The sequence below is a fragment of the Daejeonella rubra genome, assembly GCF_900103545.1.
In the GTDB taxonomy this organism is placed as follows: Bacteria; Bacteroidota; Bacteroidia; order Sphingobacteriales; family Sphingobacteriaceae; genus Daejeonella; species Daejeonella rubra.
This window is the reverse complement of the sequence record NZ_FNHH01000006.1, coordinates 57,672-115,342: the sequence shown is the minus strand read 5'-3', so window position 1 is coordinate 115,342 and position 57,671 is coordinate 57,672. Positions and strand designations below refer to the sequence as shown.

The 57,671-nt window shown below is 38.8% G+C and carries 51 protein-coding genes and 2 tRNA genes (1 of these 53 only partly in view); 27 read left to right on the top strand and 26 right to left on the bottom strand.

Features of this window, described 5'->3' with window-relative positions; translation table 11 throughout:
- On the bottom strand, positions 1-450 hold the 5' portion of the coding sequence (locus tag BLR27_RS06195; protein WP_176767622.1) for a hypothetical protein. The gene continues 57 nt to the left of window position 1, outside the view; the window shows 450 of its 507 coding nt (coding positions 1-450); its start codon is at positions 448-450; its stop codon lies beyond the left edge, outside the window.
- A 47-nt stretch (positions 451-497) separates the two neighbouring features.
- Positions 498-1,916 carry a dicarboxylate/amino acid:cation symporter gene (locus BLR27_RS06190; RefSeq protein ID WP_090702022.1) on the bottom strand — a complete coding sequence of 473 codons (1,419 nt, stop codon included), beginning with the start codon at positions 1,914-1,916 and terminating at the stop codon, positions 498-500.
- Positions 1,917-1,981: 65 nt separating this feature from the next.
- On the opposite strand from BLR27_RS06190, the gene BLR27_RS06185 reads away from it, so the two are divergent.
- The 3 genes from BLR27_RS06185 to BLR27_RS06175 are packed head-to-tail and all read left to right on the top strand — an operon-like array spanning position 1,982 to position 3,621.
- Positions 1,982-2,500, top strand: coding sequence for a hypothetical protein (locus tag BLR27_RS06185; protein WP_090702018.1), 519 nt, complete (start codon positions 1,982-1,984; stop codon positions 2,498-2,500).
- 40 nt (positions 2,501-2,540) lie between these two features.
- Entirely contained in the window at positions 2,541-3,035 is a 495-nt protein-coding gene (locus BLR27_RS06180; RefSeq protein ID WP_090702015.1) for an RNA polymerase sigma factor, read from the top strand.
- Positions 3,022-3,621: a hypothetical protein gene (locus tag BLR27_RS06175; protein ID WP_090702012.1), complete on the top strand. Its 600-nt coding sequence runs from the start codon at positions 3,022-3,024 to the stop codon at positions 3,619-3,621. The genes BLR27_RS06180 and BLR27_RS06175 overlap by 14 nt, the downstream gene beginning before the upstream one ends.
- Before the next feature lie 2 nt (positions 3,622-3,623).
- Here BLR27_RS06175 and BLR27_RS06170 read toward each other — a convergent pair whose 3' ends face one another.
- Positions 3,624-4,256, bottom strand: a complete 633-nt coding sequence (locus tag BLR27_RS06170; protein WP_143007707.1) for a hypothetical protein — start codon at positions 4,254-4,256, stop codon at positions 3,624-3,626.
- A gap of 194 nt (positions 4,257-4,450) precedes the next feature.
- On the bottom strand, positions 4,451-5,398 hold the full coding sequence (gene trxB / locus BLR27_RS06165) for a thioredoxin-disulfide reductase (RefSeq protein ID WP_090702312.1): 948 nt from the start codon (positions 5,396-5,398) through the stop codon (positions 4,451-4,453).
- Positions 5,399-5,637: 239 nt separating this feature from the next.
- Between trxB and BLR27_RS06160 the strand changes: the two genes are divergently transcribed.
- Positions 5,638-7,770 carry a DUF5916 domain-containing protein gene (locus BLR27_RS06160; RefSeq protein WP_176767621.1) on the top strand — a complete coding sequence of 711 codons (2,133 nt, stop codon included), beginning with the start codon at positions 5,638-5,640 and terminating at the stop codon, positions 7,768-7,770.
- Positions 7,771-8,391: 621 nt separating this feature from the next.
- Here BLR27_RS06160 and BLR27_RS06155 read toward each other — a convergent pair.
- The 6 genes from BLR27_RS06155 to purL form a co-directional block, all read right to left on the bottom strand.
- Positions 8,392-9,552 (bottom strand): dipeptidase, encoded by a 1,161-nt coding sequence (locus BLR27_RS06155; protein ID WP_176767620.1) that lies wholly within the window; start codon positions 9,550-9,552, stop codon positions 8,392-8,394.
- 14 nt (positions 9,553-9,566) lie between these two features.
- Entirely contained in the window at positions 9,567-11,195 is a 1,629-nt protein-coding gene (locus tag BLR27_RS06150) for an acyl-CoA carboxylase subunit beta (RefSeq protein ID WP_090702004.1), read from the bottom strand.
- 274 nt (positions 11,196-11,469) lie between these two features.
- On the bottom strand, positions 11,470-12,015 hold the full coding sequence (locus tag BLR27_RS06145) for a class I SAM-dependent methyltransferase (protein WP_090702001.1): 546 nt from the start codon (positions 12,013-12,015) through the stop codon (positions 11,470-11,472).
- A 271-nt stretch (positions 12,016-12,286) separates the two neighbouring features.
- A complete protein-coding gene (locus BLR27_RS06140; RefSeq protein WP_245704454.1) occupies positions 12,287-13,306 on the bottom strand; it encodes a WD40/YVTN/BNR-like repeat-containing protein in 1,020 nt (339 codons plus the stop codon).
- On the bottom strand, positions 13,303-13,734 hold the full coding sequence (locus BLR27_RS06135) for a DUF2147 domain-containing protein (RefSeq protein ID WP_090701998.1): 432 nt from the start codon (positions 13,732-13,734) through the stop codon (positions 13,303-13,305). The genes BLR27_RS06140 and BLR27_RS06135 overlap by 4 nt, the downstream gene beginning before the upstream one ends.
- Positions 13,735-13,875: 141 nt before the next feature.
- Entirely contained in the window at positions 13,876-17,592 is a 3,717-nt protein-coding gene (purL, locus tag BLR27_RS06130) for a phosphoribosylformylglycinamidine synthase (RefSeq protein WP_090701995.1), read from the bottom strand.
- Positions 17,593-18,094: 502 nt separating this feature from the next.
- Here purL and BLR27_RS06125 point away from each other — a divergent pair.
- The 4 genes from BLR27_RS06125 (at position 18,095) to BLR27_RS06110 (ending at position 20,518) form a co-directional block, all read left to right on the top strand.
- A complete protein-coding gene (locus tag BLR27_RS06125; RefSeq protein ID WP_090701991.1) occupies positions 18,095-18,517 on the top strand; it encodes a VOC family protein in 423 nt (140 codons plus the stop codon).
- 12 nt (positions 18,518-18,529) lie between these two features.
- Positions 18,530-18,967, top strand: coding sequence for a VOC family protein (locus tag BLR27_RS06120; protein WP_090701987.1), 438 nt, complete (start codon positions 18,530-18,532; stop codon positions 18,965-18,967).
- Between the two features lie 236 nt (positions 18,968-19,203).
- Positions 19,204-19,407, top strand: a complete 204-nt coding sequence (locus BLR27_RS06115; protein ID WP_221406302.1) for a hypothetical protein — start codon at positions 19,204-19,206, stop codon at positions 19,405-19,407.
- 109 nt (positions 19,408-19,516) lie between these two features.
- Positions 19,517-20,518 carry a pepsin/retropepsin-like aspartic protease family protein gene (locus tag BLR27_RS06110; protein WP_090701983.1) on the top strand — a complete coding sequence of 334 codons (1,002 nt, stop codon included), beginning with the start codon at positions 19,517-19,519 and terminating at the stop codon, positions 20,516-20,518.
- A gap of 337 nt (positions 20,519-20,855) precedes the next feature.
- On the opposite strand, the gene BLR27_RS18490 is transcribed toward BLR27_RS06110, so the two are convergent.
- Positions 20,856-21,179, bottom strand: coding sequence for a hypothetical protein (locus tag BLR27_RS18490; RefSeq protein ID WP_090701980.1), 324 nt, complete (start codon positions 21,177-21,179; stop codon positions 20,856-20,858).
- Between the two features lie 825 nt (positions 21,180-22,004).
- Here BLR27_RS18490 and BLR27_RS06100 point away from each other — a divergent pair.
- Entirely contained in the window at positions 22,005-22,472 is a 468-nt protein-coding gene (locus BLR27_RS06100; protein ID WP_090701976.1) for a DUF1905 domain-containing protein, read from the top strand.
- Positions 22,473-22,659: 187 nt separating this feature from the next.
- Here the strand turns inward: BLR27_RS06100 and BLR27_RS06095 are convergent, their stop codons facing one another.
- A complete protein-coding gene (locus BLR27_RS06095; protein WP_090701973.1) occupies positions 22,660-23,496 on the bottom strand; it encodes a class I SAM-dependent methyltransferase in 837 nt (278 codons plus the stop codon).
- Between the two features lie 93 nt (positions 23,497-23,589).
- Positions 23,590-24,468, bottom strand: coding sequence for a helix-turn-helix domain-containing protein (locus BLR27_RS06090; protein ID WP_090701969.1), 879 nt, complete (start codon positions 24,466-24,468; stop codon positions 23,590-23,592).
- 603 nt (positions 24,469-25,071) lie between these two features.
- Here BLR27_RS06090 and BLR27_RS06085 point away from each other — a divergent pair.
- The 5 genes from BLR27_RS06085 to BLR27_RS06060 all read left to right on the top strand — a co-directional run bounded on the left by BLR27_RS06085 (position 25,072) and on the right by BLR27_RS06060 (position 29,597).
- Entirely contained in the window at positions 25,072-25,665 is a 594-nt protein-coding gene (locus BLR27_RS06085) for a four helix bundle suffix domain-containing protein (protein ID WP_090701967.1), read from the top strand.
- 1,519 nt (positions 25,666-27,184) lie between these two features.
- A complete protein-coding gene (locus BLR27_RS06075) occupies positions 27,185-28,507 on the top strand; it encodes a polysaccharide deacetylase family protein (protein WP_090701957.1) in 1,323 nt (440 codons plus the stop codon).
- A gap of 87 nt (positions 28,508-28,594) precedes the next feature.
- Positions 28,595-29,158, top strand: coding sequence for a type ISP restriction/modification enzyme (locus BLR27_RS06070; RefSeq protein WP_221406303.1), 564 nt, complete (start codon positions 28,595-28,597; stop codon positions 29,156-29,158).
- A 180-nt stretch (positions 29,159-29,338) separates the two neighbouring features.
- Positions 29,339-29,422: transfer RNA gene (locus BLR27_RS06065), tRNA-Leu, on the top strand.
- Between the two features lie 88 nt (positions 29,423-29,510).
- Positions 29,511-29,597: transfer RNA gene (locus BLR27_RS06060), tRNA-Leu, on the top strand.
- A gap of 69 nt (positions 29,598-29,666) precedes the next feature.
- On the opposite strand, the gene BLR27_RS06055 is transcribed toward BLR27_RS06060, so the two are convergent.
- The 4 genes from BLR27_RS06055 to BLR27_RS06040 form a co-directional block, all read right to left on the bottom strand.
- Complete coding sequence (locus BLR27_RS06055) at positions 29,667-30,431, bottom strand: MBL fold metallo-hydrolase (protein ID WP_090701952.1); 765 nt, start codon at positions 30,429-30,431, stop codon at positions 29,667-29,669.
- Positions 30,428-30,703 (bottom strand): hypothetical protein, encoded by a 276-nt coding sequence (locus BLR27_RS06050; RefSeq protein WP_090701948.1) that lies wholly within the window; start codon positions 30,701-30,703, stop codon positions 30,428-30,430. The genes BLR27_RS06055 and BLR27_RS06050 overlap by 4 nt, the downstream gene beginning before the upstream one ends.
- 70 nt (positions 30,704-30,773) lie before the next feature.
- On the bottom strand, positions 30,774-31,424 hold the full coding sequence (locus BLR27_RS06045) for a LolA family protein (RefSeq protein WP_090701944.1): 651 nt from the start codon (positions 31,422-31,424) through the stop codon (positions 30,774-30,776).
- Positions 31,425-31,438: 14 nt separating this feature from the next.
- Positions 31,439-33,982, bottom strand: coding sequence for an FtsK/SpoIIIE family DNA translocase (locus BLR27_RS06040; protein ID WP_090701941.1), 2,544 nt, complete (start codon positions 33,980-33,982; stop codon positions 31,439-31,441).
- Positions 33,983-34,270: 288 nt separating this feature from the next.
- Here BLR27_RS06040 and BLR27_RS06035 point away from each other — a divergent pair, with 288 nt between their 5' ends.
- On the top strand, positions 34,271-34,918 hold the full coding sequence (locus BLR27_RS06035) for an ankyrin repeat domain-containing protein (protein WP_090701938.1): 648 nt from the start codon (positions 34,271-34,273) through the stop codon (positions 34,916-34,918).
- A gap of 77 nt (positions 34,919-34,995) precedes the next feature.
- Positions 34,996-35,487, top strand: a complete 492-nt coding sequence (locus tag BLR27_RS06030) for a CHRD domain-containing protein (protein ID WP_090701934.1) — start codon at positions 34,996-34,998, stop codon at positions 35,485-35,487.
- Positions 35,488-35,539: 52 nt separating this feature from the next.
- Here BLR27_RS06030 and BLR27_RS06025 read toward each other — a convergent pair whose 3' ends face one another.
- The 3 genes from BLR27_RS06025 to pyrF all read right to left on the bottom strand — a co-directional run bounded on the left by BLR27_RS06025 (position 35,540) and on the right by pyrF (position 37,980).
- Complete coding sequence (locus BLR27_RS06025) at positions 35,540-35,761, bottom strand: PspC domain-containing protein (RefSeq protein ID WP_090701929.1); 222 nt, start codon at positions 35,759-35,761, stop codon at positions 35,540-35,542.
- Complete coding sequence (locus tag BLR27_RS06020; RefSeq protein ID WP_090701925.1) at positions 35,733-37,043, bottom strand: DUF2851 family protein; 1,311 nt, start codon at positions 37,041-37,043, stop codon at positions 35,733-35,735. The genes BLR27_RS06025 and BLR27_RS06020 overlap by 29 nt, the downstream gene beginning before the upstream one ends.
- Before the next feature lie 109 nt (positions 37,044-37,152).
- Positions 37,153-37,980 (bottom strand): orotidine-5'-phosphate decarboxylase, encoded by an 828-nt coding sequence (pyrF, locus tag BLR27_RS06015; RefSeq protein ID WP_090701919.1) that lies wholly within the window; start codon positions 37,978-37,980, stop codon positions 37,153-37,155.
- 237 nt (positions 37,981-38,217) lie between these two features.
- Here pyrF and rho point away from each other — a divergent pair, with 237 nt between their 5' ends.
- Positions 38,218-39,822: a transcription termination factor Rho gene (gene rho / locus BLR27_RS06010; RefSeq protein ID WP_176767619.1), complete on the top strand. Its 1,605-nt coding sequence runs from the start codon at positions 38,218-38,220 to the stop codon at positions 39,820-39,822.
- Between the two features lie 56 nt (positions 39,823-39,878).
- Complete coding sequence (pssA, locus tag BLR27_RS06005; RefSeq protein WP_090701915.1) at positions 39,879-40,577, top strand: CDP-diacylglycerol--serine O-phosphatidyltransferase; 699 nt, start codon at positions 39,879-39,881, stop codon at positions 40,575-40,577.
- A 247-nt stretch (positions 40,578-40,824) separates the two neighbouring features.
- On the opposite strand, the gene BLR27_RS06000 is transcribed toward pssA, so the two are convergent.
- Positions 40,825-41,211 carry an Hpt domain-containing protein gene (locus BLR27_RS06000; RefSeq protein ID WP_090701911.1) on the bottom strand — a complete coding sequence of 129 codons (387 nt, stop codon included), beginning with the start codon at positions 41,209-41,211 and terminating at the stop codon, positions 40,825-40,827.
- A gap of 24 nt (positions 41,212-41,235) precedes the next feature.
- A complete protein-coding gene (gene folK / locus BLR27_RS05995) occupies positions 41,236-41,718 on the bottom strand; it encodes a 2-amino-4-hydroxy-6-hydroxymethyldihydropteridine diphosphokinase (RefSeq protein ID WP_090701907.1) in 483 nt (160 codons plus the stop codon).
- 87 nt (positions 41,719-41,805) lie between these two features.
- Here folK and sppA point away from each other — a divergent pair, with 87 nt between their 5' ends.
- The 4 genes from sppA (at position 41,806) to BLR27_RS05975 (ending at position 46,797) form a co-directional block, all read left to right on the top strand.
- Positions 41,806-43,575: a signal peptide peptidase SppA gene (gene sppA / locus BLR27_RS05990; protein ID WP_090701902.1), complete on the top strand. Its 1,770-nt coding sequence runs from the start codon at positions 41,806-41,808 to the stop codon at positions 43,573-43,575.
- 73 nt (positions 43,576-43,648) lie between these two features.
- Positions 43,649-45,337 carry a DNA polymerase/3'-5' exonuclease PolX gene (locus tag BLR27_RS05985; protein WP_090701899.1) on the top strand — a complete coding sequence of 563 codons (1,689 nt, stop codon included), beginning with the start codon at positions 43,649-43,651 and terminating at the stop codon, positions 45,335-45,337.
- Positions 45,327-46,304, top strand: a complete 978-nt coding sequence (locus tag BLR27_RS05980; protein ID WP_090701890.1) for a glycosyltransferase family 9 protein — start codon at positions 45,327-45,329, stop codon at positions 46,302-46,304. The genes BLR27_RS05985 and BLR27_RS05980 overlap by 11 nt, the downstream gene beginning before the upstream one ends.
- Positions 46,297-46,797, top strand: coding sequence for a SixA phosphatase family protein (locus tag BLR27_RS05975; protein WP_090701886.1), 501 nt, complete (start codon positions 46,297-46,299; stop codon positions 46,795-46,797). Before BLR27_RS05980 ends, BLR27_RS05975 begins: the two co-directional genes overlap by 8 nt.
- Positions 46,798-46,807: 10 nt before the next feature.
- On the opposite strand, the gene dprA is transcribed toward BLR27_RS05975, so the two are convergent.
- The 4 genes from dprA to BLR27_RS05955 all read right to left on the bottom strand — a co-directional run bounded on the left by dprA (position 46,808) and on the right by BLR27_RS05955 (position 50,331).
- Positions 46,808-47,905: a DNA-processing protein DprA gene (gene dprA, locus BLR27_RS05970; RefSeq protein ID WP_090701882.1), complete on the bottom strand. Its 1,098-nt coding sequence runs from the start codon at positions 47,903-47,905 to the stop codon at positions 46,808-46,810.
- A gap of 89 nt (positions 47,906-47,994) precedes the next feature.
- Positions 47,995-48,621, bottom strand: coding sequence for a 16S rRNA (guanine(527)-N(7))-methyltransferase RsmG (gene rsmG / locus BLR27_RS05965; RefSeq protein WP_090701878.1), 627 nt, complete (start codon positions 48,619-48,621; stop codon positions 47,995-47,997).
- Positions 48,611-49,225, bottom strand: a complete 615-nt coding sequence (locus BLR27_RS05960) for an RNA polymerase sigma factor (RefSeq protein ID WP_090701875.1) — start codon at positions 49,223-49,225, stop codon at positions 48,611-48,613. Before BLR27_RS05960 ends, rsmG begins: the two co-directional genes overlap by 11 nt.
- Positions 49,216-50,331 (bottom strand): glycosyltransferase, encoded by a 1,116-nt coding sequence (locus BLR27_RS05955; RefSeq protein WP_245704453.1) that lies wholly within the window; start codon positions 50,329-50,331, stop codon positions 49,216-49,218. Before BLR27_RS05955 ends, BLR27_RS05960 begins: the two co-directional genes overlap by 10 nt.
- 158 nt (positions 50,332-50,489) lie before the next feature.
- On the opposite strand from BLR27_RS05955, the gene tgt reads away from it, so the two are divergent.
- The 5 genes from tgt to BLR27_RS05930 all read left to right on the top strand — a co-directional run bounded on the left by tgt (position 50,490) and on the right by BLR27_RS05930 (position 57,537).
- Positions 50,490-51,620, top strand: coding sequence for a tRNA guanosine(34) transglycosylase Tgt (gene tgt, locus BLR27_RS05950; protein WP_090701871.1), 1,131 nt, complete (start codon positions 50,490-50,492; stop codon positions 51,618-51,620).
- 3 nt (positions 51,621-51,623) lie between these two features.
- Positions 51,624-52,703 (top strand): LptF/LptG family permease, encoded by a 1,080-nt coding sequence (locus BLR27_RS05945; RefSeq protein WP_176767618.1) that lies wholly within the window; start codon positions 51,624-51,626, stop codon positions 52,701-52,703.
- A gap of 6 nt (positions 52,704-52,709) precedes the next feature.
- Positions 52,710-53,606, top strand: a complete 897-nt coding sequence (locus BLR27_RS05940; protein WP_090701866.1) for a DMT family transporter — start codon at positions 52,710-52,712, stop codon at positions 53,604-53,606.
- Between the two features lie 649 nt (positions 53,607-54,255).
- The gene (locus tag BLR27_RS05935) at positions 54,256-57,099 is read left to right on the top strand and encodes a TolB family protein (protein ID WP_090701862.1); all 2,844 of its coding nucleotides are present in this window, start codon (positions 54,256-54,258) and stop codon (positions 57,097-57,099) included.
- A 147-nt stretch (positions 57,100-57,246) separates the two neighbouring features.
- Positions 57,247-57,537: a hypothetical protein gene (locus tag BLR27_RS05930; protein WP_090701858.1), complete on the top strand. Its 291-nt coding sequence runs from the start codon at positions 57,247-57,249 to the stop codon at positions 57,535-57,537.
- Positions 57,538-57,671: the final 134 nt, after the last annotated feature.

Below are 57,671 nucleotides of genomic sequence, written 5' to 3'. Positions count from 1 at the left end.
TGTCTTTGCCGCATCGTTTAATTTAGGATCATCCCTATACTCTGTATCAAATAAAATATGCTTGGTCTTATCCTTGTATTTATATTCGAGATAATAGTGTGGCGTATTTGCGGTCTTTCCGTTTTCAGTCTCACCCACGATCTTTTCAGGAAAATTCCAGAACCCCAATTCTGCGGCCTTACGATGGAGATATAAAAAATCGTCCTTACGTAGTTTTACCTTTGTTTTAACCAAAGAATCCCTGCTGTTCACATACTGATAATATCCTGTTTTAGAATCATATTGATTAACCAGGCTATCACCCAAGCCGTATTTAAAGGTTAATGATTCAAAATCAGCAAAGCGGTATGGTGCATTCTTAACCATAATGGAGTAATAATACACCATATAAATAAGGAATGGCGCAATGATGCAAATTCCTAAAAATATCTTTTTTCCTCTATCACTCATGTTTATTAATATATCGACAGACAAATATCTATCATTCCTCTTAAATTTTAATGTTTCTCAATCTGATTTTCCAGTTTATGAATCCTGTTTTCATCAGGAGCCTGCAGATCATCTACCGGAGGATGAAATTCACCCTCCCATTTGGCAATAACAACCGTTGCAAGACAATTTCCTATTACGTTCACGGATGTTCTGGCCATATCCATTAACTCATCAATTCCAAGTATGATAAAGATTGGCCATACTGGCATCCCAAACGATGCCGCTGTTCCTAACAGGATCACCAATGAAGCCCGTGGAACTCCTGCAACACCTTTGCTGGTTAACATTAAGGTAAACACGATCAGCAATTGCTGTCCGAAGGTTAAAGGCATTCCTGCTGCCTGGGCAACAAAAATTGCTGCAAGTGATAAGTAAAGAGTTGTCCCATCCAGATTAAAACTATAACCGGTAGGCATAACAAAAGCTACAATTTTACGCGGAACACCAATTCTCTCCATAGCCTCCATAGCCCTTGGAAGCGCTGCCTCTGAACTGGTCGTAGCAAATGCTATCGAAACCGGCTCTGCAATAGCCTGAAGGAATTTTTTTATTGGTACCCCAACAATCAGGGCAATCGGTAATAAAACTCCCAGTAAGAAGACAAATAAAGCCACATACAGCGTCAATAACAGTTGAAACAGGTTTACCAATATTCCTAGTCCCATATGCCCAACAGTATAAGCTATAGCCGCTCCAACTCCGATAGGTGCAAAATACATAATGATGTTAGTGAATTTAAACATCACTTCCGAAAGGCTTTCTGTGGCTCTTAACATGGGTTGACGTTTGTCTTCCCGAACCATGGCAAGGGCAATACCAAAAATTATACTGAAAATAACGATCTGGAGAACCTGTCCTTCTGCTATGGATTTAGCAATATTCTCAGGGAATATATGAAGGATAATATCATTAAAAGTTTGAGGCGCAACCTTCTCCAGTTCTTCATGAGCACCCGGAGGAAGAGTGATCCCCATACCTGCCTTAGAAATATTTATCGCAGCCAATCCAATAAATAAGGCTACTGTGGTAACCACCTCAAAATAAAGGATGGATTTCCAGCCCATACGGCCTACCTGCTTCAGGTCAGAATGTCCGGCAATCCCATAAACAAGGGTTGCAAAAAGCAAGGGTGCAATAATGGTCTTGATCATCTTCAGAAAGACCTTACTCAGTACCTGAAGTTTTATTCCGAACTCTGGAAAATCATTACCTATCTCAGCTCCTACAACCATGGAAATCAATATCCAGGTAGTAAGTGATTTCTTTTGAAAGCCATACAGGAATAAACCGGCAATGGCCAGCCATCTGGAAAACATTAGTGCTATTTCAGGAATAGCAATAATATTATAATGATCAAAGAATATAAGTAAAGCAGAAAATGTAACTGCAATTAATGCAACTATTCCGTAACTTTTAAATTTCATAATAAGTGGTTAGCGTATCGAACAAAAGTAATTAATTAGATTTACCCAGCAAATGAAAGCGGAAGATGAAGCCTGAGAAATTAAGTGATTTAAAAAAGGTACTGTTAGTGCTTAGCGTTCCTGAACTCACAGAAATTTGTTTAAGGCTGGCAAAATACAAAAAGGAGAACAAGGAATTGCTTGCATATCTGCTTTTTGATGCCAACCAGCCCATGAAATATGCTGAAGATGTAAAATCTTTTCTTATCGCTGATTTTAACAACATGCAAAAGCATTATTTCTACAGCACAAAAAGTTTGCGCAAAATTATTCGTCTTATTAATCGTTATGCGAAATACACGGGTTCAAAACAGGTTGAAACAGAGCTTACTATCTGGTTTTGCACCAATTATCTGACTTATGCTGATCTTAGAACGAGTCATAAACCTTTACAGGGATTATTGACCCGTCAGTTTGAAAAAATAACTAAATTATTACCAAAATTACATGAAGATCTTCAGTTTGATTATCAAAAAGAGTTTGAAATATTGATAATAAAAGCTGCACAACAGGCCAAATGGGTTAATAAAAGCGAATATTTGTAACATTAACTGCCATTTTATATCTAACGATAAATACACAGGTTTGAGCAAAGAAGCGCTTTTTAAAGAAATTTTTCAGGCTAACTCCAAAAAGATATATCATTTATGTTATGGTTATACGGGGGATGATGAAACCGCGAATGACCTGATGCAGGAAACCTTTATGAAGGTTTGGCAAAACCTCGATAAATTCAGGAATCAGGCTTTAATATCCACCTGGATATACCGTATAGCCGTAAATACCTGCCTATCCTATTTGCGTATTGAAAAAAGGCAGCCTAAAGATGAGCTCACTGACAATATAATTGAAACAAAAGGCGAAGAGATCTCTGAAAAAAATGAGCAGGTTTCCTCTTTGTATAAATGTATAGCTCAACTTGAAGAAAATGAGCGTATTATAATTACTATGGTTCTTGATGAATTACCATATGCCGAAATTGCCGCTATTTCGGGAATCTCAGAAGGAAATTTAAGAGTGAAAATCCATCGAATTAAACAAAAACTGACTGAATTATATAATAGAAATGAAAGATTTTGAAGCACTGAAGAGCATCTGGCACGACCAGGTCACGCTGCCGAAAGTCAGTCACGAAGATGTATTGAAAAACCTGCGAAAGACCAGGAATGGTCTTGCAAGTAAACTATTAATCGAAATGATAGGCATGGGGATTGCCGCTGCGGTCCTCATCTATGTTTGGATAGCGAGTCCGTTTACAATGTGGACCACCCATCTGGCAATGATCATATCTATCAGTTGCTGTTTTTACTATATACTTGCCATGATCAGCAATTACCGCAGGATAAATTATGATAAACTGCTGGACAGGCCTGAATGTTATATTAATCACCTCAAAAAATATAAACACGACCGTTATATTTTCAATACCAGAAAGTACAAAGTATTTTCTATATTCTTTACTGCAGGATTCATTCTCTATTTTATCGAGATCTCCTTTATGACTTCCCTATGGGTCACTGTAATGGTAATTTCATTCACCTTCCTTTGGATCGCATTCTGTTTTGTTTTGATGCGAACCTATATTAAACTTGAGGAAGCAAAATTGGAAGAAATGATCCAAAATCTCGAAAGGCTGCATAAACAGTTCGAAGATACCGATCAATAATCCTAAGGCTTTTTAGCTTCCACCTCAGTTTCTTCCTTTATTTCTTTAAACTGCAAACTATTGTTTCTTAAAGTATATTCCACCTTTCGTCTATCTCCTGTTGCAGTTCCGGTTGAGTCATTTTTATTATATACAGGAAACTCCCGCATCAGTTTCCCTTCCTTGATGTAAACTGAATCATTTCCCTGGTAGCCTTCCTTAAGAGAAGAACTAAGTTCCGGGAATCGGATCTGCTGATTTGATCCTCCTTCGCTGTATTCGTAGATATACATATTCAGATACGAGCCCTTACCCTCTCCTTTTGCCTGAATATACAATTCAGGATTCCCATCAGTATCGAGGTCCATATCCCATGCATCCACTATTTTGCCATCCAGTTCACCAGCTTCAGAGCGATAACTAAGGTGTGTAGAATCTGATCTGAGTATCAGATATCCGCCAACTGAATTAGAACCTCGTCCCCAGCTAACTATGTCCAATGTTAAACCAGGTTTCACTTCAATCGCTTTATGAAAGCGAAAAGGTTCCATGATCTTTTTAACAACTGGTTTTACTTCTGCTTTCTTTTCTTCATCTCCTGAACAAGATACGAATAGGGTACTTGCTAAAAATATTCCGGATAATAACGTTTTCAAATTCATCTTTTTGCTCTCATTAAAAGGATTTTGCTCTTTATCAAATTTAACAAATTAATTTTCCCTGAGGTACGCGTAATTCTCAAATAATAATAAAAATCAGGCTTTGTTTCATTTTTCCCAGACATCCGGGCAAAAAAAAGCCCCTGCATGAGCAAGGGCATTTTAATATGAGAAGATCAATATTCTTAAGATCAGGCGTCCTCTTTAGCAGCAAGATAACGCTCCGCTTCAAGAGCCGCCATACAACCTGTACCTGCAGCTGTGATCGCTTGTCTCCATAATTTATCCTGAGCATCTCCACAGGCAAAAACTCCTTCAATATTTGTTTTAGTGCTATTCGGTTGTGTAATCAGGTAACCGGTCTCATCCATATCTAACCACCCGTTAAATATATCCGTGTTTGGATTATGGCCTATTGCTACAAAGAATCCACTCACTTTAATAGTCTCTTCTTCACCTGTGATATTATTTGAAACCAAAATTCCGGTTACATTTTTACCATCCCCAAGTATTTCCTTAGTATCAGAATTATAGTGAATCTCAATATTCGGGGTATTTAAAACCCTGTTTTGCATAGCTTTAGAGGCTCTGAACTCATCTCTTCGTACAAGCATATGAACTTTTCTGCAAAGCTTTGCAAGATAGGTAGCTTCTTCTGCTGCCGTATCACCAGCACCTACGATAGCTACATCCTGACCTTTGAAAAAGAAACCATCACAAACTGCACAGGCAGAAACCCCGAAACCGTTATATTTTTGCTCACTTTCAAGTCCCAGCCACTTAGCAGAGGCACCTGTAGCAATGATCACAGTATCCGCAAGGATCGTTTTGCTTTCATCGATGATCACTTTATGTGGCGTAGACGAAAAATCAACACTGCTGGCATAACCAAAACGAATCTGAGTTCCAAAACGCTCTGCCTGTATTCTGAAATCCTCCATCATTACAGGACCCATAATTCCTTCCGGGTAACCCGGAAAGTTCTCTACATCAGTAGTTTGAGTCAATTGTCCGCCAGGAACCATTCCTGTGTACATTACTGGTTTTAAATCTGCACGTGCAGCATAAATTGCAGCAGTATAACCTGCGGGGCCAGATCCTATGATCAGACATTCAACATGTTCGGTTTCTTCAGACATTTTATTTTTATTTGATGCAAATTTAAACCTTTGAGGCGGGATAGGCAAATTCATTTCCAGGCTCAAGGCCGGGAGGACAAATAATTATTACTATTATTACATCTCAATCCATACCCAACACCCGCATACCTATGTTTCAATTGTTGAAAACCACAAATTACAGTTCCATTAATCTGAATAATCTAAAAAACAGTTCTGTTATCAGACTTCATTCCTATACTGCTATTTTACTATTTATTATGTTAAGCAGTAGCTTATCAGCACAGAAAAAGAATGTTCAATATGAATTAAAGCTTAAGCCTGCGAGTTCAGCGATCCGGATTGATGGGATAATGGATGAGCCTGCCTGGGAGGATGCTGATCTGGCAAGCAAGTTCTTTATGGTTCAGCCTATGGATACCAGCTTTGCCAAAGTTCGAACAGACGTGAAAATGAGCTATGATAAGGATTTTCTTTACCTGATCGCCGTTTGCTATCATGAACCTGGTCCATATTTCGTAGAATCATTAAGACGGGATTTTGCCTTCGGAAAAAATGATAATTTCTTGCTTTTCATGGACCCTTTTGATGATCAGACCAATGGTTTTTCATTCGGATCGAATGCTGCCGGTGCACAATGGGATGGTATTATGTATGATGGAAGTAAGGTAGATCTGAGTTGGGATAATAAATGGGTATCTGCAGTCAAAAATTATGAAGACCGCTGGGTATTTGAGGCCGCTATTCCATTTAAATCGATCCGCTACAAGCCTGGCATCACAAAATGGGGCATCAATTTCAGTCGCATGGATCTGAAATCAACCGAAAAATCAAGCTGGGCTCCCGTTCCGCGTCAATTCGCAACTGCATCACTTGCATATACAGGAAATTTAGTCTGGGATCAGCCACCACCAGTTCCAGGTCAAAACATTTCTGTTATTCCTTATACTCTGGGTGGCATTTCCAGCAATCATACACTCTCTCCTATTAGCCGCAATCAGCGGGGTGAGATCGGTGGTGATGTAAAGATTGCCATTAATTCATCTCTGAACCTCGACCTGACCGTTAACCCTGATTATTCACAGGTAGAGGTTGACCGTCAGGTACCTAACCTCGACAGGTTTGAACTGTTTTTCCCTGAACGAAGACAGTATTTCCTTGAAAATGGCGATCTTTTTTCAAATTTCGGATATCAGAATATCAGACCTTTCTTTTCCAGACGTATTGGTTTAGGTGTTCCCATTCAATACGGTGCCCGCTTAAGCGGAAAACTTAATAAGGATTGGAGAGTGGGGTTGATGAATATGCAGACCGAAAATACCAGTGCAGCGGAACCAGCGCAGAATTTTGCTGTTCTGGCACTCCAGAGAAGAGTATTTGCAAGGTCTAACATCGGTGCCATTGTGATCAACAAGCAATCAATGAATTTTGATGCAGAAAATGCTGCTGCCGGAGTTTCCCGTTACAATAGGGTTGCAGGACTTGAATATAATTTAGCTTCATCTAACAATACCTGGACAGGTAAAGCTGTTACGATGAAATCTTTCAGTCCGAATGGTAGTGGAAAAGATATGATGCAGGCAGCAAACCTGCGTTACTGGACCGGAAACTGGGATCTGAACTGGCAGCATGAATATGTAGGACGCAATTACAATGCAGAAGTTGGATATGTTCCGCGCAGAGGTTATATCAATTTAAGTCCGCAGGCTGGTTACCTTTTCTTTCCAAAAAAAGGACCTCTTGTAAGCCACGGACCTAAATTATTTTCCGCTAATTATTTCAATGAATCCTTCCAGCGAACTGATTACACAAACTACCTTGCTTACAATCTTAATTTTCGCAGCAGAGCAACTTTAACAGGCTGGATTGCAAATGACTATGTAAAACTGCAAAGACCTTTCGATCCAACAAACAGAGGTGGTGCAGTATTGGCTGCAGGCTCTGAGCACCGTTGGGAAGCTTTTGGAGCAGAATTCGCTTCCAGGCCTCAAAGTCTGTATACTATGGCATTATCTACCCGTTATGGCGGATATTATGCCGGTGGGCATCGACTGAACGTAACCAGTGAATTTGGATATCGATTTCAGCCTTACGTTAGTTTAGCATTGAGTTCAAGTTATAATGATATACGCTTGCCTCAACCATGGAATACCACAAAATTCTGGCTGATTGGACCAAGAGTTGATGTTACCATGACAAATAAGGTCTTTTTTACCGGATTTGTGCAGTATAATGAACAAAGTGATAATATCAATGTGAATACTCGTCTGCAATGGCGTTATAAGCCCGCCTCTGACCTTTTTATAGTGTATACCGACAATTATCTTCCTGCACCTTTTGCAGTCAAGAACAGATTCCTGGTGCTTAAATTAACGTATTGGTGGAATATTTAGGGTTGCTTGTTATGAAAGGTAAAGGAATTGCCTGAGTTTACAATGCACCTTCATCTCGATAAATTTAACGTCAGACGAACACCTTTTCGTCCTTTCGAACACCTGTATTAAATTTAAAATGAAATGCACCATTAAAAGGTGGAGAAATCTCATAACTAAGGGCTTGTGTTTTAAAGTCAAAGACTGATTTCGTAGCAGCAGATTTCTCCGTCATGCCTCCTGCGAAATGACGACCACCTTAACGTCCTTTCGAACACCTCAGCTAAGTTTTAATTGGAGGATTCTTTTTAGAGGTGGAGAAATCTCATGACTAAGGGCTGTGGTTTAAAGTCAAAAACTGATTTCGTGGCAACAGATTTCTCCGTCATGCCTCCTGCGAAATGACGACCACCTTAACGTCCTTTCGAACACCTATTCTAAATTTTAATTGGAGGATTCTATTTAGAGGTGGAGAAATCTCATAACTAAGGGCTGTGGTTTAAAGTCAAATGTGTATTTATTGCAACAGATTTCTCCGTCGTGCCTCCCTGCCTACCGCAGGCAGGCTGCGAAATGACGAGAAATAGTGAACAGATTTCTTCCTTCCTCATTCGAAATAACCTGATGCAGTGTACCTGGCAATTACCCCCGATTCGCCTTTAAAAGCCTGATAAAATTCCCCCCAAGTACCTTTTTCACATCCTTCTTTGAATAACCCAGTTTTAATAATTCCTCAGTAATTACAGGATATTTTGAAACATCTTCCAAACCTTTTGGAAAGGATTCCGCTCCATCATAATCTGCACCCAGGCCCACATGATCCGCTCCTACCAGTTTCACCATATGATCAATATGCTCAATCAGGAGAGATAAGGGTGCCTTCATATCATCAATTTCCTGCTTGTATTTCCTGTTGATCTCCTCCTCTGCTTTGGATCTGCTTCCAAACTTACCGGTTAATTCTGCCAGCTCAGCTTTATGACGTGCATTAAACGATACAAGCTTAGGCCTATACGTACTGTCCAAAAAATCACTGTAGAAATTCACAAAGATCACTCCCCCTGTTTTTGCAATTGCTCTGATCTGATCATCCTTCAAATTGCGCTGGTGAGCATGAAACACGTAGGCCGAGCTATGCGAAGCCATAACCGGCTTCGTGGATACACGAATCGCATCATAAAAAGTGGTCTCGCCAACATGAGAAAGATCCACGATCACACCCAGTTCGTTCATACGTTTAATGATCTTTACACCCAGATCACTAAGTCCGATTTGCTTTAAACTATCCTTTTTAAAAGTCTCTTCATAGGCCGAACTCGACCATGGAGTGCTGTTATTCCAGGTCAGTGTCATATAGGTCATGCCCCGTTTCGCCAGAGCATCCAGATTCTCCAGCTTATTCTCGATCATATGTCCGCCCTCTACACCAAACAAGGCAGCCATTTTACCCTGCTTAACCGCTGATTTCAATTCGGCCGCAGTTCTCACCTTGGCGATCATGTCAGGATGACGACTGATCAATGCATCAAGAGAGTCGATCTGCCGATTCGCAAGAGCAAACCCTCCGGTATAATCGCTCCAGACCGAAAACACCTGCACATCAAGTCCTCCTTCACGGGCACGAATAAGGTCGAAATTACCTCCCTTTTGACGAATTCCAAGGTCAATTCCGGATTTAATCTGATCAGTTAATATATCTCCATGGGTATCTACAACTATCGCTTTCTTATGAATTTTTAACGATGACTGTCCGAATACATGAATTGAGCTAAACAGAAGTATGAAAATGAGGGTTTTTTTCATGATGATTTATTTTTTCAGGTTTGAATGATACCCGGATTAAACGATTTTTCTATTGGCGACTGGTTAGCGGCCTCTATTCCCATTGAAATTACTTTTCTGGTTTCCAGAGGATCAATGATTCCATCAACCCATAAACGTGAAGCAGCATAATAAGGTGTTGTCTGACTATCATAGCGATCGGTAATTTCTTTCAGCAATTCATCTTCCTTTTCTTTGGTGATCACTTCCCCTTTTGCCTTTAAAGAGGCCTCCTGGATCTGTAATAAGACCTTTGCTGCCTGTGAACCACCCATTACCGCAATTTTTGCGGATGGCCAGGCATAGATCAGCCTCGGATCATACGCTTTTCCGCACATGGCATAGTTACCGGCACCATAAGAATTTCCAATCACAATGGTGAACTTAGGAACTACCGAATTGGCGACAACATTCACCATTTTAGCTCCGTCTTTTATGATTCCACCCTGTTCAGAACGGCTTCCAACCATGAACCCGGTTACATCCTGCAGGAATACCAATGGTATTTTTTTCTGATTACAATTCATGATGAAACGTGTGGCCTTATCCGCTGAATCTGAATAAATTACCCCTCCGAACTGCATTTCACCTTTTTTACTTTTTACAACCTTACGCTGATTCGCCACAATTCCTACTGCCCAGCCATCGATACGTCCTAAACCGCAGATGATGCTCTGTCCGTAGAGCTTTTTATATTCTTCAAACTCTGAATTATCCAGCAATCTGTGAATGATCTCACGCATATCATACGGATTTTCCCTGCTTCCGGGTAATAAACCGTAGATCTCCTGTTCATCCAACTTAGGCTCAGCAGGCTTGATCCGGTCGAAACCTGCCGATTGAGGCGTACCGATCATACTCATGATCTTCCGTATCGAATCCAAACAGGCCGCATCATTGGGATGTTTATAATCGGTCACGCCGGATATCTCACAATGCGTGGTAGCACCACCCAGAGTTTCATTATCAATATCCTCACCGATCGCCGATTTAACCAGGTAACTACCCGCTAAAAACACGGAGCCAGTACCTTCAACGATCATGGCTTCATCACTCATAATGGGCAAATATGCTCCGCCGGCAACACAGGATCCCATTATGGCCGAGATCTGTATGATCCCCTTGCTGCTCATTATGGCGTTATTACGGAAGATTCGTCCAAAATGCTCCTTATCCGGAAATATCTCATCCTGAAAAGGAAGAAATACTCCTGCAGAATCAACCAGATAGATTACCGGCAAACGATTTTCCATGGCTATTTCCTGAGCCCTTAAATTCTTTTTGGCAGTCATAGGGAACCATGCCCCAGCCTTTACAGTAGCGTCATTGGCAATGATCATGCATTGACGACCAGAAACATAACCAATCCCGGTGACAACGCCTGCCGAGGGACATCCGCCGACCTCTTTATACATATCTTCGGCTGCAAATGCACCGATCTCCAGCCAGCGACTGTCTTTATCGATCAAATAGCTGATACGCTCGCGCGCAAGCATCTTACCCTTCTCTTTTTGTTTGGCAGCAGCCTTCTCTCCTCCACCAGCATAGATCTTTTTCAAACGGATTTTTACCTCGTATGAAAGCTGCTTATTGGTATCCTCGTTCTTATTAAACTCAAGATTCATGTTGGCAAGTTAAGTGATAAAAATGAAAAGCTGAATTTTGCTCTGATATTTAAGATTCATGTTTCCTCGGATTCTGAATTTTTCAGTAAGGAATATCTTTAAGGGCGAAATAAGTTTATTATAAAACAAAATTCCAAAGCAGAGATCTGCTATACCCATCAGGATGTTAGAAATGGATGCATTTTATTAATCTGAAGGGAACAGAAATCAAAAAACAAGGAATTACCTATAATGGAGATCAGGTATTCATTAAGTTCTAAATATGGATCTTCAATTAGGTTTCCAGATTCAACTTATAACATGAGTATAAAATAGCCGGTGGTAAATTCATAGCCACCCCCATTTCCATTCTGTCGAATATTGGAAGAAAATAATTTTTCTGCAAAGAATAAAGAAACTGCCTGAATACACCGCCAATTTTTAGAAGGTCATAACAATCACTCAGAAGTTGATCACGAAATAACTGATCAAACAGGCTTAGAGGCAGACCTGAAATAATTACATCAACTGATGATAGTTCAAAATATTTAGTAACATCAGCGGCTGATCCTTTGATCAGATGAAATCTTTGATCTTTTATTTTTTCAAGATTAGCATAAAAATGAGCTTCGATCTCAAAACAATACAATTTAGATTCAGGATGAAGTTTTGACAAAATACTTTCAGTAATGTTCCCACTTCCCGCACCCAGTTCAATTATAATCTGAGGTTTTTCACTATTTATCTCATTGGTAATATGTCTGGATACATAACGTGATGATTCATATACAGCGCCTGTGGTACGTATCTTTTTTATATAACTAAACGCTTTATTGATCATTTTCCTTTTCCATATTTTATCATGTCCATTAAAATAAATACCTAATTGATGCACACGCACTCAATTTAGCATTTAGAATTTATTGGATAAGAGAATTATATAATTATTGCTATTTGAAAGTAATGTACAATAATCGTGCGGAAAATCAATAACTGTGCAACTTTCCGGCTCAAGGCCGGAATGACAGAGGCTCAAGGCCGGAATGATTGCGGATCAGGTCCGCAATGACTGCGGCACAGGACAGGAAAGACTGCGCATAGGACAGGAAATACTAAGGCTCAAGCCGGGATATTCTTCCATTCAAACCTGTCAAAAGTACCGAAGACCCTGTTTTTGCTTTTCTTATGGTATTATATCCTTCAGCCGATAATTTTCTCCAGGTTCTTCCACCGTCAACTGACCAGTCGGTACCTGTCGGACCTGTTGCAATCAGCACTTTTTTGGAGATATATTCAACAGCGGAACGGTACCCAAATGTAGAAACAGATGGCCTCTTCCATGTTTTTCCTCCATCCCTTGTTAAAAGCAGATTATTTACCCTTGATGAATCGATTAGATAGTCGCCACCAACGGCAATTCCTCTTCTTTTAGTATAAAATGCAATCGAAAAGGGACCGGTAGAGCTTTTACCCTGAATAATAGGACAAGCATAGGCCTTCCATGAATTACCATAGTCTGAAGAATGAAAGATCCGGGATTGTAGTCCACCAGTGGCTATCCATGTATTACCTTTTGAATCACAGCGAATGGCAGTCCCGCTGGCTGCAAAACTGGCCTCACCGGCTATAAGACCGATCGTATTATTTTGACTTATATTCTGCCAGCTTGTTCCCCCATCGCTTGTTTTAAGCAATACTAATTTTCCATTGATAGGGTCGCCATAGATCAGGCCTCTTTCTGCATCCCAAAAATCCATCCCATCGAGAAAAATATCAGGAGATTCATTGCGGTAAACTTCTTTCCATACAGATCCTCCATCAGTAGTGAGCAGGATCACTGCCGGAGTACCCGCACTTAACAGGATCGCATGATTAGCAGAAAAAGCCTCTATATCTCTGAAATCAAGGTTTTCATAGCCCGGAATTTGTTTCCAGCTCCATGTTTTACCACCATTGTTGCTGCGTGCTGTCCATCCTTTGCTCCCACTGGCCCATGCCACAGTGTCATCCACAACCGATAAACCCCGAAGACTCGTACTCTTTCCGGATTCTAATGGGATCAGACTTTGTGAGTGGGCTTTTAAACAGAAGAGAATAGTAAAAAGAAAAAATGGAATGATGCTCTTCATCATTTTATCCTTGTCCAGCTTTCAGTTCTTCCCAGAATTGAGAATCCCACAAAACCTCTTACATTTATTTTGTCAGGATCCTGAAGACTTATTTTACAGCTATAGGTTTTACCTGTTTTAGGATCATAAATGCTACCTCCCTGCCAAATATTATCACTGAAAATGAAATCTTTCAGGATAACCAATCCTAAAATTGGAGTCTGATTTCGGCCATTATCAGGATTATTCTTGTCCAAACGTGGTTTTCCATCCGGATGATTTGGTGCCTTCATCCAGGCGATCTTTCCGAAATATTTTCCGCCATTCGGATAGATATGAATATGAGCTTCACCTGTAGCATTAAGCCATTTACCAATGATCTGATCTTTATGCTGCGAAAAAGCATTCATGCTGCAGAACAGAAGTATGGTGAGAAGTAAGTGCTTGTACATGGTTGGATATTAGATTACCATATAAAAATACGGATAATTTCAATTTAACGCACCGACTGTTATCTAATTATGGTACTGTATCAACCTAGCCCGGATCACCCCGGATCAAGTCCGGGGGGACACGCAGGGGAATAAGCAAGGTTAATCTGTGGTCTCAATCCACTTCCTGGCATTCACAAATGCTTCCAGCCATGGTGAAACTTCGTCCTTTTGTGCTCTTTCAGGATAATTTGCCCAGTTCCATGGGAACGTAGAACGCTCAATATGAGGCATCAACACCAGATGTCTTCCGGTAGCATCACACATCATGGCCGTATTGAAATCTGAACCATTTGGATTGGCAGGATAGCTCTCATAGCCATATTTAGCTACAATATTATACTGATCTTCTGCGTATGGCAATTTGAATTTGCCCTCTCCATGCGATATCCATACACCTAATGTGGCTCCTTCAAGGGATGAAAGCATGACCGAATTGTTTTTCTGGATCTTTACGGATGTAAACCCGCTTTCGTGCTTATGAGAGGTATTGTGATGCAGCTTTCCATGAACTTCATGCTCCGGGTTGATCAATTCAAGCTCCATCATCAGCTGACAGCCATTACAGATACCCACCGATAAGGTATCTTCCCGTTTGAAGAAATTCTTCAGGGCTGTATTCGCTTTCTCATTGTATAAAAATGCTCCTGCCCAGCCTTTTGCCGAACCCAGCACATCCGAATTGGAGAATCCTCCTACTGCACCAATAAATTGTATATCCTCAAGCGTTTCTCTGCCTGAGATCAGGTCGGTCATGTGAACATCTTTCACATCAAAACCTGCAAGAAACATCGCATTAGCCATTTCGCGTTCAGAATTACTTCCCTTCTCGCGAATGATAGCTGCTTTTGGTCTCGCTGTTCCTTTCGCAATTACAGGTAATTTACCATCAAAATTTGCCGGAAAATTGAATTGTAAAGGCTGATTTTTATAATTGCTATAACGCTCCTGCGCCATTCCGTTCTTCGATTGCTTTGAATCTAAGAGGAAAGAAGTTTTGTACCAGGTATCTCTGGTTTCAGACACATTGAATGTGAATGAGTCATTATTGTTCTTAATTATTACTGAATTGCCTTCTGCAACCGATCCTATTTTAAAGATCTCTATACCATTTTGAGCAAAAACAGCTTCCACAGATGCATCAGCCTGGAAAACTACTGCGATGTTTTCGTTAAAGAATGCTTTTACAGTATCCTGTTCATTTAATGAACTCAGATCATAGTCGGCTCCCAGATTAACTTCCGCAAAGCTTAACTCCAGTAAAGTGGTAATCAAACCCCCACTGCCAACATCGTGTCCCGCTTTGATCTTACGCTCTTTGATCAGGTCCTGCAATACGTTGAAAGCCTTTTTGAAATAAGCCGAATCCTTAATTGTTGGAACCTCTGTTCCTACCCTGTTCAGGATCTGAGCAAAAGAAGAACCACCCAGCTTGAAGGTATCCTGAGATAAGTTGAGGTAATAGATGTTTCCTCCATTGCGTTTAAGAACCGGCTCAACCACCTTGGTGATATTTGAGCAATTTCCTCCTGCAGAAATAATCACCGTTCCAGGGGCAATAACTTCATCATTCGGGTATTTCTGCTTCATTGAAAGCGAATCCTTACCTGTAGGAATATTGATTCCCAGTTCAATAGCAAAATCAGAACATGCTTTTACGGCTTCATATAAACGGGCATCTTCACCTTCGTTCTTACAAGCCCACATCCAATTCGCTGAGAGTGAAACAGACTTTAAACCATCTTTTAATGGAGCCCAGACAATATTTGAAAGTGCCTCAGCAATGGCCGTACGTGAACCGGCTGCCGGATCAATTAATGCAGAAACCGGAGAATGCCCGATGGAAGTGGCTATGCCTTCCTTGCCTTTAAAATCAAGGGCCATCACACCCACATTGTTTAATGGTAATTGTAAAGGACCAGCACATTGCTGCTTGGCCACTTTACCGCCAACACAACGGTCGACCTTATTGGTTAACCAGTCTTTACAGGCCACCGCTTCCAGTTGCAAAACCTGATTCAGGTATGCAGGAATATCTGAAGTGCTGTAACTTAGTTCAGCATAATTTCTTTTGACTGTTTTATCGGCCATGATGGTTTTCGGAGAACTTCCGAAGAAATCTTCCAAAGCATAATCCATAGGCTTTAAGCCTGTTGATTTTGACTCGAAGGTAAATCGGTGGTCATTGGTTACATCACCTACCTCATACATTGGAGAACGCTCACGGTCGGCAATGCGCTTCAGGGTATCAATATCTTTTTGGCCGATCACCAGACCCATACGTTCCTGTGATTCGTTACCAATAATTTCTTTTGCTGATAAGGTTGGATCGCCAACAGGCAATTTATCCAGATCAATGAGTCCGCCGGTAGCTTCCACCAATTCAGAAAGGCAGTTTAAATGCCCTCCAGCACCATGATCGTGAATAGAGACGATCGGGTTATGATCGCTTTCCACCAGGCCACGAATGGCATTGGCTGCTCGTTTCTGCATTTCTGGATTAGAACGCTGAATGGCATTGAGCTCAATTCCGGAACCGAAAGCACCAGTATCTGCTGATGAAACCGCAGCTCCACCCATTCCGATCCGATAATTCTCACCTCCCAGGATCACAATTTTATCACCCTCCTTTGGAGTTTGCTTGATCGCCTGGTCCAGTTTCCCGTAACCAACACCACCTGCCTGCATGATAACTTTATCGTATCCAGTCTTACGATCGTTCTCTTCATGCTCAAAAGTTAGAACAGAGCCGGTGATCAAAGGCTGACCGAATTTATTTCCAAAATCTGAAGCTCCGTTGGAGGCTTTGATGAGGATATCAACGGGTGTTTGGTAGAGCCATGGGCGTTCGGGCATGGCGGTTTCCCACCCACGACCCTGACCCTGATTTTCATCAGGGTGACTAAAGTTGCGATCTTCTGAATATCCCTCCTCCAGTCTTGAATATGAGGTCATGTAGACTGCAGTTCCTGCCAATGGTAATGAACCCTGTCCTCCTGCCAGACGGTCGCGGATCTCTCCTCCGGAGCCGGTTGCAGCACCATTAAAAGGCTCAACCGTAGTTGGGAAATTATGGGTCTCTGCTTTCAGGGATAAAACAGATTCAAATTCTTTTTCTTCGTAAAAATCAGGCTTATCGGCGCTTTTAGGTGCAAACTGAGTCAGTTTAGGGCCCTTTACAAAGGCCACATTATCTTTATAGGCCGAAACGATATCATTAGGATTCGTTTCAGATGTTTTGCGGATCAACTTGAACAGGGATGTCGGTTTTTCTTCTCCATCAATTACAAAGGTACCGTTGAAGATTTTATGACGACAATGCTCCGAATTAGCTTGTGAGAAGGCGAAAATTTCAGAATCTGTTAATTTTCTACCCAGTTTAATCGCAAGATTATCCAAATAATCAACTTCCTCAGCACTTAAAGCCAATCCTTCAGATTTATTATAGGCAGCTATATCGCTGATGTCCAGAATAGGCTCCGGCTGAATATGGATGGTGTAGATCTCCTGATTAAGCTCACTATATTTCTGAGAAAGCATCGGGTCGAAGGCATTGAAATCGGCAGGAACCTTTTCAAATTCCTCGATACGAATAATCCCTTCAATACCCATGTTCTGCGTGATCTCCACCGCATTGGTGCTCCAGGGTGTGATCATTGCCGCACGCGGACCAACATAATAGCCCGGCAGTACAGAATCCGCTGATTTTTGTGATTCCCCGAATAACCAGTTCAGTTTCTTAATATCCTCATGGGATATCTCAGCATGTGTTTGAACTGCAAAAACCTTATAATGTGGGGAGACAAAAAAATGGATCATTGAACGTTTTCTTTGGGTGCCTGTATTAGAAATGCAAAGTTAATTTTTTTATGGGAATTTGGGCGGGAGAATGTGATTATGATTTGATTTTGTAGTATGTGTTTTGATGGATTTGTGGTCTGAAGCATTGGATTACATTGGGATTGAATGAGACTCCTGGAAGATCCTTTAAAATCATTTTGATTCTCAAGTTAAAAGACCAAAGAAGTTATCCAGCATTAAGGAATTGCGATAGGAGGTTTTAGGCTTGTGATCCGGGTACTGTCACAAACAAAGTCATCAATGAATCTGGACAAGGAATACGATGAATTATTCCAATATTTCAACTATTTTTTTTGATAACATTTTGATAATGAGTACATTTAATAAAGGCATTATGAATTGAGCCAATACCCCTGGATTTGGTGACCTTGTTGCAGTATATTCCTCACTAAACACAAGTAATCGGTCATGACAGAACTAAACGAAACTCACTGCAAAACTTCAATTTAAAAACAAAAATATGTCAAATCAAATTTTTCCTTGCTTGTGGTTTGATGGTATATCCAAAGAAGCTGCAGATTATTACTGTTCCGTTTTCAAAAATTCAAAAATAGTATCTGAAAATTCAATGGTTGTAATTTTTGAACTCAACGAAACAAAATTCATGGCACTCAACGGTGGACCTCAATATAAGTTTTCACCAGCAAACTCGTACGTAATTACTTGTGACACCCAGGAAGAAATAGATCATTATTGGGAAAAATTAGGCGATGGCGGAACTTACAGTAAATGTGGCTGGCTTGATGATAAATTTGGAGTATCCTGGCAAATCGTTCCTACTATTTTAGGTGAACTAATGAGTAACCCTGAAAAATCTCAAAAAGTTACAGAAGTGTTTTTACAAATGACAAAATTTGACATTGAAAAACTAATTAACGCTTAATAAATAAAAATCATGGCACTTATCAATCCTTATATTAACTTCAACGGAAATGCAGAAGAAGCATTCAATTTTTACAAATCAGTTTTTGGTGGTGAGTTCGCCATAATCAGTCGTTTTAAAGATCTGGCAGGCCCGGAATTCCCAGTATCAGAAAATGAAGCAAATAAAATAATGCACATCGCTTTGCCTATCGGCAAAAACATTTTAATGGCTAATGACGTTCCAGAAAGTATGGGACGAGTAAACGAAAATGAAAACAGATCTAAAATTTCGATTAGCACAGAAAGCAAAGAAGAAGCTGATAAATTATTCCATGGACTTTCAGAGGGCGGCAAAATAGAAATGCCAATGGCCGACAGTCCCTGGGGTTCCTATTTTGGAATGTTTAGAGACAAATTTGGCATTGAATGGATGATAGATTTTGACGCAAAATATAAGGGACAAATTTAACCGAAGAAAAGCAACGAACCGCTGACAGGGGTTTTGCAAAAAGCGGGTTCAGTGATAAATTGAACATTCGAAATTCTAATGAACATTTGTGCTAAACCGAACAGTTGTACTTCTAAAAACACTTCCTCTCAAAGCCCAAAACCATTGGGCGCAAGCCGCGGACTCCACAAAACGTGACTACTAATTTTGAAATTCTGAAACGACACAAATAGCAAGAATATCATTAAAAAATAATTATGGACAAGCCAAATAAAAAGGACTACTTTGTATTAGCACCATCTCAAATTGCCTGGGTCGTGAGGGATATAGAGAAATCAAAGACTTTATATAGAAGTTTTGGATTCCGTGATATCGAAGCCTATCCAGAAATGGAAATTCCGGAAGAATTTAAAGACTATTTGTTGTTTATGGAATTAGATTTTGCAGACAAAATTAAATAAACCTGTTTTCTGTATGATAATAAAATACTTTAACAGAGCATTTGCAAAATGACAGGGCCAATTCTATATTGAACAATCGAAATTAAAATCGATAATTGTTTTAAACTGAATGTATTTGCTTCAATTTCTGCAAGCACATAAAGCTAAAAACCATTTTCGGCAAGCAATTGAAACCATTAATAAACTATTATTCAAAATAGAAATCATGCTAAAAATCAAATTCTATACATTAATAATCTTGATTGCCTTCTGTCAAAATATTTTTGGACAAGAGAAAGAAATAATTATCCCGTTTAAATTAACTGAGTATAATAATATTTCTATTCAAGCAACTTTAAATGAAAAAGACACCGTCAATTTAATGTTTCATACTGCCGCTAATTCCGTTACATTGATAGAAGACGCCACAAAAAAAATCAAAAGTCTAAACTTTAACAATAATACTGAGGGAGTAAAAAGCTGGGGTGGAGAAACAAATTCATCTCGACTTAGTGAAAATAATTCTATACAAATTGGCGAGTTAAAACTCAAAGGTATTTCCATTTGGGAAAATAAATACTCAGGACCTCACACAGATGGAAAGTTTGGCATTGATTTGTTTAAGGATAAAGTTTTGAAATTGGATTTTGAAAGGAATATCCTAATAATATCTTCTCTCTTACCAAATGATGTAAGAAGATATCAAAAACTCAAACTTGTTTTTGAAGATGAAATGATGTTTTTAGAAGCAAGTTTTAAAATAAATAATATGGTTAAAAAAAATAGGTTTTTAATTCATTCCGGATATTCCGGAGACCTCTTATTTGACGACAAATTTGCAAGTGATAACCAAATGGAAGTAAACTTAAAAATTACCGGAGAAAAAGAATTGAAAGACTCTTATGGTAATGTTTTAACAACTATGAAAGCTATTATACCCTACTTAGAAATAGGAACTGTTAAATTATCCAACGTTCCGGTTGGTTTCTTTTCCGGAGCAATTGGCAGACAAAAAATGAGTGTTATGGGTGGAGATATTTTAAAAAGATTCAATATAATAATTGATTCTAAGAGAGAATACATTTATCTAAAACCTAACGAGTTGAAAAATATAGAATACACGAAAAGCTAAATTAAATTCAACTTTTTGTTAACATGGGTTTGATAAAACAGAGACTGAGCTGAGATGCTGCATTGACCCATGTATAGTAAAACAACATGTATAGTAAAACAAATAGTAGTGGATCTTTTAACCAATCTTCCACCCATCAAATTGAGAACAATTAATATCATTTTTAAAGCTGCTTATGGTCTATTCGCTCCGTGTTAGCATGGTCTTTTTGCATTAGAAATAGGGCTAGGCTCTGCGGGTATGAGTGGGATGAAATCATAAGTGGTTGGTGAAAAATAGCAACCACAGGAAAACTTTTATAAATGTTAAACAAATCGTTCATTCACTGAACCTCCGTTCACCTCTCTTCCGCCTTGGCTGGTGCGGCACGTACCCAATTAGCCAACCCACTGACTTTCATAGCATCAGACGCAGCGGTGGCGTTTTGGTTCTTTTTTGCTGCAGAAAAAGAACAAGGCCCCCGCGGCCTTTGAGCGGGCTGAAAAATCAGAAAAATTGTATCATTCGATGAAAAAAATATTAAAGATGAGAGTTCATTTTTTGCCTTTGGCAATGAGATTTTGATACTTTTTCTTGATAAAAAGTATCCAATGCCGAACCGCCCTTCAGCGGTGAGACCACGAAGGCCTATAAAAAACAATAATAAAATCCTGAGTAACATCAAGAAAGAACCCCGTATAAAAAACGGGACAGGCTTCGCTTCCACGGCCGAGGGCAAAACTCCTGGCCCGCCGTTCTTTCATCCCACCGCACTGGTATAATACTTCATTTAAAATGATTTTTCATTAGTCATAATCTGACAGGGTAATAGGATGAACGTTAATGGTGATATGAATGTTCATCCATCAACGGCTGCGTACAGGGCTTTGAAGGTTTGTGCTTTGGCAAGGTTTGGATTTACCGCCCTGTCCAATGCCGTACACTACGTTTATGAATGTGTGGTGATCTACAAAAATTTAATCTTTACTAGAATTCTCTTTAACAATGGAGGATCGTCAATAAAAACATCATTCAGTTCCGACATAGGGTGCTATTCACTAACCAAAATGATCAATGTCTTGCTAAAATGTTATTCATCACATGAATAGTTTATTCAAACGGATGAATAATTTATTCAGAGGCAGAACCAGTACCTACAGAATTCCGATCGGACCAAACCAGATAAATACTGATTTAACAACAGCTATTTTCATCAGCCTGAATAACAGAATTTGAGTTTGAATAAATATTCATGCCTGAATGAATTATTCAAACAGTCCTAAAACTGAGCCTGGAGGCTTATAATTAATATTTTATCAGTTTGGAATAGGAGATTGTTTATAATCAGAATATATAAATATGGGCTGACAAAACTTCTTCAATTGTCAGCATTTGCTTTATTTTTGTTGTTTCTTTATTCTTATTTACAACCTAAATAGGTTGGATCCTGTTTGAAGACGTCCTGTAAAACTATACCAACACTATTAAACCGAATTACCGAACGCAGATGGATTACATTGTAAAAAATGAAAAATTAGTTATTCAACACATTCCAGGAAATGGGGCGTGGACTTATCAACTAATTATTCCCAATACAAAGGATATTAAAGGGAAATGGGGGGAGTTAAAGGTTTCCGGAACAATTGACGACTATGAAATTAAACACAAGAATTTAGGGCCAATGAAAAATTCTGATAAGAAAATGGCACTGAATTCTGATATCAGAAAGTCTATTAATAAGAGTGGTGGTGATGTTGTGTCAGTAACATTATTTCTTGAAAAGCAGAATAAAATTAATGACACTGATGAAATTCTGGAGTGTTTTAGAGATGCAGAAGTTTTAGAGATTTTTGATAAAATAGATAAAAGCGAACAAAAGCTAATTCTTATGAATATAAAGAAAGTTGCGACTGAAGACCAAAAAACAGAGAAAATTTTAAAAGCAATTGTAAAACTTGAGAAATTAAAGACCTGAAATCACCACTAACAACACGTTTTTAAAACCGGAAATTTTTCTCACAGCATAAAATAAGTGATGCTTTAATCAAATATCCCCCTCCCAATAAAAAGGACCTTCACTATACAAGAGCAGTTCGATTTGAACTGCTCTTGTATTAATAGCAAGCTTTTAGGTAATACTTTCCTTGACACGCTCACACATTTCAACGTTTGATGGTCACGAGCAAGAAAGTAGCAGGTATTGAAGTAGTATTCTTGTCGGTGCTTTTGTTTTGACTGTTAAACAGAGCTTCCAATTCACTTTGCAAGGCCATCACCTTTCCATTTTTTTCTGCAGCCTCAAAAGCATTCATTGTGGGCCCATAATAATTTTTGAATGTGCTGACAAATTCTGATGGTGAATATGGGGCGTTAAAAGTAAATGTATCCTTAGTAAATGATATATTTTCCTTCGCTATACCTGCATTAGTAAAGCGTTCTATAACATTATCCTCTACACCCCACAACATCGGACTAACAAAACCCTCGGGTGGTGCCGGTGTATACGAAGAACTAACTTTTAATATTTGTGCTACCAATGTAGGATCTCCGGGTATCCAGTTACCCATAACGATTCTTCCACCTTTACGGGTAACACGAACCATTTCCTTAGCAACATCAAATGGCCTGGGTGCGAACATCGCACCGAAGATACTTACAACAAGATCGAAGGTTTGATCGTGCAGTGAATTCAAATCTGTTGCATCACCCTCCTGAAAATTAATATTTGTCAGGCCTTCAGCTTTTGCTCTCCTGTTTCCTGCGTCAACTAGATTCCTGGCGATATCAACGCCCAAAACCTTAGCGCCCAATTTCGCTTCCGGTATTGCTGTAGTTCCATCACCACAACCTAAGTCAAGAATGTTAAGACCTTTTGTGATGCCGAGTTTGGACACAAGTGCCACACCGCTTTCACGCATGGTGTCAGCGATTCGGGTGAAGTCACCCTTTTCCCATAATGCTTTGTTTGGATTTGGGATTGTTAGAGTTGTCTGAGTCATTTTTCCAGGATTTAATGTTTAGAAATAATACAAAAATAAGCTATAGCCCATCTCTTCACTTTGCCATAAAGTCCAAAAAATATTCTTAAAAGTTCAGGAGGACAACTTTTTTCGAATCGCAGAAGGTGTTGCCTGATAGCGCTCTTTAAAGGAACGAGTGAAATGAGATGCGTTTTCAAAGCCACTTTCAAATGCTACTTCATTCACGTTTTTTTCTTTATCTGCCAATAGCTGCAAAGCATGGTTCAATCTCTTTTCCAATAACCATTTCCCGGGAGTGGTATGCATTACTTTCTGAAAATCCCTTTTAAACGCAGACAAGCTACGATTACAGAGTTCGGCATATTGTTCAAGCATAAGGTTAAAGCAATAGTTGTCCTCCATTATCCTTTGCATGGAAACGGATTGCGGCTCATGCATCAACGAACAGAAATAGGAAAGCAATTCTGCATTGTGAGGATCATCCGCAAGGGTTAAAATCAATTCCCGGAATTTTAATTCCAATAGTCCTTTGTCAGGTTCTTTGGTATTGCCAAAATAAGATGATATCGATAAAAAAAAAGTTTCTAATCTCTCGTTCGTATTTAAGGGTATAACGGTGCCGTAATTTTTGTCCATCTTACGTATTGGAATGGATCTGGACTTCAGCGTCTCGCAAATAAATTGATCGGGAATAAAAAAGAGTACAAGACAAAAACCAATATCAAAAAACTGTTCAATGATACTGGCACCCTTTTGTATAAAAACACAACTTCCTTTTTTAAGGTCATAAGAGCCATGGGCTGTGTGCCATACTTTTCTTCCATCGACTACGTAGAAAACATAATTATTCTGGGCCCATAAATCAGTAAAGCGATTCTTCATGAGCCTTGCCTCCAGCGGACAATTAAAGGCTGTGATAAGACTTTCACCACAGTTAAATTGACGGGAATATTCCGGATGTTTTAAAACACTGTCGATAAAATTGACCATCGTGCAATTCGTAAGAAGTTTAAAGTTAATGAATTAAATGTTTTTTACCAATGCTGACGGTGTGAACTCAGACAACATACTGTACGTGGAGTTAAGCGCAGTTTCTCTATGGATTTCCAATTAGGGGGAGTCTTCAGACTACCAATAAATATAAAATATCATTCCAAGCCTACGCTTAAAATACGGACAAAGGAGGTTATATTCCTCTTATAGAAAAAAGCAAGCCGGCAGCCCCTCTCCCGGCTTCTTTACTCACCAAAACCTCTGCATTATACACCGCCTTATCAACCACCCAATCGCAATAAGCACTGCCAATCCAATGAATATCAGTAATGGCGGCCAATGTTTTTTTCTAAAACCCTGGTCCCGTTTTCACTTTGCTCTTTTGCCTGAACCACTGTACTATCCACCCAGGCTTGCAGCACCCTTCTCAGCAATCCCCTAACTTCAATCTTCTCAGCCTTACCCCAACCCTCAAACCAACCGTTTACTCAATCATACAGCAATATTTACCATCACCATTTAGAAATAGGTATTTTTAGGACAATTGGGCCTCTGGCGACGACTCTAAAGTCGTTTAAGTCCCTAATTCATTTGAGAAAAATGGAAGCAGAAGATAATAATAAGGAAGGCTTCATCCCCAAACACGGTGGTTACCGCAACCTGATCACTTATCAGAAATCGGAAATTATCTATGATGGTACGATATATTTTACCAAACGTTTTTTTACCAGATACGACCGCACCATCGATCAGATGGTGCAGGCCGCCCGAAGCGGTAAACAAAATATAGTTGAGGCCAGCATGGCTTCCGGGACTTCAAAAGAAATGGAAATAAAGTTAACCAATGTCGCCAGGGCTTCCCTGGAGGAACTGAGAATAGATTATGAAGATTTTTTAAGAAGCAATAAATATGAAATTTGGAATAAAGAACATAAATATGTTGCAAGACTCAGGGAACTGAACAAAATACCAAACCCAAACTATGAAACCTTCAAAAAAGGGATTGAAAATGAAAGCCCTGAAATTTGTGCCAATGTGATGATAGGCCTGATCAGGCTTGTAAGCTATTTACTTTATAACCAGATCAAATCATTAGAACAGTCTTTTTTAAAAGAAGGTGGCTTAAGGGAGAGAATGACAAAGGCTAGATTAGAACTACGAAATAAGGACAAAAAGGACAAGTTGGGACACTGAATCGGCAATAAGTCCCATTTGTCCTTAGAGTCCTTAGAAGTTAATAAACAAGCAAGCAACACAAGCCCCTCTCAGCTAATTTACTCACCCAGGCACTACATCACCCACCGCCTCAACCCCCACCCGACAAGAATTATACCCGCCAAAACAATCAATAGCAGCATTAGGGGCCAGCGTTTTGTTTCCAAAAACCCGGTTCTGGATTTTTCCGACTTTTCGCTACTCTGTTTTACCTCATAAGCCCGCCCACTTTGCTGTTCCTCCTGAATCGCTGTACTATCCAACCGGGCTTGCACCCTCCTAACCCTTCCCCTAACTTCAATCTTATGTATCGTCCTAAAAAAAGTTTACAGGTTTTATTTAATCCTGAAATATGTTTACAGGTTTTTTGTTGTCCTGAATTGGGTTTACAATTTTAGCATTTTTGTTATAATAGTTTTTCCATAATTTTTCCACAAGGAGTTCTTCTGAATGAACTTTTTCTGGTGTTAGTAATCCAATACTGAAGTGCGGTCTATCTTGATTGTATAGTTTTACTGCTTGTCTCGTCCTGAAATAGCTATACAGGTTAATGTTCTATCTATCGGGCTGAAGCCCGGAAACGAACAAACTCGATAACCCCAGCTAAAGCTGGAGCCTATTAAGCGACCGTACTAGATTATCTGTAATTGAAATTTTTGATAAATCTATTCCCCGGCTAAAGCTGGAGTCTATTGAGCGACCAGTTGCTACTGCCTTTGAAATGATTGAATAAAAAATACTGAGCGTTGGGATAGCCGCATCGCTCAATAGCCCGGTGCTTTAGCTCCGGGTAAAGATCCGGTTTGCAGATCGGGCTTCAGCCCAAAACCTAGCCGATCAGAATGGAACAAATACCGGTACTTCAGCGCCGAAATACCGGTAAATAATCCACATCTACCATTCAGCTATTCGACATGTTCTGCAAGGCATGTCGAATTTCAGATGATGCGGGTTTTAAACCCGCTTTTATTAAGAGTACGGGATGTGCAGGCTAACATCCCGAACAGCGGAGACATTGGATGCCAATTTTGAAAATTACTGCTATATAATATTCTTGCATCCATCATAAATCCCCTTTCCAATAAAAGATGTCATCACCATTTATATCAATCGAAATTTTAGTAATATTGAGTTATGACCATTCAATTATATCTCGACACTTTAAATCTTCGATATAAAACCGGAATAAGCAGGGAACATACTTTCCATCACTGAATATAGGATACGGAGGGGAAAACAACAGAGGTTCAGAACAGGATCATCCGGAGAGAATCCTGATTTGCTCCTTTGGAATTACTAAAATGAAACAGCAATACTCGTGGTTAATTCGCACTATGGTTTACTTACGATGATGAACGCTCTGCAAAGCTCAAAAGCAGGTATGTTAAAAAACATAAGCTTGCAGGAGTGTTTTTCCGGGAATACTTTAGTGATCCTGATGGGAACCTGCTGAATGAACTGAATAAGCACTTAAATAAATATATTAAATAAATTTTAAATGAAATATCTCTTTACGATAAACAGGCTGTCCCTGCTCATTTCAATTGTTTTTCTTGCCAATTTGCCGGCTAAGGCGCAGACGGAGATCAGCAAATGGCAGGATGGAAAAAAAGGCGCTGTTTCCATCACTTATGATGACGGCTCGGTTAACCAGTTTAGAAAAGCCCTGCCCATTATGAACAGGCTGAACATCCCGGCCACGTTTTTTATTATCACCGGACAGATCCCGGGCAGCCAATACCAGGGCAGATTTATTGGTCGTCCTGTAAAAACCATTAAAGAGGAAGCTGCGAGGATCCCGACAAGTAAGGACAATTTCTATGAAAGGGCCTCGGCTGCAGGCTTTCTTGGATACATTGGAACACTGGAATATCACAGCAACGCGGGTGCGCAGATCGATGCGGGCAAGCCGGAAGAAGCTTACCGCATTATGGATGAGCTATATAAAAAGGTTCTGAACAATGAGTTTAAGGAAGGTCAGCAGGGCAATAATGAAGTGAATGATGCCAAAGGTATCAGCTGGGACGATATCCGTTCATATGCAGCTCAGGGCCATGAATTTGCCAGCCATACTGTTACTCACGCACGCCTGGCTGCCCTTGATGAAGTAAATATGCTCTATGAGCTCGAAAAGAGCAAAGCGGATATTCTTAAGCAGCTTGGTCCAAAGCATATTTTTTCCGCTGAGGGTCCTTACGGGACCGAGAACGAGCGTGTGATGGAATATGCACATAAGATCTATCCGGCACTTCGGAACAGGATGCCAGAGCCTTTTCTGGTAGAACTGAACCGCTCAAGCCGCAAAGAGCCCGGCCCCATCAATAAAGAGTATGTTCAGTGGCAGCGCGGTGCAACCACAAAGACCCCTTTAGCACAAATGAAATCATGGATCGATACCACCGCAGCGAATGATAATATCTGGCTTGTCCTGGTTATTCATGGTGTGGATGGCATAGGTTGGGAAGCGCTCAGCAGCGACTCCCTTGATCAATATTTTCAGCATATGAAATCCAAAGATAAGGATCTCTGGATCGCCACTTTTGGTGATGCAACGAAGTATATACGTGAAAGAATGAATGCTTCTGTAAAAACCAGGGACAATAAAAACAATATGGTAATAAAACTTAGCCATTCATTGGATAAGACGATGTATGACCTTCCCTTAACATTAAAGACCTATATCCCTTCCGCCTGGAAAGAGGTAGAGATTAAACAAGGCAATGTGAATACGCGTATCCGTCCGCAGCACGATACCAGGGGCAGCTATGTACAATACCGTGCTAAACCTAATTCTGCTGAGATCGTACTGAGGGGAATTTAGTATTTTCCCCTTGTTGGTGTCTGCACCAACAAGAGATAAAGTCCAAATTATTTTAATGTTGAAGCATACTGAAAAAAACAGGCTTTTCTGTCAGAAAAACAATTAAGCACTGACACATTTGCCCCAATAGACCTCTTAGATTACATCTATGCTGTTTTACATTCGCCTAGCTATCGCGAGAAGTATAAAGAATTCTTGAAAATAGATTTCCCAAGGGTTCCATACCCTGAAAACCAAGAAACTTTCTGGAAGCTAGTAAAACTGGGAGGTGAAATCAGGCAAATCCATTTATTAGAAAGCGCAGAAGTTAACGAATACATCACCCAATACCCTATTGATGGTGATAACATCGTAACCAAAATCAAATTCGAGGAAAATTACGAAATCATTGATGGAGATACGGTCACCTTTATGGACCCTGTTTATCCAATGGGAAGAGTTTATATTAATGATACCCAATATTTTCAAATTGTTCCTGAAGTAGCCTGGAACTTTTATATAGGAGGATATCAACCTGCTCAGAAATGGTTAAAAGATCGTAAAGGAAGGGAATTGAGTTTTGAGGATATTTTACATTATCAAAAGATTATTGTGGCATTGAAGAGGACTGAGGAGTTGATGAAAGAGATAGATTTAGTGAAAATAAAGTAACCATTTAAATTTTCTTACAAAAGATGGATATTTAAGCTTTTCGGATGAATGTTTGATGTGAATATATTATACAAAATCACTACGTTATTATATCTGAATTCTTATATATTTGCACTCCAATCATAGAAAAGAGTTGATTATTTAGCAATTTAAAATGACTGGAAACGTCCTGAAAATATTGCCCGGATGGCGAAATTGGTAAACGTTGCGGTCTCAGAAGCCGTTGGAGTTATATCCTTGAGAGTTCGAGTCTCTCTTCGGGCACGAATGAATCGGTTGTCTGTTATCAGTTTTCTGTTATCTGTAAACAGCAAATCACGGCAGACAACAGATAACAGCAAACAATAATATTGCCCAGGTGGCGAAATTGGTAGACGCACCACTTTGAGGGGGTGGCGCCCTAACGGGTGTGGCAGTTCGAATCTGCTCCTGGGCACCAATCGCAAAAGTTTAATGAATAGTCTTGTAATCCCTCAGTCTTCTGACTTCTGACCTCAGACTTCTGACCTCAGACTTCCAACTCCAACCCATCATAAGCCAGAAAAACCCCTTCAGGCAATTGTTCCGAGACTTCGGCATGAGTGCCCAAACGGTGACTGATATGCGTTAAATACGTCTTGTTTGCTCCGATTTCAGCTGCCAGTTCCAGGGCCTCCTCCAGTGTGAAATGGGAAATATGCTTTTCCTTCTGTAAAGCATTGATCACCAGAATACCTGAGCCTTTTATCTTTGATTTTTCCTCAGCTGTGATCGTTTTCGCATCCGTAATATAGGTAAATCCGCCAATGCGGAAACCAAATACAGGGAGCTGAAAATGCATCACCGAAATGGGAATAATATCAATGCCGGCTGCCTGGAATGGCTGTCCATCTTCAATGGTATTGAGTTTTAAACGCGGAATCCCGGGATAATTATTTCCGGAGAACACATAATGGAATTCTTTTTTAAGGGCTTCCTGTACACGTTTATGGGCATAAATATCAACTTCCGACTGTTGTTTATAGTTAAATGCCCTTACATCATCAAGTCCGGCTACATGGTCCTTATGCTCATGGGTATATAAAATAGCATCCAGGTTCTTAACACCGGCGCGAAGCATCTGGTATCGAAAATCAGGTCCGGAATCAATTACGATCGTTTTCCCTTCCACTTCTATCAGAACAGAGACACGCAATCGCTTATCATGCTTATCCGCAGACACGCAAACTACACAATCACAAGCAATCACCGGTACTCCCTGAGATGTTCCTGTTCCTAAAAATGTAACCTTCAAAGCTCTAATTTTAATTGTTTTAACTCGTATAGGAAAGCTTTCTGCTTGTCTTCAAGTAAAGTATCGTCAGTCTCAGATCTCTGCAGCAGATCAGCAAGAGCATTGATCTTGCTTTCAAGGTTAGAATACTTATTGACTATTATGACCCTGTTATTCTCCAGGACACATGAACCTGTCTTAAAATTGCCTCTTTCATACCTTAACTTAAATCCAAGTGATTTGAGCAAAGATTCAAGCTTTTCCAGGGTGTGCTGTGTATAGCTAAGTGTCATCTCATCCAAAAATAACAAAAAAGGGCTCAAACGCTATACGTCTGAGCCCTTAAAATAAATTTTTAAATTATTATCTTAAATCAACCACTTCCACCCCTGGGTAAAGCTTTGAATCAAATGCAAAAGTTGATTCAGGCACCTTAATATTCGGTGTAAAGGTCTTGATAGTATAGGTATATCTGTTACCATTTTTATCAAAGATCACCGCATTGGTTATTTGCTTGCTTAACTTATCAACCTGCAGCCTTACCTTAAAGAAAGAACGCTTTCCATCAAGTGGAGTCAGATCGATATTATGTAAAACTTTACCGTTCAGCTTGGTATCATTGGTATAAACCGACTTAAATCCCTTCTCGTAAATGGTAAAGATCTTTGCCGGATTAAGTGCATCCGAAGAATTATCTACTTCACTTAACTGCACTTCTTTATCTGCTTTCAGATAGGTCCACTGATTCTTTCCATCACTGATCAATTCTTGTCCCTTAAGGATGATCTTGTATTTATTAACCTTTGATCTTACAAATAGAGTTCCCGACTGAGTTTCTTTGATCTTAGCCTGTGGATTTTCAAGTGTGTAGGAAAACTCGGTTTTTATCACATCATAACTACGATACTTCTTGGAAACCTCCGCAAGTATTTGTTTTGCTTTAACTTCACTTTGTGCAAATGCTGCAACTCCGGAACCCATGATAATAAGAGCCCCTATTAACAACTTCTTCATTTTTCTATATTTAATTATTCGTCTTTGTCTAATGTATTCAAGAACTGTTCCAAAGAATATTCGTCAGGTATCAGAACCTCTCTGGCCTTACTCCCTTCAAAGGGCCCGACAATATGTGCCGCTTCAAGCTGATCGATTATTCTGCCTGCCCTGTTATATCCAAGTTTAAGTTTACGCTGAATTAAAGAAGTAGAACCCTGCTGATGCATAACGATCATTCTGGCAGCTTCTTCAAACATAGGATCACGATCTGAAGCATCAAATTCTTTTGCTGAAGATTCTGCATTTTCATCAATGTATTCAGGAAGCATCCAGGCCGAAGGATAGCCTCGCTGTGAACCTATGAACTCCGAAACCCTCTCTACCTCAGGGGTATCCACAAATGCGCACTGAATCCTTATCAGATCGCTTCCAGTAGATAAAAGCATGTCTCCGCGGCCAATCAGCTGATCTGCACCACCACTATCAAGAATGGTCCTTGAATCGATCTTGGACAATACCCTGAAGGCTAATCTTGCCGGAAAATTGGCTTTGATCGTACCTGTGATAATGTTAACTGAAGGACGCTGTGTGGCGATCACCAGGTGAATACCAACCGCACGGGCCAGCTGAGCGATCCTTGCAATAGGTGTTTCCACTTCTTTACCGGCTGTCATCATCAGATCCGCAAATTCGTCAATGATCAATACAATAAATGGCAGAAAACGATGACCATCATTCGGATTCAGTTTCCTATTGATGAATTTCTGATTATACTCCTTTAAATTACGTACATGACCATTTTTTAACAGGTCATAACGATTATCCATTTCAATACAAAGTGAGTTTAATGTGGTTATTACCTTTTTTGTATCGGTAATAATGGCATCAGCCTCTCCCGGTAATTTTGCAAGGAAATGTCTTTCAATTTTTCTAAAAAGCGTCAATTCGACCTTTTTGGGATCCACAAGCACAAATTTCAGTTGTGATGGATGCATTTTGTATAGCAAGGAGATCAATATCGCATTAATACCAACAGATTTACCCTGTCCTGTGGCACCCGCGACAAGTAAATGCGGCATTTTTGACAGGTCGGCAATATAAACCTCATTGGAAATGGTCTTTCCAAGAGCAATTGGCAGATCCATCGTTGTATTCTGGAACTTCTCAGTTGCCAGTACAGAACGCATAGATACCATTTCAGGATTCTGATTCGGCACCTCAATCCCGATAGTACCTTTACCTGGCATGGGTGCGATGATACGAATACCCAAAGCAGCAAGACTTAATGCAATATCGTCTTCCAGATTTTTGATCTTCGAGATCCTGACCCCTGGCGCGGGAATGATCTCATATAAAGTAACCGTAGGACCGATCGTAGCTTTTATTTTGTCGATCTCAATATTATAATGGTTGAGAGTCTCAACTATTTTATTTTTATTTGCTTCCAGCTCATCTGCATTAACAGCAATCTTATTGGATCCGTAATTTTCCAGAAGATCGAGTGTAGGATATTTATAGCTGGACAGATCGAGCGTAGGATCATACATACCAAACTGTTCAACAAGTTCAGACGATTTCTGCTCCTCTTCCGTTCTTTCAATTGTTAGCGGAGGAGATTCTTTCAATTCTTCATTAACCAGCTGTGCTGTTTCAAGGGGTACATTTTTCGCGGGACTAAGAATAACGGCTTTATGTTCTTCAGGTTCAGGAATATCATTATCAGGAACTTCCACCGGTGGAAGATTCTGATTCAGTTTATTTCCTGTTGGTGTTTGTCCAGGTTTATTCGGAAGCTTAAACTCAACCGGATCATAAATAACTTCTTCCTCCAGCTGAACATTCATGCCATCCGTTTCCGGGATCACATATTTAGGTTCTATAGTACGTTTAGGAAGCTTAAAATCTATATTATAGGCAATGATCAGTACGCTAAGGCCTGCAAAAGCAAGCAATCCTGCAATTCCGGCATTTCCAATCTGTGCCTGCAATAACCTATTGGTCCAGAATCCAAACTCTCCTTCCAGATAATGAGGATAATCAATAATGAATGCATGAACAAAAGCCAGACTGACTGAAATAAAAATTAACAGGAAGAAGGAATAAGCAAGGGTTTTTGAAATGGAGAATACCTTGATCTTGAACAGCATTCTGTAACCTATGATAAAAAATACACCTATAAAAAGGAAGGAGGCTACACCAAACCATTCATAAATAAACTGATGAGATAATAGTGCACCGAATTTACCTAACCAGTTCTGAACTACAGGCTGATTCAGGCCCATTTTGGATAATTCGAGCTGGGTTTTCCATAAATTGGACCATCCCCCATTGGCATCCATCACATAGCTTTGGTCATCCTTCCAGGTAAATAAATAAGAAGTAAAAGCCACCATGAAATACAGTGAAACGATCAGGAAAAAGAGGCCTATTATTTTAATTGTACGGTCATCATTTAACTTAAACCTCGGTAACACCTCTGTTGGCTCACCCGAAACACGCTGTTTTGGAGCAGGTTTTGATTTAGGTTCGTCACGAAAAGAATTTGCATTCCTGAATTGATTTCCTTTTAAGGGCATTCGATATATTGCTAAATATTGACAAATATAATGTTATAAAGAATAAACAGATATTCTGAATGTCCTTCATTTTCAATTAATGTACTATAAAACCTTTTCATAAACAATTTGGACAAGGCACAACTGGTATTAAACCATCATTAGAACCATGATTTGAATCTGTAAGTATTGATTTCATCCAAAAGTAAGATTAGGATGACTGCCGGGACTCAGGTAAAGGAGTGGAATATTATATTTATTTTTATTAATATTGATTAATTTGAACTCATGATTTAATTATTTCAGGATATGAATCAGGCTTTATTGGAGGAATATATACAGACTGGAAATGCCATCGACCTGCTTGCACTTCTGGAGGCCAATACACATCTGGCCACTCAGAAAACAAGTCAGAATATCTCCCCTATCATGCTATGCTGCTATTATAAGAAACCAGAGCTTGCTGAGATCCTACTAAAACATGTACCCGCGATCAGTATTTTTGAAGCTTCTGCCTTAGGCAAATCTGATTTCGTTAAAGAGGCCCTCGACCAGAATCCGGAATTGATCAATGAATTTTCTGAGGATGGCTTTACCCCGCTTTCCCTCGCCTCCTACTTTGGGAATGAAGAAATTACGCACTTACTGCTTCTAAATGGTGCAGACCCAAACATCCCATCTAAAAATGGATACAATGTTTACCCTTTACATTCTGCTGTTGCCTCTAATTATACAATGATTGCAAAGATGCTGCTGGAAGCAGGGGCAGATATCAATGTTGTACAAATGTCGGGCGCCACTCCTCTACACTCTGCAGCACATAATGGAAATATTGAGCTATTGATAGTACTTCTTGAAGCAGGAGCTAATGTGAATGCAAAAATGGAAGATGGTAAAACTCCTGCTGATAAAGCCTTTGAGAAGGGTTTTGTCGATATAGCAAAGATTCTTTCCTAAAAGCCGGTTTTTTTCTTTCCTGAAAACAACCAAACGCATTTTTATTGCGTAGGTACTTCAAACTAAATAAATAATTTATGAAAAAGTCCCTACTCATTGGTTCCATTAAATCAATATCCCTTATTATGCTTGCTGTAATTATACTTTCAGGCTGCAAAAAAGATGAAGTTGAGGAACCAGTCAGCCTGATAAAAAAGGCTACAATTACATTAAGCGGTGCTCAGGAAGTGCCTGCAGTTACTACAAGCGGTACCGGCACTGCAGAAATTTCGTATGATCCCACAATGAAAATGATCACTTACAAAATCACCTGGCAATTAGGTAATCCTTCGGCAACGACTACCAATATGCATTTTCATGGTTCTGAAACAGGAAGTGACCTGGTGAGTTCAGGAGTTGCTATTGGTATTACAGGATTTGCAACCGGCAGCGCCGGCCTTCTTAATGGAATGACCATAGCCCTGACTGATGTTCAGGCTGCCCAATTATTAGCGGGAAAATGGTATGTAAATATCCATAGTTCTACCGTTGGATCAGGAGAATTAAGAGGAAATATTAAGTTTAACTAATTTTTAAGGAGATAGAGCACCATGGGTCAAACACCCGGGGTGTTCTATTTTTTTAGAAGTCCCACACCGTGTCGCGAATACGTTTTATATAATGACGCACATCCAAAACGATTGCAGCAAATACATAAACGATCAGAGGAAAGCCTACTGCAAGAAAAGATGAATAAATAAAGAATAATCTGATCTTAGAAATAGAAATATTAAAACGTTCTCCGAGGTATGCACAGACACCGAATGATCGTTTTTCAAAAAACGTTAGAAACTGTTGAAGCATTTTTATGGTTTAATATTTTTGTCCCAATTCCACAAGATAAGCATTTCTTTTGATCACAATAGGATTTTTTTAGCTGTAATATGGCCTGGGTATGAGCCGCATTTTCAGGAATACATCCTATTTTAATAAATCGGTTGATCACAGCATTGGATTCAGGGCTTAGTTTTTCCAGAATATTTAAGCCCTTATTCATCTGCTCATCACTACCATGCATGAGCCCGAATGCAAATGAAAATACCGCCACTGTATTGATCAGAATATTATCTATTGATTTATCACCCAATGCTGAGCTTGTCTGCTGGCATTCCTGTCCGAATCTATAATGTGTCTCCCAATAGCTATTTAAAGGCATTTCACTAAACATCCTCATTATTCTCCTGCTATCTTTTTCATTCAGTATTCTGGAAAAAAGATGACTTGATTTAAGGATCAAAGCTGCAAACTGAGCGAGTCTTAAGGTCGGAAAATTGCGTGGCCTTAACCTCATATACTTCCATAAGTATTTATCTATCGGATTTAAACCATGCTTCTTCCTGAGGAACCTGTATTCCTGCATGATCAGCCCTGGATACTCTTCCTTAAAATTTTTATTTAAAAAACCCGCCTGACCAAAGATCAGAGCTTCAATCTGAAACGCTCTGTTTTTATACCTGCCCAGTAATTGTTGCGGTAAAGAACGGGCCAGCATCTCAAAAGGAACAGCATTTGTTTTAAATCCGAAATTTCGGGCCAGGGTTATATAGAATGCATCATCCCAGCTGCCTTTATATTCCTTAAGCAGTTCGTTGACCTGAATTGATCTCTCTTCCAAACGCTCTATTAAAATACGTGAAAGCCAACTTTTTATAAAAAATGGCTCTATACCCGCCAAATGTTTTTCACATGGGATCCAGCTCAGATCGGCCATAAGACTGATATAGTTTTGAGCAATTTCGGCAGGAATGAGGTTTTTGATTTCAAAAACAGGGATTTCTGTGCCATCATTTCGGATGATCTCCTGATCATGTTCTGAAACCACGTGCAAAATCACATTGTCATAAGCCTGATCAAACTGATGCTGATGCCGGTACCAGTCGGAAGAACGAATATGTATCTCAACATTTCCTGCCCATAAGGTATCTCCAATCCTGATCTTTGCACTTTCAAAATCAGGCCCTGCATGGTTATTATGCAATCCAACACTGATAATATCCAGAATATCTCCTGAGGTAGTTTTGAATTCCTGCTTTTTTAACAAGCAGAATTTCCAGAGATAATGAAGGAATTCTTCGGGAAATGACATATTTTAAACTACCGAAAATGAATGCAGCAGCAAAAGAATATGATTCACCGGCAGTTTTTAACCAATGAACGGTAAAAGAATGATTTTCGGATATAAAATTGCAGGGGATTTAAAATCCAATCTCCTCCAGTAGAATTTCCATTTCAGATTGCAGTTTTTTTGCTTCTTCTCTGGCACGTTCGGCAAAATCCTCCCCCGATGAAGCGAAAATAATGGACCTTGAAGAGTTGACTAAAAGTCCGCAGCTCTCAGACAAACCATATTTACAGACCTCCTGCAAACTTCCCCCCTGCGCCCCGACACCAGGTACCAGCAGAAAATGATCAGGAGCAAATTTGCGGATATTCAAAAATTCCTCAGCCCTTGTCGCTCCTACTACATACATCATACGATCGTTTCCAGCCCATGAATTGGCTTTTTGTATCACATTTTCAAATAAACGGCCGTTTTCAGTATCTATGAACTGGAAGTCTTTTCCGCCTTCATTTGAAGTAAGGGCCAGAAGAATTACCCATTTATCTTCAAATGCCAGAAAGGGCTTGACCGAATCACTTCCCATATATGGAGCGATGGTAATGGCGTCAAAACTCATTCCTGAAGACGCATGATCAAAAAATGCTTTTGCGTACATTGTTGAGGTATTCCCAATATCTCCGCGCTTTGCATCAATGATCCCTAAGCAAGTTTCCGGGATATAATTTGAAGTATCAATTAAACTCTTCCAGCCTGCAATACCTCTGCTTTCATAAAAAGCACTATTGGGTTTATAGGCAACACAGAGATCATGGGTAGCATCAATGATACGCTTATTAAATTCCAGAACCGGGTCCTCAAAGTCGAGCAGGAATTTTGGAATTAACTCTATATCAGTATCAAGTCCGACACACAGGAAAGATTTCTTGATTTTTATTTGTTCAATAAGTTGCTTTCTATTCATTTTAACAGCGAAATTTGGACGAAAATAAATAAAGATGACCTCTTAGACTTAAAAAAAGAATTAAAATTTTGTTTTTTTCTTTTTATTGCATAAAATTGTGTCGTAATCTCATTTTATCCCTGAATTCAGGAAATCACAATAATTCTTTTGTAGCAATAAATTGCATTAATTTTTGTGTTGTCGCTCTCCAGGATAAATTTATTGAACTAAAATCCCAAAAAACATAAACCATATTTAATGCTGGATAGTAATAAATTGAACGATAAGCTCGTTTCCGAGCTACGTGAAATTGCTCAAACCCTTGGTGTGGAAGATACTGACACATTGCGTAAACAGGATCTCATCACCAAAATCCTTGAACATGCTGATACACCTCCTGTTAGCGGGAACGCTGTCAATGAGATTAATGGCTCTGAAGTAAATGACGCTGCTGCCAAGCCGCGCAAGCGACTTCGCAGTACTAAATCAAGTAGTGATAGTAATAAGCACAAAGAGGTTCCTCTGGACAATACCAGGACTTTCGATTTCCCGGAAGATGATGAAGCTCCTGTAATTGATCCTGTAATTGAGACAGTTATTTCTGAAATTCCATCAGAAGCTGCTCCAGTGGCTGCAGAAGTAAAAACCGCTGATCAAGCTGAGCCAAAGAAATTTGAACGCAGGCCAAACCCTAACAATCCTAAACAAAATCCAAGAACTCAGGATGCTCCTGCAATTAATATGGATTTTGATAATGTGATCGTTAACGAAGGGATTTTGGAGATCATGCCTGATGGTTATGGCTTTTTAAGGTCATCAGATTATAACTACCTTTCTTCTCCTGATGATATTTATGTATCACAATCTCAAATAAAATTATTCGGACTCAAGACTGGTGATACCGTAAGAGGTAGTATCCGTCCTCCAAAAGAAGGCGAAAAATATTTCCCGCTAGTTCGCGTTGAAGCGATCAACGGCCGTATTCCTGCTGATGTTCGTGACAGGGTTCCATTTGATTACCTGACACCACTTTTCCCAACAGAAAAACTGAATCTGTTTGTTGACACAGCAAATCATTCCACACGTATCATTGATCTGTTTACCCCAATAGGTAAGGGACAGCGTGGATTGATTGTTGCCCAGCCAAAAACAGGTAAAACCATGCTTCTGAAAGATGTGGCAAATGCTATTGCAAAAAACCATCCTGAAGTGTACCTGATCATTTTACTGATCGATGAACGTCCGGAAGAGGTTACTGATATGGCCAGAAGTGTTCGTGCAGAAGTTGTTTCCTCAACTTTCGATGAACCTGCTGAGCGCCATGTTAAAATTGCAAATATCGTTCTTGAAAAAGCAAAAAGAATGGTTGAATGTGGCCACGATGTAGTGATCCTGCTTGATTCTATAACCCGTCTGGCACGTGCATACAATACTGTTGCACCAGCATCCGGTAAAATACTTTCCGGTGGTGTGGATGCCAACGCCTTACATAAACCAAAACGTTTCTTCGGTGCAGCAAGAAATATTGAAGATGGTGGATCATTAACCATATTGGCTACCGCTCTGACTGAAACAGGATCCAAAATGGATGAGGTGATCTTTGAAGAATTTAAAGGAACAGGTAACATGGAATTACAGTTAGACAGAAAACTATCTAACAAACGTATATTCCCTGCAATCGACCTGACAGCTTCAAGCACACGTCGTGATGACCTTCTTCTGGACAAGGATACCCTACAGCGTATCTGGATTTTAAGAAATCACCTTGCAGACATGAATTCACAGGAATCTATGGAATTCTTGCAATCGCAAATGCGCGGCACTAGAACCAATGAGGAATTCCTGATATCAATGAATTCCTGATAAATTAAATTAGTTTCTGAAATACTATAAATCTCAGTACAGACAATACTATTCTGATGAAGCAACATATCCCCAATACAGTTACCTGTCTAAACCTTTTTAGCGGCTGTTTGGGGATTGTTTTTGCCTTTAAGGGCGAACTTCATCTCGCTACTTACGCGATTTTGATCGCGGCGGTCCTTGATTTTCTTGATGGGATGCTTGCCAGATGGTTAAAGGCCTACTCTGAACTTGGAAAACAGTTAGATTCGATGGCAGATATGGTTAGTTTCGGGGTTTTACCCTCCGTCATAATCTATCAGATGTTTCTATTGTCGCCTCAAACAGCTCCCTACAGTAGTTGGTTGAATTATTCGGCTTTTCTGATTGCTGTATTCTCTGGTTTAAGACTGGCAAAATTCAATATCGACACCAGACAGTCTGAAAACTTTATTGGTCTCCCTACCCCTGCTAATTCATTATTGATCGCTTCTTTTCCGATGATGATCATGGAAAACAATAGTTTTTTCATGAATTATATCATGAACCCTTATTTTCTGTTCATCTTCAGTCTGGGTATGGGCTTATTACTTGTTTCAGAAATACCGCTTATCTCATTGAAATTTAAATCATTGAAACTTTCAGAGAATCTGCTTCGCTATATTTTAATTGGTTCATCCCTGATTCTGATTTTAATATTTCAATTTGCAGCAGTTCCAATGATACTATTCCTGTATTTTTTAATTTCATTTATCCAATTCAGAACAATTAGCTGAATTATATCTGAAATTAATAATATTCAGGGTAAATAAATGCCGGATGATAATCATGGAAAAGCAGTAATCAGCAGCTCGAAGAATCAGGATTCAGAAAATATTTGATTGCTTGGGCGATTGTTTGAGAAGAAATGCTTATCGCAACTAACTAAACGCTGCTTAAGAAAAGGATATAATAAAAAACCAGGAATTATATAGAAAATAACTGATTCGATGGTGGATGGGCTACAAATTTGAATAAAGCAGATTAAATTGTTTTTTCAAGATCAGATTTAATTTGAGCTAATTTAATGAAAAGTTCCACGCTCATATCTTTAAGAAGCTTAAACGCTGGTGGAATTGTCTCTAATTTTTTGAGATTTCTTGCATTTTGTTCAATTTCAGCCATACTTCCCCTTGCTGATTCAACTCCCATGAAAGCCAGAGTAGGTTTTATTTTATGTGCAATATCTGCAACAGCAGACCAGTTTTCATCTATAATTAATTGGCCTAGCTGGTCAAAATAAGCCGGGGTCTGAGTTAGAAACAATTCTATCATCTCGATCATGAACTCAGTACTTCCACTAGCCACATCCTGGAGGTAGGATAGATCAAGATTAAAATCAGCACTATTGTTTTTTAATTCCTCAGACATACTAATAAAAGATCTAAATTTTTGCTAAGTTAACCTTTTTACATATAAATCATCGGTCAATTCAAGCAACAATTCAGTAATGCTTTTCTTTGAAATGGGATGAACCTGGTCGGGTGCGATCTCACTCAAGGGCATCAGACTAAATCGCCTGACCGACAAATAAGGATGTGGTATGATTAGATCATGGTCGTTTACAATCTGATCTTCGTATAACAGAATATCAATATCAATAGTTCTGGAGCCCCACTTTTCGAGCCGCTGACGGCCAAAAATATTTTCTATTTCAAGAACACCTTTCAGCAGTTCTTCAGGATTCAGGCTGGTTTTCAATTCAATGACCTGATTAATAAAATCAGGCTGATCATGTTTACCCCAGGAGGCGGTTTGATACAAGGATGATTTTGCATTGATCGTCCCGAGCCTGCCCGCAATTTCTGCAATTGCATCAGAAATATATTTTTTGCTGTCGCCGAGATTACTGCCAAGCAAGATATAGGTAGTATACATGTAATTTTTAAAAGCCTGTGTAACAAATTGCCAAATACTAAATCTGTATATTTGTATACTTGCATAGATAATGTATTTACCCCTTATATGAAAGATTTTTTCAAATTTGTTTTCGCCTCCATGTTAGGCTTCATTCTATCATTTTTTGTTCTGTTTTTGCTTCTCATTGTACTCATAACAGCAGTGATCTCAACAGCAGGCAGTGATGGAAAAGTAAATGTTGCCTCCAACAGTGTTCTGCATATCAGTCTTGATTATCCGATCAAGGAAAGAACAGATAAAAATCCATTTGCAGAACTTAGCCTGCTTGGACTTGAAAGCAAGAAAAAATTAGGGCTGAATGAAATACTGAAAGGTATAGAGGAAGCAAAATCAGATGATCATATAAAAGGGATCTATCTTGATGCTTCATCGCTTTCTTCAGGTATGGCAACTATGGAAGAAATCCGTAATGCATTGCTCGATTTCAAGAAAAGCGGAAAATTCATAATCGCCTATAGCGAAGTCTATTCGCAGGGTGCGTATTATTTGGCAACTGCCGCAGATAAAATATACCTTAACCCGGAGGGCATGATAGATTTTCGTGGACTTAGCTCCGAAATCATGTTCTTCAAAGGTACCCTCGAAAAACTTGACATTGAAGCTCAGATCATCAAAGTTGGCACCTATAAAAGTGCTGTAGAGCCATTTATTCTTGATAAAATGAGTGAGCCCAACAGACAGCAGGTTACATCTTTTTTAGGCTCTATGTATGATCATTTCCTTTCAGAGATCTCAAAAAGCAGGAAAATACCAAAAAATACTCTTTTTTCATTGGCTGACAGCGCTAAGATCAGAGCTCCAAAAGATGCTTTAACATTTAAAATGGTTGACGGGCTTAAATATAAAGATGAGGTACTTGATGAACTTAAAAAGCTCACCAACATTGATAAAAAGAAAGAAATCAAATCTGTAAGCCTGGAAGAATATGCACCTTCTGAAGGTGAAAAGGAGGAATCTTCACAAAACAGGATCGCTGTAATTTATGCCAATGGCGAAATTATGAGTGGAGAAGGTAATGATGAAACCATTGGTTCAGAAAGAATATCCAGAGCGATAAGAAAAGCCCGCACTGATGACAAAGTCAAAGCGATTGTACTTAGAATTAATTCTCCGGGTGGAAGTGCTCTGGCATCTGATGTAATATGGCGTGAAACAGTTCTTGCAAAAAAATCAAAGCCTGTTATTGTATCAATGGGTGATCTGGCTGCTTCAGGTGGTTATTATATCGCATGTGCAGCTGATTCGATCTTTGCCCAGCCAAATACGATCACCGGATCGATCGGAGTATTTGGGATCATCCCGAATATGCAGAAATTCTTTAATAATAAGCTTGGAATTACATTTGATGGGGTTAAAACAGGAAAGTTTGCAGATCTTGGAACTGTAAGCAGACCTTTAACCGAAACAGAGAAAATGATCATTCAGCTGGAAGTGAATAAAACCTATGATACATTCACAAAAAAAGTAGCTGATGGCCGTAAAAAGTCGCAATCTTATATTGACAGCATTGGTCAGGGAAGAGTGTGGAGTGGCACTGAAGCCCTTCAAAGAGGACTTGTAGACAGACTAGGTGATATTGATGATGCTATCGCATCTGCAGCAAAAAAAGCAAAAATAAAAGATTTTAAAATTGTGAATTACCCTGCACAGGTAGATCCTATCAAATCACTGTTTGATAATTCTGCTGATAAAGTAAAAACCTATTTTGTTAAACGTGAATTAGGTGATAATTTTATTTATTACGAACAAATGAGGTCAGCATTAAACCTTTCAGGAGTACAGGCTCGTATCCCTTATAACATTCAAATAAGATAAGCATTCATATTTTTATTTCTAAAAAAACACATACCCTTCCCTTTTCAGGGAAGGGTTGTTTATTTTTGAATGTATGGAAAACAAAATCATCGCAAGGACTTTAAGATTGTTAAGCTCTCTAATGGAGTTACACAATGAAAATCCATTTAAAGTGCGGTCTGTAGCTAATGCTGCATTTAAAGTAGACAAACTCCCCTATCCTATTTATACTAAGAGCCTGGCCGAAATGGAGCAGGTGGACGGACTTGGAAAAAGCATTGCCGCAAAAATAAATGAGCTTGTACAAACTAATTCCATTCAGGAACTGGCAGAACTAGTCAACCAAACTCCTCCAGGAATCATAGAAATGATGCAGATCAAGGGTATTGGCCCAAAAAAGATCCTTGTGATATGGAAAGATCTGGGTATTGATACTGTTGGAGAGCTCTATTATGCCTGTAATGAAAACCGGCTGATCGAGGCCAAAGGTTTCGGACTGAAAACACAGGAAGAAATCAAAAAAAATATAGAATTCAGCATAGCCAGCAATGGGCGTTTTCTTTATGCAAAAATTGAAAAATTTGCAGATGACCTCTTAGAACTAACAAAAAAGACTTTAAATACTGAGCTCATCTATATCACAGGTCAATTCAGAAGAAAATGTGAGATCATCGATAGTCTTGACTTTTTGATCGTTGGCCAGGCAAGTGAAGAAGTTATGCAAAAATTCATTTCTTTGGGGCTGGAAAATGCTGAAATCATTGGCCAGGAACTAAAATGCAAAACAGAATCTGGCCTGAATGTTCAATTCTCATTTTGTAATGCAGAAGATCTGGGCAAGGAGCTGATCATAAAAACAGGCAATACCGAACATACCGAAGCCCTCTTATCAATACTTGCGGGCTCTGACCTGAAAAACAAGACGGAAGAACAGATCTATGAAATTACCGGTTTGCCATTTATAGAACCAGAATTACGTGAAGGTATTAATGAAATTGAATTAGCCAAATCGAACAAACTACCTGAACTGATCCAATACTCTGATCTTAAAGGAAGTTTACACAATCACAGTACCTGGAGCGATGGTATTCATACTCTGGAGGAAATGGCTTCCTATTGCAAAAATGAATTAAAGCTGGAATACTTCGGAATCTGCGACCATTCCAAATCAGCATTCTATGCCAACGGCCTCAATGAATTACGTGTAGCAGCCCAGCATCGTGAAATTGATAAATTAAATAAAAAACTTGCTCCATTCCGGATATTTAAAGGAATAGAGTCTGATATACTCTATGACGGATCGCTTGATTACTCCAACGAAGTACTTGCAAGCTTTGATTTCGTAGTTGCTTCAGTACATTCAATTTTAAACATGACTGAAGAAAAGGCTACTGAAAGATTAATAAAAGCAATTGAAAACCCTTATACTACTATTTTGGGGCATCCAACAGGAAGATTACTATTAAGCAGAAGCGGTTATCCGATAGATCATAAAAAGGTTATCGATGCCTGTGCAGCAAGTAATGTAATTATAGAGATCAACGCGAACCCCTTAAGGCTTGACCTTGATTGGCGATGGCATCAATATGCGATTTCAAAAGGTGTACTTTTATCAATAAACCCGGATGCACACCGAATTGAAGGGAATCTTGATATGAAATATGGTACTTTTATTGCCAGAAAAGGTGGATTAAGTAAATTGAACTGCCTGAATGCAATGACCCTTGAGCAGATCGTCAGCGTTTTTGAGCAACAGAAAATTAAGTGTCAACTTGAAAAATAAAAATCTTAAAATACTGATCATTCGCTTCAGCTCTATAGGTGATATTGTGCTTACCAGCCCTGTAGTGAGATGTTTGAAAGAACAGATCGAAGGGCTTGAACTTCATTATCTGAGTAAGAGATCATTTGAACCGGTTTTGGCTGGTAATCCTCATATTGACAAGCTTCATTTTTTTGAAAATTCCCTTTCTGAATGTATTTCAGACCTTAAAAAGGAAAAATTTGATCATGTGATCGATCTGCATCATAATTTAAGGACGCTTCTGATTAAAACAAGTCTTGGGGTCAATTCAAGATCGTTTGATAAGCTAAACTGGCAGAAATGGTTATTGGTGAATTTTAAAAAGAATCTCCTCCCACCTGTCCATATAGTTGACAGATATCTGCAGACAGTGGAATTTCTTGGAGTAAAAAATGATGGGAAAGGGCTCGATTACTTTTTAAAAAATGAATATGATCTGAAAAGCATGCTGCCCCAATCCCATTTAAACTACATATCTGTAGTGATTGGGGCACAACATGGTACAAAACGACTTCCTGTTGAGAGATTAATAGAGCTATGCAGTAAGATTGTTCACCCCCTTGTTTTACTTGGCGGGCCGGAAGATGCTGAGCGGGGAGAAAAAATTTCACAGGCAGCTGGTAAACATGTATTCAATGCATGCGGAAAATTCAAACTTGACCAGAGTGCATTCCTGATAAAAATGTCTGACAAGGTTATTAGCCATGATACAGGTTTGATGCACATAGCTGCAGCCTTCAATAAGCCAATTTTATCTGTTTGGGGAAATACAGTTCCTGAATTTGGAATGTACCCTTATAAGGCTGATAGATCATACATTTATGAGGTTAAAGGACTTAATTGTCGGCCATGTTCAAAAATTGGGCACGATACTTGCCCTAAAGGTCATTTTAAATGTATGAATACTATTAATTTGAACGAAGTTATTGACCAGGTGAATGGCTAAATCATTATTATTGATCAGACATGCAAAATCAGATTGGGCAGATCTAATGCTTTCTGATTTTAAAAGGCCATTAAATCACAGAGGTGATAGTAATGCACCTGAAATGGCCAAGAGGCTTGTTAAACGAGAATTATTTCCACAGCAATTAATTAGCAGTCCTGCTATTCGTGCCATATCAACTGCCAAACACTTTGCAACAGAACTCAATATAAAGCCGTCAGATATCATACAGGAGCCAGAGATCTATGATGCTTTGACTCAATCCTTACTGAGTGTGGTCAACAATCTTGATGAAAATTCTGATTTCACAGCATTGTTCGGTCATAATCCAGCTTTAACAGGCTTAGTTAATTATCTATGCGATCAGACAATATTTAACATTCCAACATGTGGAATGGTACTCATTAAATTTCCTTTTGAAAAATGGAAAATGTTAAGCAAAGGAACAGGAGATCTGATATTTTTTGATTTTCCAAAAAACGATAAATTATAGTATCAACATCTTACTGGACCAGTTTATAGACCTTTCCAGGCAAAGATGTAATGGTTCCCTTCATTTCCATCCCCAGAAGAGTAACTGCCAGCCTGCTCTGCTGCAATCCGGTTAAATAAGACAATTCATCCACAGCTACACTCCCATTTGAAGAAAGTACATTGGCAATGACCTGTTCATCTTCTGTCAAATTGATCAGGAGGCTTAATTGTGGTTTAACCGGTTTTTCAATATCCCTGTTCCATCCCATGATATATTCAATATCTGCTGCTTTAGTAATCAGATTAGCCCGATGTGTTTTGATCAGATAATTACATCCAAGACTGAACTCATCATTGATCCTTCCGGGAAAAGCAAAAACATCCCTGTTATATGAATTTGCAAGTTCAGCAGTGATCAATGCCCCACCTTTGATATTGGCTTCCACAACGATCGTAACATCTGATAATCCCGCAATTATTCGATTTCGCTTTGGAAAATTCTCACGGTCAGGAATTGTTCCCGACATAAATTCAGTGAGCAATCCACCGCAATCAAGCATTTTTTCGGCCATATTACGATGCTGAGCCGGATAAATGCGGTCAAGCCCGTGAGCAAGTACTCCAATTGAAGGAATATCCAATTTCAAGGATTCCTTATGAGCGGCACCATCAATCCCGTAGGCAAGTCCGCTTACTACCAATGGATCATGAATCTTTAGATCAGCAATCAGATTTTTACATATCTCTTTGCCATAATCTGTGGCATTTCTTGTTCCTACAATGCTGATTATTTTCGTATTATTCAGATCAGCATTCCCCTTAAAATAGAGCATTACCGGAGCATCAGAACAATTCCGCAGTCTTTTGGGATAATCTCCATCTGTCAAAAAAAAAGGTTTGATCTTATATTTCTCAATGAATTTAAGTTCATGTTCTGCAAACTTAAATACCTCATGTTTAATGATAAGTTCCTTTGTTTTTGGTCCGATACCAGGCACTTTTCCAAGATGTCTGCTTTTAGCTTTAAACACTTCTTCTTCATTTCCGAAATAGCTGAGCAGATTTCTGGCAAGAACTGAACCAATACCTGGAAGGCAAGAAAGGGCAATTTGATGGAATAAAGACATCCTTAATGATTATTGTCAATAATTAAACTCAGAAATTTAAAAACCAACAGCATTGGGGATGCCGCATATCAGTAAAAAACTACTGATTATTATTGTGGGATATATACCACGTATTTTGTGTCAAAATAATCTTCCTTAAAATAATCCGGAAGTGGGATCAATTCAGCCTTTAATCCTGATTCTTTTATTTCCTGATCAAGATCACCACCTTTAAGATACAATATACCGTTTTGCAGAGTATTTAATGATTTCTTCTCAAATTTCCCTTTTACCCATGGATAGAAATCGGATAATTTGGTGACTGCTCTGGAAACAACAAAATTAAACTTCTCATCGATCTGTTCAGCTCTTGCATGAGTTGCCCTTACATTTTTCAATCCTAAGGCAAGTGCAACTTCCTGAACTACCTTTATTTTCTTTCCAATTGAATCAACTAAATGAAAATCAGTATCAGGAAACAATATTGCTAAAGGAATTCCGGGGAATCCCCCACCGGTACCAACATCCAATACTTTTTCGCCGGGCAAAAAAGAAACAACTTTTGCAATAGCCAATGAATGTAGAATATGGTGCAGATAGAGCATGTCAATATCCTTCCTGGAAATGAGATTAATTCTCGCATTCCAAAAACGATACAGCTCATCAAGGGCATCAAATTGATCCTTTTGAGTCTGACTTAGGTCAGGAAAGTATTGAGATATTATTTCAGAAGTCACTTCTAAGATTTTTCTTTTTACGATTTATAATATTGCCCATCAGATCCCTGGCGCGAAAAAGTTGCGCCTTTACAGTCCCAAGCGGAATATCCAGTTGTTGCGCGATCTCCTCATAGGACTGCTCATCATAATATCTTAATATGATCAGCGTACGGTACCTTAATGGTAATTGCTCAACAATATGTTTAAGTTTCTCACTTTCCTGCTTCTTGATGGAGGTTTCTTCCGGATTCAAGCCTTCAGCACGAACCTGCATATGTTTCTCTTCCCCATCCTCTTCAGAAAGAGTATGCAAGGAAACAACATTGAGCCTCTTTTTCCTGATAAAATCTATACAATTATTAGTCGCAATCCTAAATAACCAGGTACTGAAGGCAAAATCAGGCTTATATTTTTCTAAATTTTCAAATGCTTTTCCAAATGTCTCAACAGTGAGATCCATCGCATCATCCTTATTATTGACCATTTTCAGGGCCATAAAATAAATAGAGTCCTTATAACGCTGCATTAATTCTGCATACGCTTTCTGATCTCCGTCTTTAGCTCTGGAAACAAGGTTAAAGTCGTTTCTGGCGTTCGCCGAGAAATTGGGATTTATTTCCATTCAACTTTCTTCCTGAAAATAGATATTAAGCTTAAAAGCATGATATAAATGTAATAAATGAAATCAAATACAGGCATCCACCAGATAAGATCTATGTATTTTAATTTCTTTAATATTGGAATATAGACCAGCACCTGTACCAGCATTCGTATAAAAAAGACTGCAGTAATTAACCACCATTGTCCTTTAATAGCTATTAAAGCAAAGAGGAAGAGATAAAATAAAATTCCTGACAACACCTGGATGGTCAGCATTTTCTTATGCTGCTTTTTATATGCTTTTCCGGCACCCTGATGACGAAATTTTTGTGAAAGGAATCCTGACAGGGAATTTTTAGGTTCCGACCAAACATGAGAATCCGGATGAATCTCAATCATAGTGTTAAGGCTGTTTGCATTCTGATTCACAAACAGATCATCATCACCGGATAAAATATGCATATGTGAAGCAAATCCCTTACCCCTGAAAAACAAGGATTTCTTATAGGCCATATTACGGCCTACTCCCATATAAGGAATGCCTCTCAATGCATAAGAAAGATAATTAAGAGCAGTAATAAAGGTCTCAAAACGGATAAACTTATTAAGAAATCCACTTTTTATCTCATAAGGCGAGTATCCAAGTACAATTTCAGTGTTTCCGTTAAAATTATTCTGCATATGCGTCAGCCATTGGTCTGATGAAGGTCTGCAATCAGCATCTGTAAAGACCAAATTCTCATTTTTTGCGGCCTTGATACCTAATGTAACTGCAAACTTTTTACCATGCTTAAAACGAGGATGATCATTTATAGTTACAACTTTTAAATTTTTGTATTCCATTGACAGGTCGCGCAAAAACCAATCTGAACTATCATTGGAGCAATCGTTGACAACAATGACTTCAAAATCAGGATAATTCTGACTAAGTATCGGGACAAGGTTTTTCTTAAGATTTTCTATTTCATTTCTGGCACAAATGATCACTGAAACTGGCGATTTTATCTGTGTATCTGATTCCGGAACTTTGAAGGAAGCTAATTTTCGGTGAATTACAATAACGTAATAAAGTTGAAGTAATAAACAGATCTGTAAGGAAATTACAATTGAAATATAAAAATAATCCACGCGTTAAATTAAACTTTTGAATAGGGGGTAAATTTCTGATTTTTCAACCAACAATTGGCATTGTTTATAAAATAAACTGAAATAAACTCTTCATAATTTCCGCTCCCCTCAGCGGCAGTTTATATTTTGCTATTTTTGCCCCGATTATTAATTTTTGAATGAAATTTAAACTAGAGGCAGAAGATAAAAATTCTAAGGCACGTGCAGGCGAGATCACTACCGACCATGGAGTGATAAAGACACCTATTTTCATGCCTGTAGGCACTGCAGGGTCAGTTAAGGCCGTGCATCAGCATGAATTGTCAAATGATATTAAAGCCCAGATCATACTTGGTAATACCTATCATTTATATTTAAGGCCCGGACTTGAAACCCTGCAATTGGCGGGTGGATTACATAAATTCAATGGATGGAACGGACCACTTCTTACCGATAGTGGCGGATACCAGGTCTATTCTCTGTCTGGTGTACGAAAAATAAAAGAAGAAGGCGTCACATTCCGATCCCATATTGACGGATCCAAACATTTATTTACTCCTGAATCAGTAATGGATACTCAGCGGATCATTGGCGCTGATATTATTATGGCCTTTGATGAATGTACCCCCTATCCATGCGAATATGGATATGCACGAAGGTCGATGGAAATGACCCATCGTTGGCTAAAACGCTGTTGCGAACGATTTGATACTACAGAGCCTATATATGGTTTTGATCAGACACTTTTTCCGATTATCCAGGGTTCGGTCTATAAGGACTTAAGAAAACAATCGGCAGAAATGATCGCTTCATTCGAACGTGAGGGGAATGCAATCGGCGGACTTTCAGTTGGTGAGCCGGCTGAGGAGATGTATGAAATGACAGAAATTGTATGTGATATCCTTCCAAAAGATAAACCACGCTATCTGATGGGTGTAGGTACTCCTATCAATCTTTTGGAAAATATTGCCCTTGGGATCGACATGTTTGATTGTGTAATGCCAACAAGGAATGCAAGAAATGGTATGCTTTTTACAAAGAATGGTATTATTAACATCCGGAATGAGCGATGGAAGAATGATTTTTCTCCTATCGAAGAAGATAGCGACCTTTTTGCTGATAGAAACTATACAAAGGCTTATCTTAGACATCTGGCACATTCCAAAGAGATCCTTGGAGCTCAGATCGCAACTTTACACAACCTGAATTTTTATTTATGGCTTGTGAATGAAGCGAGAGAAAAGATCATTTCAGGAGAATTTACTGAGTGGAAAAATAAAATGGTTATTCAGCTAGCTCAACGTTTATAAGGCATGATCAAGATCATTGACTGGTATATCATTAAGAAATACCTGGGTACATTTTCATTTACTCTGGCTATTTTCACGGTGATCATCGTCATTTTTGATGTTTCTGAGAAACTGGATGATTTTTTACGGCATAACGCCCCGGTCTCTGAGATCCTGTTTAGTTATTATGCCGGCTTCATTCCCTTTTATTTAAATTTCCTTTCACCCCTGATAAATTTTATTGCAGTCATATTTTTTACCGCAAAGATGGCCGATCAAACGGAGATCGTACCTATTCTGAGTAGCGGAGTAAGTTTTAAGCGTTTTTTATGGCCCTATTTCATTTCGTCAACCGTAATTTTTATTGTTACCCTGATCTTTAACCTGTTCATCATACCGGAAACCAATGAACTAAAGATTGATTTTGAAAACATTTATGTCAATCCCAAATCTGACAATTCCAAGATGTATACCCATATGCAGATCGACAAGAACAGCTATGTTTACATTGAAAATTTTGATAATAACCAGAAAACAGGCTACAAATTCATTTTGGAAAAATTCTCGGGTTATGATCTTAAAGAAAAATTAGTAGCTGATAAGATTACATGGGACTCACTTAAATCAAAGTGGATCATTGAAAACTATTCAATTAGAAAAATAGATGGGCTTAAGGAAAGTATGGATATAGGTACCCGGAAAGACACTACGCTTGACATGCGTCCCAAAGACTTTGAGATATATGACAACATTTATCAGGCAATGAATATGCGTGAGTTAAATGAACGTATTGATAAAGAGGAAACAAGGGGAACCGGGGTAATGGTAGACCTTCAGCTTGAGAAATATAAACGTTTTGTTTATCCTCTCTCTGCTTATGTATTGACCCTTATGGGTGTTTCATTATCATCACGCAAGGTTCGCGGAGGTATTGGCCTACCTCTTGGTGTTGGTATATTTTTAAGTTTTGCCTATATATTATTTATACAATTTGCCAATATGTTTGCCTTAAAAGGAGGCCTGCCTCCACTGATGGCCGTATTTATTCCGAATGTAATTTTCGGGATCCTTGGCATTTATCTATTAATAAAAGCTCCAAAATAATTCTTCATGCCTTCTTCTAAAAGCCCTGTCAGCCGGAACCTTGTCATCTTACACATAACCGTCTTTATCTGGGGGTTTACGGGCATCCTCGGTGCATTGATTTCTATTGATGCTACATACCTTGTCTGGTACAGGGTTCTCATTGCATTCGTCAGTTTGTATGCTTATTTCGTATATAAAAAAATACCGATCAGCGTTTCAAAGGAGACCTTTTTAAAACTCTTTTTTACAGGAGCTATCGTAGCACTCCATTGGATATTGTTCTTTCAATCGATCAAATCTTCCACTGTATCTGTGGCCCTGGTCAGCCTTTCCTCCCTTACTTTATTTACTGCTATTTTAGAACCAATTCTAAAAAAACAACGGATTTCTAAACTGGAGATCTTAACAGGACTTCTAATAATCTCTGGCATTTACATGATATTTAAATTTGAATCCAGGTATTCAGTCGGAATAATTTGCGGGCTTTTAAGTGCTTTTTGTGCTAGCATTTTCTCTATTATAAATTCCAAGCAAATTCAGAATCGCCCTGCAGCCATTATAAGCTTCTATGAGCTAATCGGGGCATGGGTGTGGGTTTCTGTCTATTTATTAATTTCAGAGGGTTTCAAGGCTCCTGTGAGCCTCAATCCTACAGATCTGGCCTTTTTATTCATCCTTGGAACGGTTTGCACCTCGGTTGCATACGTGTCTGGAGTGGCAGTTATGAAAGAATTATCAGCATTCAGAGTTGCACTGATTACAAATCTTGAACCTGTTTACGGGATAATTCTGGCCTTTCTTTTCTTTGGAAAGAGGGAACAAATGACGATCGGATTCTATGCCGGAGCCCTGGTAATTCTTAGCACGATCTTTATGTTTCCTTATATAAAGAACATGAAAAGAAAAAAAATATCCAAATAACCCATCGGGTAGGGGAGAAGTTTTATACACTAAGTATCCAAAATTCAGCTGTGTTTTTCCAAACAATAAAATATCTTGAAGCAGTAAAATACACTTGTTAGAATCATCACTTTTTATAACAGAAGAACATCACTCTCTTTTTTGAAATGGGAAGAACTCAGACCCCTGGATCTCAATAAAAATTGCAGAGCCTAAACTTTCATTTAAGATATCCGTTTATTTAAAATACGGACGAGTATAGTGGAAGTAAAAGGCTAAAAAAACATCGGACTTAGATACTCCGGTTTTATTGATTAATTCAATGATCCATGCATAAAAAACAGAATAGACATTTCTCTCCGGTATAAAATAAACCTGCCCGTGTTTATTGTTAACAAGGTGTACCCTAATTATCGTACATTCATAAAAATGAAATAGCTTAGTGTAGAAAAGGCTTCATCAAACAAGTTTTTTAGTTACGGTTAAAAACTATAAGAAAATCTGCATTTTCGACTAATTAAAATCATTTTATTTGAATTTAATTGAATTAAATAAAATATATAAATAATTAATAATCAATTATTTATATTGATAATATAAATATTGAGTTTATATAAAAATTTCAAACAAAAAGCTGCCAGACTAAATATTTTAGCAAACTATTTTTAATATGAATAATAACAATCATAAGTATTTATTTATCAGTATTTTAAGTACTATAATATTATGCTTTAATTCACTATACAGTTTTTCGCAGTTTTTCAGCAATGAGCAGAACCCTCCTGGTGTAAAGTGGGAACAAATAAACACATCCAATTTTCAGATCATCTACCCTACTGTGCTGTCTGATGAAGCCCGGAGAATGGCAAATACGCTGGAGCATATTATCAATGGAGTAAGCAAATCTTTGAACAAAACCCCACGAAAAATTTCGATCATTTTGCAGAACCAGTCTGTCATATCCAATGGCTTTGTCCAGCTTGCACCACGCCGTTCAGAGTTCTATACTACCCCACCCCAGAATCTCGACTTTCAGGACTGGCTGAATAGTCTGGCAGTTCATGAGCTCCGGCATGTAGTACAGTTTGACAAATTAACTCCCGGACTAAAGGCTCCTTTTTTTGAGGAATTAGCATTAGCAATTTTCGGTATCTCACTACCTCCATGGTTCTTCGAAGGGGATGCTGTTGGCATTGAAACAGCACTCAGTCATGCAGGTCGCGGAAGGCTTCCTGAATGGGAGTTAATTTTTAGAACAAATACACTAAGTAACAAAACCTACTCCTATTCTAAAAATTACCTGGGTTCTTTTAAAGACCGGACACCCGGTTATTATCAGTTAGGATATTTCATGACTACCAAGCTTCGAAGAGATTTCGGGAAGGGCATTATGGACAGCATCATGAGTCGTATTTCCAGGAACCCGGTTCGCCCTTATAACCTGAGCAATTCAATAAAAAAATTCACAGGAATGAGCAGCAGGACTCTTCACGATTCAACCATCACAGAATTGAAGCAATTATGGCAAAATCAGGCTAATCTGGTCCGGCCATCAGAATATCCAAAATTGAATAAAAGGAAGGACGAATTACCTGCCGACTATTTATTCCCGGTCAGGATTTTTTCTAACAAAACCATCGTCCTAAAGCATAGTCTGAACAATACCCCAAGCCTTATTTTGATCGACGAGTCGGGAAATGAAAAAACTCTAAAAAAGATCGGTTTTCAAACTGAGCCGAATTTTAAATATGCCGCTGGTAAACTAGTTTGGGATGAATTGAGATTTGACGTTCGCTATTTTAAAAGATCATTCAATGTCATCAATACCTACGATATTAAAAGTGGGGTTTACAAGCAAATTACAAATAAAAGCCGACTATTCTCGCCAGCATTATCCGCGGATGGAAAAAAAATAGTAGCGGTTAAGGTCAGAGAAGATAACAGGAACCTCCTGGTAGAGCTGGACTCAGAAACCGGCACGGAACTGAAAGAATATCTCACTAAATCAGGACAAACCTTACAAGCACCGTCCTACAACGATTCAGGAGACAAAATCATTTGTGTAGTCACGAGTAAAGATGGTTCATCACTGATAGAATTCAATGCCGCTGATGGAAGCACCGTAATATTAATGCCATTTGCCTTGCAGCAAATCAGTCGGCCTGTTTATGCAGGCAATAGTGTGCTATTCAGAGCCCATTACAACGGCATTAACAATATTTACTATATCGCCAAAGGTTCTTCTGAAGCCAAAGCGCTCACAAATGTGAGTTTCGGAGCTTCAAACCCCTCCTATCATTCCGAAAGCAATACTGTTATCTTTAATAATTATCAGGTAACGGGATATGATATTGCTTCAGTCACCTATGAGCCAAAAACAAGCAGCAGTTCTTTTAATTCAAAAAATAACTTCATTGACTATGCTGCCCCTTTGGTTGAGCAGGAGGCTAATTCTACAATACTGGATAATATTCCAAATAATAAATACAGCAGTAAACCATTCAAAGAAATTAAAAATCTCTTCTATTTCCATAGTGTTTCACCAATTGCAGAGGAAAATGATCAGAATAATGAACTGAATATTGGCCTGAAGCTCAGATCTAACAACAAGCTAAATACACTGGATCTTTATACGGGCTACCAGTTTAATTCAGGTCTGAAAAGAAGTGAGTATCTGGCAGGCATTACCTACAAGCGATTCTACCCCATTTTTGACCTGAGATATATCAATCGTGCCCGACAGGTTAATGTTCGTCAAAACAATAGTCTTGTCCCTGTTAATTGGCGGGAAAATTTCACCGAAATGGAGGTGAGTGTACCTTTCACATTCAATAAACTAAACAAAACGTACAATATGGGTTTTTTGAGCTCCAGCAGTTATACTTCACGCTATGAAATTCAAAATAAGCCCGGTAATTTCATCGAAAACCTGGAATTTCCAATGAAATATACAGCATATTTCAGCAGAAATACCCAACGAAGCCTTCGTGACCTTGCACCGAGATGGGGACAAAATTTTTCAATATCTTATTTTCATTTGCCTTTTGAAAATCAACTAAATGGAACTTTGCTCGCATTCAGAAGTACACTTTTCGCACCCGGTCTGTTTAGCAATCATTCCTTTCAGACAAGCTTTAACTATCAGGAAAGCAACGGAGCCTATGAATTCAATATTGAGATCCCAAAGATCAGCGGTTATAACAATTTAAGACCAACTGCCAGCCTTAGAAATACACTGCTAATTGATTATCGCTTTCCGCTATTTTATCCTGATGCAGAGATCGGCCCTTTAGCTTACATCAAAAGAATCAAGGGAGGGTTATTCGCAGACTTTGAGAATATTGGTAAAGGGGCGGCATTTCAACCCCGTACTTTCGGATTGGAATTAAGTGCTGATATGAATCTAATGAGATTTTTCCTTCCGGATTTTGATCTGGCAGGAAAACTGATCTTTTCGAATGAGCTTCGAAACAATAAACCAATTTTTGAAATCGGCTTTACTTACAATTATTGAAATGAGTAAATTTATATAAAGCATGGACTTTCAGCATAAGTTTTTCTGCTAAATGATCAATTTGAGATACAAATAATCCATGGATTTAAATATTTGCAATTTTATGGGTTCAAAATCCGATATTCGAACAGCTAAGCCTTAAACTCTATGTCATTTAAAACAATATCTATAATTGTCATTTCTGTACTGGTAACAATAATCCTGATGAACAATACTGACGAAATCCATTTCTGGATTTTCGGAGATGCGAAAATTCCAAAACTAGCAGTTCTCGGATTCATGTTTGGTCTGGGTCTTATCGTTGGATTTATGGCAGGAAGGCCAGGGAAAAAACCAATGGTCAAAAATTACATTGAAAATAATGAAGATGAGTATATTGAACCCAATACCGATAAGAAGGATCATCTAAGCGATGAGGATCGTGAATATATTCGATAATTTATCATCAGTAAATTAATCAGGAATAGAAGATCTAAATTATGATCATCATATCAGACCTGTAGAAGAATTTATTGAGAATGCTCAGAAAAGCAAGCCATAATATTCAACAAATACATAATCCGGGTATTTGC

Bases quoted from the DNA above. Each gene is read 5' to 3' on its own strand.
- BLR27_RS06030 (WP_090701934.1), top strand. From the start codon at position 34,996: ATGAAAAAGTCCCTACTCATTGGTTCCATTAAATCAATATCCCTTATT.
- trxB (WP_090702312.1), bottom strand. From the start codon at position 5,398: ATGTCTGAAGAAACCGAACATGTTGAATGTCTGATCATAGGATCTGGC.
- BLR27_RS06100 (WP_090701976.1), top strand. From the start codon at position 22,005: ATGGATTACATTGTAAAAAATGAAAAATTAGTTATTCAACACATTCCA.
- BLR27_RS06135 (WP_090701998.1), bottom strand. From the start codon at position 13,734: ATGTACAAGCACTTACTTCTCACCATACTTCTGTTCTGCAGCATGAAT.
- BLR27_RS06085 (WP_090701967.1), top strand. From the start codon at position 25,072: ATGGAAGCAGAAGATAATAATAAGGAAGGCTTCATCCCCAAACACGGT.
- BLR27_RS05985 (WP_090701899.1), top strand. From the start codon at position 43,649: ATGGAAAACAAAATCATCGCAAGGACTTTAAGATTGTTAAGCTCTCTA.
- BLR27_RS05935 (WP_090701862.1), top strand. From the start codon at position 54,256: ATGAATAATAACAATCATAAGTATTTATTTATCAGTATTTTAAGTACT.
- BLR27_RS18490 (WP_090701980.1), bottom strand. From the start codon at position 21,179: ATGTTACTCAGGATTTTATTATTGTTTTTTATAGGCCTTCGTGGTCTC.
- pyrF (WP_090701919.1), bottom strand. From the start codon at position 37,980: ATGAATAGAAAGCAACTTATTGAACAAATAAAAATCAAGAAATCTTTC.
- BLR27_RS06150 (WP_090702004.1), bottom strand. From the start codon at position 11,195: ATGAATCTTGAGTTTAATAAGAACGAGGATACCAATAAGCAGCTTTCA.
- sppA (WP_090701902.1), top strand. From the start codon at position 41,806: ATGAAAGATTTTTTCAAATTTGTTTTCGCCTCCATGTTAGGCTTCATT.
- BLR27_RS06020 (WP_090701925.1), bottom strand. From the start codon at position 37,043: ATGTCATTTCCCGAAGAATTCCTTCATTATCTCTGGAAATTCTGCTTG.
- BLR27_RS06185 (WP_090702018.1), top strand. From the start codon at position 1,982: ATGAAGCCTGAGAAATTAAGTGATTTAAAAAAGGTACTGTTAGTGCTT.
- BLR27_RS06155 (WP_176767620.1), bottom strand. From the start codon at position 9,552: ATGAAAAAAACCCTCATTTTCATACTTCTGTTTAGCTCAATTCATGTA.
- BLR27_RS06145 (WP_090702001.1), bottom strand. From the start codon at position 12,015: ATGATCAATAAAGCGTTTAGTTATATAAAAAAGATACGTACCACAGGC.
- BLR27_RS06095 (WP_090701973.1), bottom strand. From the start codon at position 23,496: ATGACTCAGACAACTCTAACAATCCCAAATCCAAACAAAGCATTATGG.
- BLR27_RS06140 (WP_245704454.1), bottom strand. From the start codon at position 13,306: ATGATGAAGAGCATCATTCCATTTTTTCTTTTTACTATTCTCTTCTGT.
- BLR27_RS05960 (WP_090701875.1), bottom strand. From the start codon at position 49,225: ATGGAAATAAATCCCAATTTCTCGGCGAACGCCAGAAACGACTTTAAC.
- BLR27_RS06050 (WP_090701948.1), bottom strand. From the start codon at position 30,703: ATGACACTTAGCTATACACAGCACACCCTGGAAAAGCTTGAATCTTTG.
- dprA (WP_090701882.1), bottom strand. From the start codon at position 47,905: ATGTCTTTATTCCATCAAATTGCCCTTTCTTGCCTTCCAGGTATTGGT.
- BLR27_RS06045 (WP_090701944.1), bottom strand. From the start codon at position 31,424: ATGAAGAAGTTGTTAATAGGGGCTCTTATTATCATGGGTTCCGGAGTT.
- BLR27_RS05930 (WP_090701858.1), top strand. From the start codon at position 57,247: ATGTCATTTAAAACAATATCTATAATTGTCATTTCTGTACTGGTAACA.
- BLR27_RS06175 (WP_090702012.1), top strand. From the start codon at position 3,022: ATGAAAGATTTTGAAGCACTGAAGAGCATCTGGCACGACCAGGTCACG.
- BLR27_RS05945 (WP_176767618.1), top strand. From the start codon at position 51,624: ATGATCAAGATCATTGACTGGTATATCATTAAGAAATACCTGGGTACA.
- pssA (WP_090701915.1), top strand. From the start codon at position 39,879: ATGAAGCAACATATCCCCAATACAGTTACCTGTCTAAACCTTTTTAGC.
- BLR27_RS06000 (WP_090701911.1), bottom strand. From the start codon at position 41,211: ATGTCTGAGGAATTAAAAAACAATAGTGCTGATTTTAATCTTGATCTA.
- tgt (WP_090701871.1), top strand. From the start codon at position 50,490: ATGAAATTTAAACTAGAGGCAGAAGATAAAAATTCTAAGGCACGTGCA.
- BLR27_RS05975 (WP_090701886.1), top strand. From the start codon at position 46,297: ATGGCTAAATCATTATTATTGATCAGACATGCAAAATCAGATTGGGCA.
- purL (WP_090701995.1), bottom strand. From the start codon at position 17,592: ATGATCCATTTTTTTGTCTCCCCACATTATAAGGTTTTTGCAGTTCAA.
- BLR27_RS06120 (WP_090701987.1), top strand. From the start codon at position 18,530: ATGGCACTTATCAATCCTTATATTAACTTCAACGGAAATGCAGAAGAA.
- BLR27_RS06125 (WP_090701991.1), top strand. From the start codon at position 18,095: ATGTCAAATCAAATTTTTCCTTGCTTGTGGTTTGATGGTATATCCAAA.
- BLR27_RS06160 (WP_176767621.1), top strand. From the start codon at position 5,638: ATGTTAAGCAGTAGCTTATCAGCACAGAAAAAGAATGTTCAATATGAA.
- BLR27_RS06035 (WP_090701938.1), top strand. From the start codon at position 34,271: ATGAATCAGGCTTTATTGGAGGAATATATACAGACTGGAAATGCCATC.
- BLR27_RS06190 (WP_090702022.1), bottom strand. From the start codon at position 1,916: ATGAAATTTAAAAGTTACGGAATAGTTGCATTAATTGCAGTTACATTT.
- BLR27_RS05940 (WP_090701866.1), top strand. From the start codon at position 52,710: ATGCCTTCTTCTAAAAGCCCTGTCAGCCGGAACCTTGTCATCTTACAC.
- BLR27_RS06090 (WP_090701969.1), bottom strand. From the start codon at position 24,468: ATGGTCAATTTTATCGACAGTGTTTTAAAACATCCGGAATATTCCCGT.
- BLR27_RS06040 (WP_090701941.1), bottom strand. From the start codon at position 33,982: ATGCCCTTAAAAGGAAATCAATTCAGGAATGCAAATTCTTTTCGTGAC.
- BLR27_RS06075 (WP_090701957.1), top strand. From the start codon at position 27,185: ATGAAATATCTCTTTACGATAAACAGGCTGTCCCTGCTCATTTCAATT.
- BLR27_RS06025 (WP_090701929.1), bottom strand. From the start codon at position 35,761: ATGCTTCAACAGTTTCTAACGTTTTTTGAAAAACGATCATTCGGTGTC.
- rho (WP_176767619.1), top strand. From the start codon at position 38,218: ATGCTGGATAGTAATAAATTGAACGATAAGCTCGTTTCCGAGCTACGT.
- folK (WP_090701907.1), bottom strand. From the start codon at position 41,718: ATGTATACTACCTATATCTTGCTTGGCAGTAATCTCGGCGACAGCAAA.
- BLR27_RS06110 (WP_090701983.1), top strand. From the start codon at position 19,517: ATGTATTTGCTTCAATTTCTGCAAGCACATAAAGCTAAAAACCATTTT.
- BLR27_RS06115 (WP_221406302.1), top strand. From the start codon at position 19,204: ATGGACAAGCCAAATAAAAAGGACTACTTTGTATTAGCACCATCTCAA.